Raw genomic sequence first — 54,981 nt, forward strand, 5'->3', positions numbered from 1 at the left:
CCGCTAAAAGGATGCTCAGCATCAAAGTCCAAACCCTACCACACGATCACATCACTACCCTCTTCGCCGCGGGGTGGAGCAGCCCGGTAGCTCGTCAGGCTCATAACCTGAAGGTCACAGGTTCAAATCCTGTCCCCGCACCCAAGATCCTAAAGCCAAGCTTGTTCGACGCGTCCGATGTGTGGCCTCAATGCCACTTCCGGTGGCGTTTCGGTCGCGATCGACCCGTGTCACGCGAAAATTTATCGCTCAGATCGGCATCCGCCCGAGATTCTGCAATCAAACCCCGTAGCGCGTTCCTCGGATTTGCGTCATGAGAGCAGGATGGAAGGACGCGGGTCGGCAACTGGCCCGCTGAATGAGGTTTTGAGGATAAGATGGCGAACGGTGTCGTTAAGTGGTTCAACCCGGCCAAGGGCTTTGGTTTCATTCAGCCCGAGGACGGCGGCCAGGACGTGTTCGTCCACATCGCCGCGGTTGAACGCTCGGGCCTGTCGGGCCTGAACGAAGGTGATCAGGTGGCTTACGAGCTGGAAGAGGATCGCCGCTCGGGCAAGACCTCGGCTGGCAATCTGCGCGTGACCGGTCAAGGCGCGGCTCCGTCGGCTCCGCGCCGTCCGGCCCGCGATTTCGGCGCCCCGCGTGGCGGCGGCTACGATGCTCCGCGCGGCGGCGGCTACGGCGGCGGCGGCACGGGCGAAGCCGGCACGGGCGTGGTGAAGTGGTTCAACAGCACCAAGGGCTTCGGCTTCATCCAGCCGGACAACGGCGGCGGCGACATCTTCGTGCACATTTCGGCCGTTGAACGCGCCGGTCTGCGCGGCCTGAACGAAGGCCAGCAAGTCGGTTACGAACTGGAACAGGACCGCCGCTCGGGCAAGACCTCGGCCGGCAACCTGCGCATCCTCTAAGGATCGGAATTCGGCCGGACGCGGCGCGTCCGGCCGGCCTTTCGACCTGAAGATCAGGCCCCGCTGGAGCCTTTCCCCGTCGCTGAGACGGTGGAGGGGTTTCTGCGGGGCCTTTTTCGTGTCCGGAATCGCCGGCGAGAGGCGCGTCTAGGCCCCGCGCAGCTCGCGTTCGGCCGCGGCCTGGTTCACCGCCAGGGCGGTCATGTTGGCGATGCCGCGCGCGGTGACGCTGGGCGTCAGCACGTGCAGCGGCCGGCTCATGCCCAGCAGCAACGGCCCGACCAGCAGGCCCTCGGTGGCGGCGCTGAGCAGGGTCAGGGCGATGTTGGCCGCGTCCAGGGTGGGCATGACCAGGAGGTTGGCCGAGCCCTTCAGGGCGCTGTCGTGCACCAGGCGGTCACGCAGGGCCTGGGACAGGGCGGCGTCGGCGTGCATCTCGCCGTCGACCTCCAGTTCGGGCGCGCGCTCGCGGACCAGGGCCAGGGCTTCGCGCATCTTGCGGGCGGTCGGCGAGTTGCTGGCTCCGAAGCTGGAGTGCGACAGCAGGGCCGCCTTGGGCGTCAGGCCGAAGCGGCGCACGGATTCGGCGGCCAGCAGGGTCATCTCGGCCACCTGCTCGGCGGTCGGGTCGACGTTCACGTGGGTGTCGCAGAAGAACAGCGTGCCGTTGTCGATGATCAGGGCCGACAGGGCGTAGACCCGGCCGACGTTCTCGCGCTTGGGGATGATCGGCAGGACATAGGTCATGTGCTGCCACCAGTCGCCGGCTCCGCCCACCAGGGCGGCGTCGACGTGTCCGGCCTGCAGCAGCATCGAGGCCGAGACGGTCCGGCGGTTGGTCACCCGGCGCTCGGCGGCCAGGGGCGGGACGCCGCGACGGCTGACCAGGCCCTGGTAGCGCTCGACCAGCGGGGCGAACAGCGCCTTGTCGGCCGAGGGATCGAGGATCTCGACGCGGCCGTCGAAGTCCAGCCGCAGGCCCATCTCCGAGGCCTTGGCGATGATCGTCTCGCGCTTGCCGATCAGCACCGGCTTGCAGAGGCCTTCGTCCAGCACGGTCTGGACGGCGCGCAGCACGCGCTCGTCCTCACCCTCGGCGTAGGCCACGCGGATCCCCCCGGCCGCGCTCGCGGCCTTGGTGGCCTTGCGGGCCCGCTCGAACACCGGCCGCATCAGCTGGCCGGAGCGGTAGACGAACAGCTCCAGCTCGGCGCGATAGGCGTCGAAGTCGGGGATCGGCCGGGTGGCCACGCCGCTGTCCATGGCCGCCCGGGCCACGGCCGGGGCGATCTGCAGGATCAGGCGCGGGTCGAACGGCTTGGGGATGATGTACTGGGCGCCGAACATCGGGGCGACGCCGCCATAGGCGCTGGCCACCACTTCCGAGGCCTCGGCCCGAGCCAGCTCGGCGATGGCCTCGACGGCCGCCACCTTCATGGCCTCGTTGATCTCCGAGGCGCCGACGTCCAGCGCGCCGCGGAAGATGAACGGGAAGCACAGGACGTTGTTGACCTGGTTGGGATAGTCGCTGCGGCCGGTGGCCATGATGGCGTCGGGGCGCTGGGCCGCGACGATCTCGGGCAGGATCTCCGGCTCGGGATTGGCCATGGCCAGGATCAGCGGGTTCTCCGCCAGCAGCGGCAGCCATTCGGCCTTGAACACGCGCGGGGCCGACAGGCCCAGGAAGATGTCGGCGCCAGGCAGCACGTCGGGCAGGGTCCGGGCGTCGGTCTGGCGGGCGTAGCGGGCCATGTTCTCGGGCATGTCCGGCTCGCGGCCGGCGTGGACCACGCCCTTGATGTCGGTCAGGGTCACGTTCTCGACCGGCAGGCCCATCGAGACCAGCAGGTCCACGCAGGCCAGGGCGGCCGCGCCGGCGCCCGAAGTGACCAGCTTGACGTCCTGGAGGGTCTTGCCCTGCACGACCAGGGCGTTGCGCACGGCGGCGGCGCAGACGATGGCGGTGCCGTGCTGGTCGTCGTGGAAGACCGGGATGTTCATCCGCTCGCGCAGCTTGCGCTCGATGACGAAGCATTCCGGGGCCTTGATGTCCTCCAGATTGATGCCGCCGAAGGTGGGCTCCAGGGCCGCGACCACCTCGATGAACCGGTCGGGATCCTCGGCGTCGACCTCGAGGTCGAAGACGTCGATGCCGGCGAACTTCTTGAACAGGACCGCCTTGCCCTCCATCACCGGCTTGGAGGCCAGCGGGCCGATATTGCCCAGGCCCAGCACGGCGGTGCCGTTGGAGATCACGGCCACCAGGTTGCCGCGGGCGGTGTAGTCGCGGGCGGTGTCGGGATCGGCGGCGATGGCCTCGCAGGGGGCGGCGACGCCGGGGGAGTAGGCCAGGCCGAGGTCGCGCTGGGTGGCCATGCGCTTGGTGGCCTCGATCTGCAGTTTTCCGGGCCGCGGCAGACGGTGATAGTCCAGGGCGGCTTTACGGAAATCCTCGTCCATCGGTCGGTCCTCGGTGACTGCGCAAGGTGAAGCGGCGCGGATCGTCTGGTGTGGAAGTCGGCGCGATCCGTCAGGGCCTAGCTACCGGTGTTGGCGACGTATTTCCAACCTTACCCAGGGGCGGACGGCATTTTTTGCGGTTCGGGGCGTCCCGCGCGCGATGGCGGCTGGCTCACTAAGTAATAAAAGACTTATATAACGCCTATCCGGCGGGCGCCGAGCGCCGTCCCGCAAGGCGGTTCGCCGTCTTGGTGAGACGGACGGGCGTCCGGGCTGGACTTGCGGGCGAGGCGGTTTCAGCATCGCTCGGAAGGCCCATGGGTCTAGAATGTCGCGCGGCGACGCCGAGCAGGGAAGCACGAACGCATGAGCGGCCTGACCACCCACATCCTCGACACGGCGATCGGTCGCCCGGCGGCGGGGGTGATCGTGCGGGTTTCCGCCCGGCGTGGGGAAACAGTCAGCCTGCTGAGCGAAACCCGCACCGACGCCGATGGGCGGGCGCGGCTGGTCGAGGGCTCGGATCTGGCGGCCGGCGGCTACCGGCTGGAGTTCGCGGTGGCCGACTACTTCAAGGGAACGGGCGCGGCCGTCAGCGATCCGCCGTTCCTGGACGTGGTGACGATCGACTTCGCCGTGGCCGATCCCGCCCAACACCATCACGTGCCGCTGCTGGTCTCGCCGTTCGGCTATTCCACCTATCGAGGCAGCTGAGATGGCTTCTGTGCGCTTCCTGCTGAACGGGGAGGTGGTCGAGGCCAAGGACGTCGATCCCACCCGAACCCTGCTGGAGCACCTGCGCGGCGACCTGCGCCGCACCGGGACCAAGGAAGGCTGCGCCGAGGGCGACTGCGGCTCGTGCACCGTGCTGGTCGGCGAGCTGGAGGGCGAGGCTGTCAGCTGGCGAGCGGTCAACAGCTGCATCCAGTTCGTGCCGATGCTGGACGGCAAGGCGGTGATCAGCGTCGAGGGCCTTGGGAAGGACGAGCCGCATCCGGTGCAGGCGGCCATGGTCGAACATCACGGTTCGCAATGCGGCTTCTGCACGCCGGGCATCGTCATGTCGCTGTACGGCCGGGCCGTGGCGGCCAAGGGCGCCGACGCGCCGGTCGACGAGGTGCTGGCCGGCAACCTGTGCCGCTGCACCGGCTATGGTCCGATCATCGCGGCGGCCGAGACGATCCAGCCCGAGGCCGCGCCCGACGTGGCCGGCCAGCTGGCGGCGCTGCGGCGCGACGAAGCGCTGAGCCTTGATTACGCCGACCCGATCGCCGGCCTGACCCGGCGCTGGTTCGCGCCGTTGAGCGTGGACGAACTCGCCGCGACCTACGCGGCCCATCCGGACGCCGTGATCGTGGCTGGCGCCACCGACATCGGCCTGTGGGTGACCAAGCTGCGCAAGCCGCTGAAGACCCTGATCGACATTGGCCGGGTCGATGCGCTGAAGACCGTCACCCGCGAGGACGGGATCCTGCGGATCGGCGCCGGCGTGCGCTATGTCGACGCCCTGGAGGCGCTGAGCGAACTCTATCCCGACCTGGGCGCCATGATGCGCCGGCTGGGTTCGACCCAGGTGCGCAACAGCGGCACGATCGGCGGCAACATCGCCAACGGCTCGCCGATCGGCGACATGCCGCCGGCCCTGATCGCGGCGGGCGCGCGCCTGGTGCTGCGACGCTGGAACGAGCGGCGGACGATCCCGCTGGAGGACTTCTTCATCGCCTACGGCAAGCAGGACCGCGCCCCTGGCGAGTTCGTCGAGGCGGTGCTGGTCCCCGAGCCCGCGCCTGACGCCCTGTTCAAGGTCTTCAAGCTGTCCAAGCGCTTCGACCAGGACATCTCGGCGGTGTGCGGCGCGTTCAACATCCGCATCGTCGACGAGGTCGTGGCCGAGGCCCGCATCGCCTATGGCGGCATGGCCGGCACGCCCAAGCGGGCCACGGCCTGCGAAGAGGCGCTGGTCGGCCAGCTGTGGAACCGCACGACGATCCATGCCGCCGTCGAGGCCCTGGCCGGCGACTTCACGCCCCTGACCGACGCCCGCGCCTCGGCCGCCTATCGGGCCATGACCGCCGGCAACATGCTGCGCAAGGTGTTCATCGAGTCCGCCCGGCCGGACCTGCAGACCCGCGTACCGGAGGCGGCCCATGGCTGATTCCGGCGCCAAGCTGGTCGAGCCGGTCGTCTTCCAGGGCGTCCACGCCTCGCTGCCGCACGACAGCGCCTGGCGCCATGTCTCTGGCGCGGCGATCTATGTCGACGACATCCCCGAGCCGCCCGGCATGCTCCACGTCCATCTGGGCATGAGCAAGAAGGCCCATGCGCGGATCGTGTCGATGGACCTGTCGGCCGTGCGCGCCTCGCCCGGCGTGGTGGCGGTGCTGACGGCCCAGGACATCCCCGGCGAGAACGATGTCAGCCCGGTGATCCACGACGACAGGCTGTTCGCCGACGGCGAGGTGGTCTGCGTGGGCCAGAGCCTGTTCGCCGTGGCCGCCACCTCGATCGCCGCCGCCCGCGCCGCCGCCGCCAAGGCCGTGGTCGAGTACGAGGACCTGCCGGCCGCGATCACCATCGGCCAGGCCCGCGAGGCCGACCTGAAGATCGAGGCCAGCCAGCGCATGGCGCGCGGCGACGCGGTCGCGGCCCTGGCGGCCTCGCCCCGGCGGCTGCAGGGCGCCTTCGCCATCGGCGGCCAGGACCACTTCTACCTCGAGGGCCAGGTCGCTCTGGCCACGCCGCGCGAGGGCGGCGACGTCCACGTCTGGTCGTCGACCCAGCATCCCAGCGAGGTCCAGCACCTGGTCGCCCACGTCCTGGCTGTGCCCAGCAGCGCGGTCACGGTCGAGGTGCGCCGGATGGGCGGCGGGTTCGGCGGCAAGGAGACCCAGGCCTCGCTGTTCGCCGCCGCCGCGGCCCTGGTGGCGGTCAAGACCGGCCGTCCGGCCAAGGCGCGTCCAGACCGCGACGAGGACATGGTCATGACCGGCAAGCGGCATGACTTCGAGGTCGCCTACGACGTCGGCTTCGACGACGAGGGACGGCTGACGGGCCTGGCCCTGGAGCTGGCCTCGCGCTGCGGCTCGACCACCGACCTGTCGATGGCCATCAACGACCGGGCGATGTTCCATGCCGACAACTGCTACTTCCTGCCGGCCGTCGAGATCGTCTCGCACCGGTTCAAGACTCACACCGTGTCGAACACCGCCTTCCGCGGTTTCGGCGGTCCACAGGGCATGGCGGCCATCGAGCACGTGATGGACGCCGTCGCCCAAGCCACGGGGCTGGATCCGCTGGAGGTGCGCCAGCGCAACCTCTATGGCGGCGAGGGGCGGAACCTGACGCCCTACCACCAGACGGTCGAGGACAATGTCGCGCCGCAGCTGCTGGCCGAGTTGGCCGTGTCCTGCGACTACGACGCCCGCCAGAGCGAGATCGACGCCTACAACGCCAGGAGCCCGGTGCTGAAGAAGGGCCTGGCCCTGACGCCGGTGAAGTTCGGCATCTCGTTCACCACTACCCACCTGAACCAGGCCGGAGCGCTGCTGCACCTCTATGCCGACGGCTCGATCCTGCTGAACCACGGCGGGACCGAGATGGGGCAGGGGCTGTTCGTCAAGGTGGCCCAGATCGTCGCCGAGGCCTTCAAGGTGGGCGTCGACCGCGTGAAGGTCAGCGCGACCGTCACCGACAAGGTGCCCAACACCTCGGCCACGGCCGCCTCGTCGGGCACGGACCTCAACGGCATGGCGGCCCTGAACGCGGCGAACACGATCAAGGCGAGGCTGGTCGAGTTCGCGGCGAGGAAGTGGGGCTGCGCGCAGAGCGACGTCGAGTTCACGCCCGAAGGCCTGCGGGCCGGAGCGGAGTTGGTGCCCTTCGAAGTCCTGTGCCGCCAGGCCCACATGGCCCGGGTGTCGCTGTCGTCGACCGGCTTCTACGCCACGCCCAAGATCCACTACGACCGCAAGACCCACACCGGCCGGCCGTTCTACTACTTCGCCTATGGCGCGGCTTGCAGCGAGGTGCTGATCGACACCCTGACCGGCGAGATGAAGGTCACGCGGGTGGATGTCCTGCACGACGCTGGCCGCTCGATCAATCCGGCCATCGACCTGGGGCAGATCGAGGGCGGCTTCGTCCAGGGCATGGGCTGGCTGACCACGGAGGAGCTGGTGTTCTCGGACGACGGCCGCCTGCTGACCCACGCGCCCTCGACCTACAAGATCCCCACCTGTGGCGACCGTCCGGCGGTGATGAACATCGCCCTGTGGGAGCCGGGCCGGAACGTCGAGGAGACGGTGCATCGCTCCAAGGCCGTGGGCGAACCGCCGCTGATGCTGGCCATGTCGGTGCTGTCGGCGGTGAACCGCGCGGTGGCCAGCGTCGCCGACCACAAGGTGTTCCCGAACCTCGACGCCCCGGCCACGCCGGAACGGATCCTGATGGCGGTGGAAGACGTCAAGCAGAGGGCTGGGTCGTGAACTGGGCCCGTTCCGCCCTGGCCCAGCTGGCCCTCGACGAGACCGTCGCCCTGGTCACCATCCTGGCCACCGAGGGTTCGGCCCCGCGCGACGCCGGGACCAAGATGGTGGTGTGGGCCGGCGGCCAGGCCGGAACGATCGGCGGCGGCAATCTGGAGCACCAGGTCGCCGACCAGGCCCGGCGGATGCTGCTGACCCAGGTCCATTTCGCCCTTCAGGACTATCCGCTGGGCCCGCTGCTGGCCCAGTGCTGCGGCGGTCGGGTGCGGCTGCTGATCGAGCGGCTGGACAAGACCGCCGTCGACTGGCTGACTGACGCCGCGCGCCGGCTGGACGCGTCCCAGCCGTTCGAGGTGCGCACCCGCTTCAACCCCGGCGCCCTGCTCAAGACCATCGCCCCGGTCGCGGCCTCCAGCCCCGACGGCGCGGCCATCACCCTGGCGGGCGAACCGGCCACGGCGCGCGGCGCGAGGCCGACGCTGGGCGACGTGCTGGTCGAGCCGCAGGACCTGCCGCGCCCGCCGGTGCTGCTGTTCGGGGCCGGCCATGTGGGCCAGGCCGTTGCCCGAGCTCTGGAACCGCTGCCGTTCCGCCTGGCGTGGTACGACACCCGGCCCGAGACGGCCCCGATCCCCGGCGTGACCGTGGGCACGCCCGCCGAGCTGGCCGCCGCCGCCATGGGCGCGGGGCCGGACGCCTACATCCTGATCATGACCCACGACCATAACCTGGACTACGCCCTGACCTCGTCGGCCCTGGCCGGCGGGGCGTTCGGCTATCTGGGCCTGATCGGGTCGGACACCAAGAAGGCCCGGTTCCTGAGCCGGCTGCGCAAGGACGGCTTCGGCGACGGGGCCGTGGCCCGCATGACCTGCCCGATCGGCCTGCCGCACCTGAAGAACAAGGCCCCTGAAGTGATCGCCGTCTCGGTGGTCGCCGATCTGTTGATGCGGCTCGAGGCCGCCCGCGCTGCTACGAAGGATCTCCAGCTTGCAAGCCTATAGGGCGTCGATCCTCCACCTGGAGGACGACCCGAGCATCACCGATGGCGAGGCGCACGCCTTCCACGAGGACGGCCTGTTGCTGGTCGAGGACGGCCGCGTGGTGGCTTGCGGCGACTACGCCAAGCTGGCCGACGAACTGGGCGATACGCCGGTGGAGGACCTGCGCGGCAAGCTGATCGTCCCCGGCTTCGTCGACACCCACATCCACTTCCCCCAGGTCGACATCATCGCCGCCCATGGCGAGCAGTTGCTGGACTGGCTGGAGCGCCACACCTTCCCGGCCGAAGCCGCCTTCGCAGATCGCGGCCACGCCGAGGAGACCGCCGAGTTCTTCGTCGAGGAGCTGCTGCGCAACGGCACCACCAGCGCCCTGGTGTTCGGCTCGGTGCACAGGGTCTCGGTCGAGGCGCTGTTCGCCGCCGCCCTGAAGCGCGACATGCGGCTGATCGCCGGCAAGTCGCTGATGGACCGCAACGCCCCGCCCGGCCTGACCGACACGGTCGAGAGCAGCCGGGCCGACATGCAGAGCCTGATCGCCGACTGGCACGGCAAGGGGCGCCTGGGCTACGCGGTCACCCCGCGCTTCGCGATCAGCTGCAGCGACGAACAGCTGACCATGGCCGGCGAGGTGCTGGCCGAGCATCCGGGCCTGTGGATGCAGACCCACCTGTCGGAGAACCTGCGCGAGATCGCCGACACCGCGCGTCTGTTCCCGGAGGCCAAGGACTATCTCGACGTCTACGACCGCTTCGGCCTGGTCGGGAAGCGTTCGGTGTTCGCCCACTGCGTCCACCTGGGCGCCGAGGCCTTCGACCGGCTGGCGGACGCCGGCTCGGCCGTCGCCTTCTGTCCGACCTCGAACCTGTTCCTGGGCTCGGGCCTGTTCCCGCTGCAGACGGCCTGCGCCCACGGGGTGAAGGTCGGGATCGGCACGGACGTGGGGGCGGGGACGACCTTCTCGATCCTCCACACCCTGGGCGAGGCCTACAAGGTGGGCCAGCTGCGCGGCGAGGCCCTGGACCCGTTCCACGCCCTGTACCTGGCCACCCTGGGCGGGGCGCGGGCCCTGGGGCTGGAGGACGAGATCGGCAGCCTGGAACGCGGCAAGATCGCCGACTTCCTGGTGCTGGACCTGGCGGCCACGCCACTGCTGGCGCGGCGGTTGCCGGCGGCGAAGAGCCTGGAGGATCGGCTGTTCGCGCTGACTGTGCTCGGGGACGATCGGGTGGTGGAGCGGACGTATGTGGCCGGGGTGGAGCGGTATCGGCGCTAGTGGCTCACCCACTTGCCCCCACCTGACCGCTACGCGGTCTGTCCGCCCCCTTAGGGGGCGGAGGACTCGCGCGCGGCGCTCCTCTTCCCCCTCTGGGGGAAGACGGTCGCGAAGCGACCCGTAGGGGGCAAGTGTTAGCCGTCTAGGCGCTCATGGTCTCGCGATACAGCTTCAACAGCCCCTCGGCCTTGACCCCCACGGTGATCGCCTGGATCGGCTGATCATCCCAGGCGCTGGGCCCGAACAGCTCGCCCTCGACCTTCTGGCAGGTCTGGCCCAGGGCGATGCCGTCGGTGATCACGCGGATCGAGCCGGGCCGCACTTCGAACAGCGAGGGATCGATCACGAACGCCACGGCGGCGGCGTCATGCACGCAGCAGCCGACGATGCCGTCGCGGCCGCCGTAGAAGGCGGCGTAGGGCTTGGAGATGGCGTTGAGGAATTCACCCGCCGGGCCGGCGGCGATTTCCAGGGCGTCCATATAGGCCGGGCTCATCACCACCTGGGTGGTGACGTCCAGGCTGACGGCGGTGACGTGCCAGGGTGCGGTGAACACCAGGTCGGCGGCTTCCGGATCGTTCCAGATATTGGCCTCGGCCACGGGCGTGACGTTGCCCGGCTTGCCGGCCACGCCGAACGCGCCGCCCATGATCACCACGCCCTTCAGCAGCGTGGCGACCTCGGGATCGGCCCGCAGGGCCAGGGCCAGGTTGGTCAGCGGTCCCACCGCGACCAGGGTGATCTCGCCGGGATTGGCGCGGGCCAGGTCGATGATCGCCTGATAAGCCGGCTTGGCCTCGGGCTCGGCGGCGACCAGGCCGGTCAGCTCGACATCGCCCAGGCCGTTCTCGCCGTGCACGAAGGTGGGGGAAGGATTGCGCGGCCGGGTCAGCGGCTTGTCGGTGCCCTTGAAGACCGGGGCCGTCAGGCCGAAGCGGTGCTTCAGGTAGAGGGCGTTGCGGGTGGTGGTGTCGATGTCGGCGTTGCCGAACACGGTGGTCACGGCCACCAGGTCGAGCGCGGGGCTGGCCTCGATGAAGAGCAGCGCCATGGCGTCGTCGATGCCGGGGTCGGTGTCGAAAATGATCTTCTGGGTCGTCATCCGAAGGACTTATCTCATCGTGTGATGAAGGGGGAGACCCCTCCGAAACGAACCATGCTCCCGGCGCGAACCGGGAGCATGGCGGGAACGATGGCGATCCTTCGGGACCGCCCGGCCGGGGCCGGGCGGGACGTCGGGACTAGCGCCGGGCGCTGATCGAGATGCCGACGATCCGAGGCTCGTTGACGAAACCGGTCAGGTTGTTGAAGTCGATCGCACCGCGCAGGTTCACCTCGTTGGTGATGTTGCGGGCGAACGCGGCGATCTCGTAGGCGCCGTCCTGCTTGGCGTAGCCGAGCTTCAGGCCGCCCTCGAAGTCGCCCTTCGAGTAGAACTCCTTGGACTGGTAGAGGAAGATGTTGGTGTAGCCCTGCTTGAACCAGTCGGTGTAGGCGAACAGCTCGCCGTCGCCGATCGGATAGCTGTAGCGGGCGGTGAAGTTCAGGACGTACTTCGGCGCGTTCGGGAACGGGTTGCCGTCGACCAGGGCCTGGCCGGCGCCGTTCAGCGGGTCGGTGACCGTGCACTGGGCGCAGACCGCCACCGCCAGATCCTTGTCCTTGATCTTGGTGTGGTTGTAGCTGTAGCCGGCCGTCAGCAGCAGGTTTTCGGTGACCTTGAACTCGCCGTCGAACTCGACGCCGTAGGCTTCGCCCTTGTCGGCGTTGATCAGCAGGGTGTTGTTGCCGGCGCCGCCGATGGCGCTGAACTGCGGGTCCTTTTCCTCATAGGTGAAGGCCGCGCCGTTGAAGCGGATGCGACGGTCCAGCAGCTCGCTCTTGAAGCCGACTTCATACGACTGGATGGTTTCCGACTGGGCCACCGACGGGTTGGCGCCGAAGACCACGTCGCGGCCCTGGATGGTCGGACCGCGGAAGCCGTGGGCGGCGCGGGCGTACAGGCTGAAGTCGTCGCTGACGTCGTAGAAGGCCGACAGGTCCCACGAGACCTTGCTGTCCGACACCTCGACCTTCGGCGCGGTCGAGCCGACGATGGTCATGGTCTTCTTGTCGTCGGTGTAGCGGGCGCCGCCGGCGATCTTCAGGGCCGGGGTGATCTGGTAGGTGACCTGGCCGAAGCCGGCCCAGGCGGTGTTCTTGTGGTTCAGGGTCGCCTTGGCGAAGCCGGCGTCCGTGGTCAGCAGCATGTCGGACTTGAAGTAATAGCCGCCGACCTGCCAGGTGAGCGGGCCGTCGGTGTCCGAGGCGAAGCGCAGTTCCTGGGTGTACTGGTCCAGGTCGTCGATGCCGTCCTTGGTGTCGGAGTCGAACGGGATGAAGCCCGGACCCGTGCCGGCCACGCCGCCGTCGATGTCGCCGCGGCTGTAGCCGTTGGTGGTCTCGTAGGCGCTGATCGAGGTCAGGGTCACGGGGCCGAAGTCGTAGTCGATCTTCACGCTCTCGCCGTTGCCGTCGTACTTCTGCGGGTTGCTGCCGCCGCCGTTGTAGAAGACGGAATCCCGGTCGAAGTTGCCGTTGATCTGGTTGCTGCCCTTGGTGAGGATGTTGGCGCGGAAGATCGCGGCCGTGCCGTCCAGGCTGCGGTTGTGGGCGTTGAGCAGGACGCTCAGGTCCTCGGTCGGGGTCCACAGCAGTTGGCCGCGGATGGCGAACTCGTCATAGCCGCCCATGGCGTCCTTCACGTGGGTGAAGGTGTTGTCGATGTAGTCGGCGCGGTGTTGGCCCAGGACCGACAGACGGCCGGCCAGCTTGCCTTCGACCAGCGGGCCGCCGACGCCGCCTTCGGCGGTCCACGAGTTGTACGAGCCGTAGGTCAGGGCGGCGTTGGCCTTGTAGGTCTGGCTCGGCTTGACGCTGTCGAACTTGACGATGCCGGCGGTGGTGTTGCGGCCGAACAGCGTGCCTTGCGGGCCGCGCAGCACTTCAACCTGGTCAACGTCGAAGATCGGCGTGCTCTTCAGCACGACGTTTTCCATGACCACGTCGTCCATGATCACCGAGACCGGCTGCGAGGCGGCCAGGTCGAAGTCGGTGTTGCCCAGGCCGCGGATGTAGAAGCGCGGGGCGGCGCGGCCGTTGGAGCTTTCGACGAACAGGCCGGGCACGCGGCTCGACAGGGCCAGGACGTCCTCGCCGCCGGCGAACAGGGCTTCCAGCTTCTCGCCGCCCATGGTGGCGACCGAGACCGGAACTTCCTGGATGTTTTCGGCGCGCTTCTGGGCGGTGACGATCACGTCGTCCAGCGTGACGGCGGCGGCGTCCTGGGCGAAGGCCGGCGCGGCGGCGGCCACGGCGAGGGTCAGGGCGGTGAGGGCGGCGCCGCGGTGGAGGCGGCTGCGCAGCTTGGTGGCGGTGGTCATTGAAGTATCCCCTTCATGCGTCGGCGGCCCGACGCTTGAGGGTGCAATGCACAATGAACGAGCCGAATCCAAAGGATTGATGACGTATCGACCGCCGTTTGGTGAAGTTTTTGCCCTGAATGTTACTATTTGACCACGCAGGGACAGGACTGCCTAAAAGCAGATCATAAGTCAGGGATTTATTACTTATCTTCATGGTGCGGACGATCTATCGCTTACGGGGCAAGGCGTTGATCGATGCCCTCATGAAGAAGCGACACGTGGGCGGAGACGATTTTCCAGCCCTTTTCGGTCCGCACCCAAGCTTGGCTTTGTCGGCCGGTGCGTTTTGCCCCTTCGCGCACGAACTCGACGTTGGCGATTGCGAAGTCTCGCCCAAACGTGGTGATTTCAGTCCTTAGGCGCGACCTCTGGGGCGAGCCGCCCGAACGGCCGATTCGAAACGCCGCGATCGCCTCGAAGCCGTAGAGGTTCTCGGCCACGCCGTAGCGGACCGTCTCGGGCGCGTCGCGGAAGAATCCATCCAGCGCCTCGACGTCGTTGGCCATCAACGCGGCCTCGTAGGCGTCGACCTGCGCGGTCACCTCGGCGACGACGTCGGGCTTGTTGACGGTCATGCGCGCACCTCGCCGGGCGAGACGGGCGGCGGACGGTGGGCGGCCACGACGCCGGCCCGCTCCAGCCGCAGGGCGGCGGCCAGGGCCACCTCCTCGCGCCAGGCCGGGGCGATGATCTGCACGCCGATCGGCGGCTTGCCCGGGCGGTTGACCGGCGCGGCGACCACCGGCAGGCCGATATAGCTGATCGGCTGGGTGTAGGCGCCCAGGTTCCGGCGCACCGAGACCTGCCTGCCGTCCATCTCCATGGTCGCCTGGCCGATGCCCGGGGCGGGGCAGACCGAGGCGGGCGCCAGCAGCACGTCGAAGTCCTCGAACACCCGGCGCGCGGCGTCGCGGAACAGCGGGCGATAGCGACGGGCGGCCTCGGCGACCGCTTCGGGCGCCAGGGCGCCGGCCAGCAGGCGGTCGCGGACGGCGGGGTCGTAGTCCAGCGGCCGGGCCTTCAGGTCGGGCAGGTGCAGGTGGGCGGCCTCGACCGGCGTGAGGCAGAAGGCGGCGGCGCGGGCCTGCTCGGCGCCGGGCAGTTCGACGCCGCGGCGGGCCTGCAGGGCGTCGGCGACGATCTCCAGCGCCTCCAGCACCTCGGGAAAGGCGCCCTGCGCGAACCAGCCGCCCAGCACGCCGACGCGGAGCGGTCCGTCGGCGATGGCTTGCAGGCGAGGGGCGGCCGGTTCGGCGGGCCGACGGCAGAGCGGATCCAGTGGATCGGGGCCCTGCATCAGGTCGTAGGCGAGGGCCAGGTCGGCGACCGAGCGGGCGAACGGCCCCACATGGTCCAGGCTCTCGACAAAGGGGAAGGCGCCCTGGCGCGACAGGCGGCCCAGGGTGGGCTTCAGGCCGAACACCCCGCACAGGCTGGCGGGGACCCGGATCGAGCCGTTGGTGTCTGAGCCCAGGGTCAGCGGGACCAGTCCCCCGGCGACCGCCGCCGCCGAGCCGCCGGATGAGCCGCCGGCGATGCGGTTCAGGCCGTGCGGATTGCGGGTGGGGCCGTCGTGGGCGTTCTCGGTGACGAAGCCATAGGCGAACTCGTCCATGTTCAGCGCCCCGACCAGAACCGCCCCGGCGGCGGTCAGGCGCTGGACGGCGGTGGCGTCGTGGGCGGCGGCGGGCGCGTCGCGGCGGATCTTCGAGCCGGCGATCGTGGTCACGCCCTGAATGTCGAACAGGTTCTTCACCGCGAACGGGACGCCGGCGAGCGGACCCACCGGCCGGTCGGCGGCGAGGTCGGCGTCGATCGTCTCGGCCTGGGCCAGGGCGCGCTGGGCGACGAGGGCGGTGTAGGCGTTGAACGGGTCGGTGCGCGCGCGGGCCAGGGCGGCCTCGGTCTCCTCGCGCGCGGTGGTCCGGCCTTCGCGGACGTCGGCCGCGACGGCCTGGGCCGACCGGAAGTCCAGGGCGGAACCCGGGAGGCTCATGGCTCGAACGCCTCGATCGGCGCGGCGACGTCCAGGTCCGTGGCGAAGGTGGCGGCCTGGCGGCGCAGCAGGGCCAGGTTCTCGAACGTCCCGGCGCGGGTCTCGGCTGGCAGGACCAGGCCGAGCGCCGCCGCCCGGGCCTCCGCATAGGCGGCGACCGAGTCGTCGTCGAGGGCCAGGAACGCAGCGAGCACCGGATCGGTCGCCATGCGGGGCGAGCTCCACAAGTAAGAAAAATCTTCATAACCGGGATATCCGGCCACGGCCAGCATCATAGCGCCTTGGAGCCCGTCGGCGCTCGTCCGTGCGTCATGCCGGCCTTCGCCCTGCCTGCCGGATGGGCGCCCACGCTCTTCGCGCGTCCGAGCGGCGCTCCAGGCTAGGGCGGCGACGGCGAGGCGCGCCAACTGAAGCTAGGTAATAGAGAGCTTACTTCATGCGGCATCACCTGGCCTCGACCCCGGACACCGTGCGGTTCGGCATCTTCGACGCGGCCTTCGATCCGGTGCTGACCGCCGCGCCGGGCGACACCGTGGTGATCGATTGCGTGTCGGGCGGGCCCGAGGTGATGCCGGCGCCGGACTCGGGCCTGGCGATCCCGCCCGCCCTGCAGGCGATCCACGACGAACGGCTGGAGCGCATCGGCCCCCACATCCTGACCGGTCCGGTGGCGATCGCGGGCGCCGAGCCGGGCGACACCCTGGAGGTGCGGATCGAGGCGATCGAGCCCAACAACAGCTGGGGTTACTGCGCGGTCCGTCCGCTGGCCGGCACCCTGCCGGACGAGTTCCCGGAGCGCTATGTCAGCCATATCACGGTCGACGCGGGCGCGGGGACCTGCAAGCCAGCCTGGGGCCCGACCCTGCCGCTGCGGCCGTTCTTCGGCACCACGGGCGTGGCCCCGCCGCCGCGCTATGGGCGCCTGTCCAGCCGCGAGCCGCGCGAGCACGGCGGCAACATGGACTGTAAGGAACTGATCGCGGGCTCGACCCTGTTCCTGCCGGTGTGGGTCCCGGGCGCGAACTTCAGCGCCGGCGACGGCCACGGCCGCCAGGGCGACGGCGAGGTCTGCGTCAACGCCCTGGAGATGGGTCTGACCGGGACCTTCACCTTCGTGCTGCACAAGGCCGCCGACGTCGGGGTGCGGACCTGGCCGTCGGCGGAGAGCCCGACCCACTACCTGACGCTGGGCTTCAACGAGGACCTGGACCTGGCGATGAAGCAGGCGTTGCGGGGGATGATCGATCTGATCGTGTCGCGGTCGTCGCTGACGCGGGTGCAGGCCTATCAGTTCTGTTCGCTGGCCGTGGACTTCCGCGTGACCCAGACGGTCAACGGCGAGAAGGGCGTGCACGGGATGCTGGAGAAGGGGGTGTTGTTCTAGGGACCCCCTCCCTGTGGGAGGAGTGTCGGCGAAGCCGACGGGGAGGGGAGTTTGCGCTGGTGGCCGCATTCCCGGATCGAACGCCCTAAAACTTCCCCACCGGTCGCTGCGCGACCGCCTCCCCCACAAGGGGAGGCCTACTTTCGCAGATACGCCTCAAGCAGCTCCGACGCGTGCACCAGCCGCGCCCGACGCCACTCCGGCTTGCTCATGTCGGTGTCCAGTGTCACCGACAACGAATACCCGTTGGCCAGGTGGAAGCGGCTCATGGCCGCGATGGTCACGTAGATCTGGGCCCAGTCCAGGTTGTCGCGGAAAATCCCCTGCTTCTGGCCGCTGTCGATCAGGTGCTCGATTGTCCGGCGCAGCGGGAAGGCGGTCTCGGTGACCTTGCGCGACTGGGCCACGAACTTGCCCTGCAGCAGGTTTTCGTTGCGCAGCAGCCCGTCGATGCGCGGGTTCTTCTCGAAATAATCGAAGGTGAAGCGCTGCAGGGCCAGGAAGCCTTCCAGCGGCTTGTCGAAGTCGATCTCCAGCTCGGCCTCGCGGCCGCGCAGGTCCTCGTAGGCGGCCTCCAGCACCGCCAGGTACAGGCCCTTCTTGTCGCCGAAGTAGTGGTAGAGCATGCGGATGTTGCACTTGGCGGCCTTGACGATCTTCTCGATCCGCGCGCCGGCGTAGCCCGCCTGCGAGAACTCCTTGAGCGCCGCGGTCAGGATGGCCTTGCGCGTCCGCTCGGCGTTACGCTTGCGGGGCGCCGGAGCGGCGTCGTCGGTCGGTACGGCCGAAGGCGTCTCTACCTGGGTGGTCACGGCGTCTTTGCTCCCGCTTCGATCCAGGCGCCCAGCTGGGCGCGTTCCTGATCGGTAATGTGAGTCTCGTTTCCGAGCGGCATGCTGGTGGAATCGACCGCGCGTTCCCGGATCTTGCCCGCATAACGCGCCATGCCCGCCGGGGTGTCGAAGGCCGCGCCGTTGGGCGGGGCGGTGAATCCCTTGTGGGTCGGGACAGCCGAGTGGCAGGTCACGCAGTGCTTCTGGACGATGGCCTGGGCGACGGGGAAGGGCACGTCGGAGACGACTTCCGCCGGCTTGGGCTTGTGGCTGGCGATCACGCTGGCGAAGAACACCAGCATCACCCCGGCGAAGATGAAGCCCGGCTTGATGATCCCGTGGTGGCGCAGGATGAAGAAGTAGCGGATCGACACCCCGCCGGCGCTGATCAGGGCCAGCAGCAGCCAGGCCAGGGGATGGCCCGTCACCGCCGGATAGTGGTTGCTGATCATGATGAAGATGACCGGCAGGGTCATGTGGGTGTTGTGCACCGAGCGCTGCTTGCCCATCGCGCCCAGGCGCGGGTCGACGGGGCGGCGGGCCAGCATGTCGGCGACGATCTTGCGCTGGTTGGGGATGATGATCAGGAACACGTTGCCGACCATGCACGTGCCGATGATCGCGCCGACGTGGATGAAGGCCCCGCGGTCGCTGAACAGGTGCGTCAGCGCATAGGCCGCGCCCGTCAGGGCCAGGAACCAGACCATGCCGAACAGCCGGGGCCTCGCGCCCAGGGGCGAGCGGCACAGGCCCTCGTAGACCAGCAGGCCGCCGAAGATGAAGGCCAGGCCCGTGGCGATCGCGCCGGCCTGGCTGAAGGCGTGCTTGCTGGCGTCGATCAGATAGACCGGCGCGCCGACGTAGTAGAGCACGATCAGCAGGGCGAAGCCCGACAGCCAGGTGGTGTAGGCCTCCCATTTGAACCAGTGCAGGTGGTCGGGCATGTGGGCTGGGGCCGTCATGTACTTCTGCGAATGGTAGAAGCCGCCGCCGTGCACGGCCCACAGTTCGCCCTTCACGCCGTCCTTTTCGGGGACGGGAGGCCGCAGATTGTTGTCCAGCCAGACGAAGTAGAACGAGGCGCCGATCCAGGCGACGCCGGCGATCACGTGCAGCCAGCGCAGGCCCAGGTTCAGCCAGGTCGTGACGTCATAGTCCATCTAGGCGGTCACCGCGTCTTGCAGCCGAAGCTTGGAGATCAGGCCGATCTGCTTGATCGCCTCGGCGATCTCGGCGGCCCGGTCGTTGGAAAGGCGCGCCTGCATGGCGGCCAGGATCGAGGTCTTGTCGTTCAGCCGCACGGCGATGATGAACGGGAAGCCGAAGCGCTCGCGATAGGCGGCGTTCAGAGCGTGGAAGCGGTCGAACTCTTCCTGGGTCAGCTTGTCGAGGCCGGCGCTGGCCTGTTCGGCGTTGCTCTCGGCGGTCAGCTGCTTGACGATCGCGGCCTTGCTCGCCAGCTCGGGGTGGGCGCGGATCAGCGACAGCTTGTCGGCCTCGGGCGAAGCGTCCAGCACCGCCATCATCGCGTCGTGCAGGGCCTCGACGCTGGCGAACGGCGCGGCGTCGTACGACCGCTCCACCACCCACGGCGACAGCTCGAAGGCGAAGCCCAGGCTGGTGGCGAAGCCGGTGCGGTTCATCCGGTTCAGGTCGGCCAGGGTCAGGGGCGGGGCGCTCATGCCTGGGTTTCCTTGTAGGGATGGGTCGCGATCCAGTGCCGGGCGATGTCGATGCGCTTGGCCACCCAGACCTTGTCGTGGGCGGTGACGTGCTCGAGGAACCGGCGCAGGGCCATGATCCGGCCGGGCTTGCCGACGATCCGGCAGTGCAGGCCCACGCTCATCATCTTGGGCGCGGTCTCGCCCTCCAGGTAGAGGGCGTCGAAGCTGTCGCGGAGATAGGCGAAGAACTGGTCGCCGCTGTTGAAGCCCTGGGGCGCGGCGAAGCGCATGTCGTTGGCGTCCAGCGTGTAGGGCACGATCAGCTGCGGCTTGCCGTGCTGGTCGTCCCAGTAGGGCAGGTCGTCGGCGTAGCTGTCGGCGTCGTAGACGAAGCCGCCTTCCTCGACGACCAGCCGGGCGGTGTTGGGGCTGGTGCGGCCCTGGTACCAGCCCAGCGGGCGTTCGCCGGTCAGGCGGGTGTGGATCTCGACGGCCTTGGCGATGTGCTCGCGTTCCAGGTCCTCGGGAAAGTGCTGGTAGTCGATCCAGCGATAGCCGTGGGTGGCGATCTCCCAGCCGGACTTCAGCATGGCCTCGACGGCGTCGGGATTGCGCTCCATGGCCTGGGCCACGCCGTAGACGGTCAGCGGCAGGCCGAACTCCTCGAACAGCCGCCGGATGCGCCAGAAGCCGGCGCGCGAGCCGTATTCGTAGAGGCTCTCCATCGACATGTGGCGAGCGTCGGGGATCGGCTGGGCGCCGACCATCTCGGACAGGAAGTGCTCGGCCTGCGGGTCGCCGTGCAGGACGGAGCGCTCGGCGCCTTCCTCGTAATTCAGCACGAATTGCACCGCCACCCGGGCGCCGTTCGGCCATTGGGCGTGGGGCGGGTGTTCGCCGTGGCCGACCAGGTCGCGGGGGTAGGCGGTGGTCATGCGAACACCTTCGCCGCCGCATCCACGCCCGCGCCGGCCGGAGCCTCGAAGCCTTCCCAGCGCAGCACCGCTTCCAGCGCGGCCAGGGTCTGGAGCACGGCGTGCTTGCGGGCGTTCACGCCCATGGCCCCGATCCGCCAGACCTTGCCGGCCAGCGGTCCGAAGGCCGCGCCGATCTCGATCTCGAATTCGGTGCGCATGCGGGCCTTCACCCGGTCGTAGTCGACGCCCGAAGGCGCGAGCACGGCGGTGACGTTGGTCATCTTCTGGGCCTGGTCGCCATAGACCTGCAGCCCCATGGCCTCGACCCCGGCGACGACCGCCGCCCCGGCCTGGGCATGGCGGGCGAAGCGGGCCTCCAGCCCTTCCTCCAGCACCACCCGGGCGCATTCGCGGGCCGCGAACAGCATCGAGGCGGCCTCGGTGTGGTGGTTCAGGCGCTTGTCGGACCAGTAGTCCATGATCATCGCCAAGTCGAAATAGTTGGAGGCGATGCGGCGGCCGTTACCGCTGACCGCGCCGGGCGTGGCGATGCCGGCTTCGACGTGGCGGCGACTGAAGATGTACTCGGCCGCGCGGTCGCTGATCGTGATCGGGCCCGAGCCGGAGGGGCCGCCCAGGCATTTCTGCAGACCGCCGGTGACGATATCGGCCCGCCAGGCGTCGACCGGCACGCTCATGCCGCCGATCGTGGCCGTGGCGTCGACGTACAGCAGGGTGTCATAACGCCGGCAGATCTCGCCGATCGCCTCGATCGGCTGGGCCATGGTGGTGGAGGTGTCGCCGTGCACGCAGGCCACCAGGCGCGGGCGCACGCGCTTGACCGCGTCCTCCACGGCCTGCGGATCGACCACCTTGCCCCACTCGCCCTCGACCAGGGTGACCTTGGCGTCGCAGCGCTCGGCGATCTCCGACAGCAGCAGGCCGAAGCGCCCGGCGTTGACCACCACCACGTCGTCGCCCGGCGCCAGGGTCGAGACCAGGGCCGCCTCGATGGCCGCGCGCGAGGTGCCGTCGATCAGGAAGGTCCAGCGGTTCTGGGTCTGGAAGACCTGGCGGTAGAGTGCCATGGTCTCGTTCATGTAGCCCGTGAACTCCGGGTCGAACTGGCCCAGCAGCTGCACCGACATGGCGCGCAGCACGCGCGGATGCACGTTGATCGGGCCGGGCCCCATCAGCAGGCGGGCGGGGTGGTCGAGTTCCCCAAAAGTTTGAGAAGGGGTCTGGGTCATGCGCGTTCGCGTCGTTCTAGTTGGTCGATGAAATGGAGCATGGCGGTCGCCGCCAGGGCGCAATCGGCCTCGGTCACGGCCTCGCGCGGGTTGTGGCTGATCCCGCCCTCGCAGCGGATGAACAGCATGGCGGTGGGGCAGAGGTCGGCGATGACCATGGCGTCGTGGCCGGCCCCGCTGGGCAGGCGGCGCGGCGTCTGGCCGGTCGCGGCGACGGCCGTTTCGAGCAAGGCGGTCAGGCCGGGATCGCAGGGGCTGGCGGCTAGGTCCTGCATCAGGGTGACGCTGGCTTCCAGCCCGCGCCGCGCGGCGATGGCCTGGATTTCTGCGGTGACGGCCTCGACGGCCGCGTCGCGCGTGGCGGCGACCTCGGCCCGCACGTCCATCGAATATTCGACCGCCCCCGGGATGACGTTGAAGGCGCCGGGCAGGGCGGTGATCCGGCCGACAGTGCCGACCAGGCCGTTCTTGCCGCCCGAACAGATGCGTTCCAAGGCCAGGATCGCCTCGGCGGCGGCGGGACCGGGGTCCTTGCGCAGGTTCATCGGCGTGGTGCCGGCGTGACCGGCCATGCCGGTGAACCGCACCATCAGCCGCTTCTGAGCAGCGATGGCGGTGACCACGCCCAGGGCCAGGCCCTCGGCTTCCAGCACCGGGCCCTGCTCGATGTGGGCTTCCAGGAAGGCGAACACCTCACCCGGCTTGCGGGCGGCCTCCTCCAGGCGCGTCGGGTCCAGGGCGAAAGCGGCGAAGGCCTGCGCCAGGCTGACGCCGTCGCCGTCGGTCATCTCCATGACGCTGGGTCTGACGGTCCCGGCCACGGCGCGGCTGCAGGTCATAGAGGCGGGAAAGCGCGAGCCCTCCTCGTCGCCGAAGGCGATCACCTCGACCGCGAAGGGCAGGCGGCGGCCGGCGCGGGCCAGGGCCTCGACCACGTCGATCCCCAGCATCACGCCCAGGGCCCCGTCATAGCGGCCCCCGTTGCGGACGCTGTCGATGTGCGAGCCGATCAGCAGGGCCGGAGCGTCCGGCGTCGCGCCCTCGTAGCGGCCGAGCAGGTTGCCGGCGTGGTCGCGGCGGGTGCTCATGCCGGCCTCGTCCATCCAGAAGGCCAGGGTCTTCAGCGCCTCGTCGTGGGCGGGGGTCAGGAACCGGCGCACCAGCATGCCGTCGGCTTCGCTGTAGGGCGGGGCGCCCATCAGGTCGCAGCGAGTCTTGGCCCGCGCGCCGGGTCTGAAGTCGCCGATCTCGAAGGCCTCCGCCACCCTGCCGGGCTCCCCTTTGCCGTACATCCTATCCGTGACATGCTTGCCTAACATCGGCGAGCGGCAAAGCGCGCGATGATCGGCGGCGCGGCACGGCTTGCCGCGCGGATGCCCAGCCAAGCGCCAGACCTGACGGCCGGCGCCTGAAGCTAAGTCATAAATCACTTACTTAGCGAAAGACAGGCCTGCCTCTTGGTGAGGTGCGGAACGAGGCCAGGGAACGCTCGCGCCGAGCCGCCGTTGGTTCACCCAGTTGGGCTGTCCGGGCACGAACCATGTCGACCTCGATCAACGCCTTGCCTCGCAAGCTTGTGAAGCGCGTGCAGCGGACGAACGCCGCCAAGGCGATCGAGCTGGCCTCACGGCTGGGTTATGCGGCGCGGGGCCTGGTCTATCTGGGTCTGGGGACCGTCGTTCTGCTGGCCGCCCTGGACCTGACGCCGCGCGCCAAGGGCGCAAAGGCCCTGCTGCGCGCCTGGGCCGACTGGCCGCTGGGCTGGGCGCTGATCGGCGCGATCGGTGTCGGCCTGGCGGGCTTTGCGGCCTGGCGCATCCTGCAGGCGGTGTTCGACGCCGACCGGCACGGCCGCTCGCCCAAGGCCTGGGCGGTGCGGGCCGGCCAGGCGTTCAGCGGCCTGGTCTATGGCGGCCTGGCGCTGTCGGCCTTCGAGCTGCTGGACGAGCTGGAGGATGTCGGCGAGGTCGACGAGGAGCGCAGCGCCCATCACGCCGCCCGGACTGTCCTCGACCTGCCCTATGGCGACGCCTTGCTGATCGCCGCCGGCCTGGCGGTCCTGGCCTTCGCGGTCGGCAACGTCGTCCAAGGCCTGATGCAGGACTTCAGCAAGCGGCTCGACTGCGACGACAGGACCTGCCGCCGCGTCGTGCCCCTGGCCAAGGCCGGCTACGGCGCGCGCGGCCTGGCCAGCTTGCCGCTCGGCGTCTTCCTGGTGATGGCCGGCCTGCAGGCGCGAGCCGGCGAGGTGCACAGTTGGGGCGGGGCGCTGCAGGCGATCGAACGCCAGCCATTCGGGAGCTGGGCGCTGTGCCTGGTCGCCGCCGGCCTGATCGCCTTCGGACTGTTCGGTCTGGTCGAGGCGCGCTACCGGCGCATCCGCCCACCGCCTGAGGTCACGCCGTAGGTGACGGCCGAGGGCTACGCCGCGCCGGTCACCCACCCGTCCAGGTCCGCCAGCGCCCGCACGCTCATCAGCCGCTTCTTGGCGCGGCCGCGTTCCTTCAGCGGGATCTTCTTGCCTGCTTCATCGACCTTGGGGGCTTCCAGCGGCGGCAGCAGGCCGTAGTTGATGTTCATCGGCTGGAAGGTGGCCTTGCCCTCGGCTTCCAGGTGGCCGCCGGTGACATGGTCGACCAGGGCGCCCAGAGCGGTGGTCGGGGGCGGGGCGTCCAGCGTCTTGCCCAGGCGCTCGGCGGCGGCGAAGCGGCCGGCCAGCAGGCCGGTGGCGGCGCTTTCGACATAGCCCTCGACGCCGGTCATCTGGCCCGCGAACCGCAGGCGCGGAGCCAGCTTCATGCGCAGGGACCGGTCCAGCAGGCGCGGGCTGTTGATGAAGGTGTTGCGGTGCAGCCCGCCCAGCCGGGCGAACTGGGCGTTCTCCAGGCCCGGGATCATCCGGAAGACCTCGGCCTGGGCGCCGTGCTTCAGCTTGGTCTGGAAGCCCACCATGTTCCACAGCGTGCCCAGGGCGTTGTCCTGGCGCAGCTGGACGATGGCGTAGGACTTCACGGTGGGGTCGCGCGGGTTGGTCAGGCCGACCGGCTTCATCGGGCCGTGGCGCAGGGTCTCGCGGCCGCGCTCGGCCATCACCTCGATCGGCAGGCAGCCGTCGAAATAGGGCACGTGCTCCCAGTCCTTGAACTCGGCCTTGGGGCCCTCGAGCAGGGCGTCGATGAAGGCCTCGTACTGCGCCTTGTCCATCGGGCAGTTGATGTAGGCCGCCGCGTCGCCGCCGGGGCCTTCCTTGTCGTAGCGCGACTGGCGCCAAGCCTTGTCCATGTCGATCGACTCGACGTGGATGATCGGGGCGATGGCGTCGAAGAAGCTGAGCTGACCCTCGCCGCTGAGGTCGAGGATCGCGTCGGCCAGGGCGGGCGAGGTGAGGGGGCCGGTGGCCACCACCACATTGTCCCACTCGGCGGGCGGCAGGCCGGCGATCTCCTCGCGGACGATGGTGATCAGCGGATGGGCCTGGATGCGCCGCGTGACCTCGGCCGAGAAGCCGTCGCGGTCGACGGCCAGGGCGCCGCCGGCCGGCACCTGGTGCTGGTCGGCGGCCGACATGATCAGCGAGTCCAGCTTGCGCATCTCGGCGTGCAGCAGGCCCACGGCGTTGAACTGCCAGTCGTCGGAGCGGAACGAGTTCGAGCACACCATCTCGGCCAGGCCGTCGGTCTGGTGCGCATCGGTCCGAACGGGGCCCGACGTCTCGTCGCGGCGCATCTCGTGCAGGATGACGGGGACGCCGGCCTGGGCGATCTGCCAGGCGGCCTCGGACCCGGCCAGGCCGCCGCCGATGACGTGGATGGGCGAGGCGGAAGTGGGGGAAGTGCTCATGGGCGCCTCTTACCCCCGCTGGCCACGGGATGAAACCTGTGTCTAGGCTGGCGGCCTGTCGAGGAGGCGTCGGGGGCGACGATGGCGAGGTTTTCGGTTTCGGGCGCGGCGACGGCCGGCTTCGGGGTGATCGGCCGCGCGCCGTTGGCGGTGCTGGCCTGGGGGCTGGTGATCCTGGTGACCCTCGTCGGACCGATGATCGGCCTGATGTGGACGCTGGCCCCGCAGTTCATCGAACTCATCAAGTCCATGCCCGAACCGGGCGCGGCGACAGCGCCGACCGGCGCCGATCCGGCCATGCTGGCGCGGATGATGCGGATGCAGGCCAGCATGATGGGCGTGAACGCGATCAGCTGGTTGGGCGGCGCGGTGGTCAAGGGCGTGGTCGTCGGCGCCGTGTTCCGCGCCGTGCTCCAGCCGGACCAGAAGCGCTGGGCCTATCTGCGCTTGGGCAAGTCGGAGCTGTGGCTGGCCCTGGTGACCCTGGTCCAGAGCGTGCTGTTCCTGATGGCCTATTTCGCGGTGGCGATCGGCGGCTTGATCCTCGGCATGATCGTCTATCTGGCCGGGGCCGCCATGGGCGACGGCGGCAAGCTGGTCGCCGGCCTGCTGATCGTCCTGGTCATCCTGGCGGGGATCGGCCTGCTGATCTGGGGTGTCCTGCGCCTGTCGATGGCCGGACCGATGAGTTTCGCCGAGGGGGAATTCCGACTGTTCGAGTCCTGGGCCTTCACGCGAGGCCAGAGCGGCCGGCTGTTGGGCATGGCCCTGCTGTTGGCGCTGATCCTGATCGCGCTGGAGATCGCGCTCTACGCGGTCGTGGGCGGCGGCGTCGTGCTCGCGGTGGTGGCCAACGGCACCGGCGAGGGCCTGAGCGAAATCCTCGATCCCCTGAAGGGGCAGCCGCCGGAAGTCTGGTTGCGGACCTTCTGGCCGCTGATCGCCTGTGGCGCGGCCGTGCTGTCGGTCGTCGCCGCCTTCACCATGGCCCTGGTCGGCGCGCCTTGGGCCAAGGCCTACCGGGAGCTCGCGGCCTCGGGCGCGGGCAAGGCCTGAGCCGTCCACGCGGCGGCCCTCCGAGGCATCGGGGCCACGTCCCGCGAAATTCAGCGTGACACCCGCCGCGACTCGTCGCCAAGCGGGGGGCGAACCGCTTATGACTCTTGGGATTGAGGGGTTCGCGCGATCGCGGACGGGAGAGGCTTTGATGGGCGAGGGATCGGCGACGATCGGTGGGACCGTTCGCGCCGGCATGGCGGGATGGACGCCGGGGGTGCGGACCTGCTGGGCCGCCCTGGTCGCCGGGGGCGCGCTGGGCCTGCTGCCTCGCGCCCTGTCGCCCGGCCTGGCCTTCCTGAGCCTGCCGCTGGAGCTGGCCGCCACGACCGTCGCCTACGGGGCCCTCTATCGCCACGCGTTCGGTGGTCGCGCCGGCTGGAAAGGCCTGCGCTGGGGCGTCCAGGAATGGCGGCTGCTGGCGGTCCAGGCCCTGGTCACCGTCATCCTGACCGTCGTCGTGGCGGTGCTGGCGGTGCTGGTCGGGGCTGTGGTGGTCGGGATCGCCAAGAGCAACGCGCCCGGCCTGGACATCACCTCGGTGGACGCCTGGCGCGGCGCGCTGGACGGACCCGGCGCCCTGGCCGCCAGCCTGCCGCCGCTGCTGTCGATGGCGATCATGGTCTGGCTGTTCCTGCGCCTGTCCCTGGCCCCGGCCGCCACGGTCGACCTGGACCGCATCCAGGTGCTCAGCGCCTTCGGCCGCACGCGCGGCGTGGTGCTGGTCCTGGCCGCGGCGGGCGCCGTCCTGGCCGCTCCGGCGGTGATCCTGGTGGTCCTCATCGGCTATCTGCGGGCGGTCGCCGGCTTCGCCGAGGGCGCGCTGATCCCCGAGCTGGTCAGCGTGGCCCTGGTGTTCTTCTATCTCATCCCGGTCTGGACCGCGGCCCTGGTCGACGTCTATCGCCACCAGCCCGCCCCGACCCCTGGAACCCTGCGGACATGACCACCTTCTCGCCCGTCCAAGCCGCCCTCGAAGGCGTCCGCATGACGCGCCGCAAGCCGCTGGTCGTGCTGGCCTGGGCCGCCTGCTATTTCGCCATGCTGGTCGTGCTGGGCCTGGTGGTCGCCTTCGCGTTCGGCGGCACTGTGCGCGCCGATCTGGCGCTGCTGTCGCGGACCAACGACGTGCGCGAGCTGATCGATATCGTCGCCCGCCGCCAGGGCACGCTGCTGCCGCTGATCGCCTTCGCGGTGGCCCTGCAGTCGGTGATCAGCGTGGCGATCATGCGGGCGGTGGTGCATCCGCAGGAGCGCCGCCTGGCCTATCTGCGGGTCGGCGCCGAAGAGGGGCGGCAGTTCGTGGTCGCCCTGGTCGGCTGGGTCGTGGCCCTGATCGTCACCGCCCTGCCCAGCGCCGTGCTGGTGCTGATCGGCGCCGGGCTGATCAGCCTGGGCGCGGTCGAGACCAACCGCTGGGTCGAGGTGCTGGGCGCCATCGCCGTCGCCGGCCTGTCGATCTGGTTCGGCATCCGCCTGTCGCTGCTGTCGATCACCACCTTCGCCGAGGGCAAGCTGTCGCTGCGCCGGACATGGACCCTGACCGACCACCACTTCTGGCACCTGCTGGGCATGTACGCCCTGGCCGTGGTGCTGACGATCCTGGTCGGCGTGGCGCAGACCTTGGTCTCGGGGCTGATCGTGACTTTCTCCGGCGGCGTCACGAACCCGATCATGCTGGCCCTCTCCGGCCTGGCCACCATGCTGCTGGCGCCGTTCTTCTTCACCGTGCAGATGGTGATCCTGACCGCCGCTCCGGCCCGGGCCTATTACGACCTGCACGAAAGCGAGCTGGCCCCGGCCGCCGCCGTCTAGGCGTTCGCGCTCGGTCGGGCCGACGCCCGCTCTCGCCAGGCCTTCAGGCGCTCGGCCTCCTCGGGGACCTCCAGGCCGATGAAGCCGGCGAAGTCGATCGTCGTCAGGGCCACGATGTCGGCGATCCCGTATGCGTCGCCGGCGATCCATTCGCGGCCGTCGGCCAGTTCGCGGTCCAGCCAGGTCATGGCCCGGCCGGCGATGGGCCTGTTGGACTCGCCGAACTCGCGGTTCTGCACCAGCAGCGACGCCGTCAGGGGATGGGCGTGACGCCAGTACATGCCGACTGGGACCATCAGCTGGAACTCGATGCGCCGGACCCACATGTCAGCGCGCGCCTGGCTGAGGGCGCAGGTCCCGAACATCGGCGGCGTCGGGTGAAGGGCTTCCAGATAGCGGCAGATGGCGACGCTCTCGCTGATCATCTGGCCGTCGTCCAGCTCCAGGACCGGCACCTGGCCCAGGCTGTTGCGCGCCTTGTGCTCGGGCGACTTGTGGCCGCCCTGCCGCATGCCGATGCGGATCTCCGGTAGCTCCAGGCCCTTCTCGGCCGCGAAGATGCGCACCCGGCGCGGATTGGGAGCCGGATTGGCCTCGCCATAGAGCTTCATGATCATCCTCCCGCGGGCCTGTCCCGGCCGCTTCAAACGAACGTTAGAATTGGCGGACGCGTTTGCACAGGGCGAACATCCCCGCCGTCCCTCCAAAAGGAGCGGGCTCGGGGGCTGTCGCACGGTCGCGAACCTTGATAGGCGTGGTCGGGATTTAACGGGGCATGGCGATGGATCAGTTTTCGGCCACGGACGCGGCTCTGGCCGGCTTTCGGGCGGCGAGCGAGAAACCCAAGACGGTCGCGATCTGGGCCGGGATCATGGCGGTCCTGTCCTTCGTGGTCGCGGCCCTGGTGCTCTCGAGCTTCGGCGACAAGCTGACCGCCCTGACCGAGGCGCTGGAAGCCAATCCCGATCCGCAGGCCAGCATGGCGGCGATGAGCGGCCTGTGGCCCCTGTTCCTCAGCTCGATGGTCTATGTGCTGATCACCAATTCAGTGCTCATGGCCGCGGTCAACCGCCTGGTCCTGCGGCCGCACGACAGCGCCGGGGCCTATCTGCGACTGGGCGGCGACGAGCTGCGCCAGGCGGCCGTGCAGGTGCTGCTCTATCTGGTGCTGTTTGGGGCCTATTTCGTCGGCGTGCTCGGCCTGGCGATCCTGGCGGGCGTGGGCACGGCGATCGGCGGCCAGGGTCTGGGCGTGCTGCTGGGCCTGCTGTCGTTCGTGGCTCTGCTGGCTGGTCTGGTCCTGCTGTCGGTGCGCCTGTCGTTCGTCAGCACCCTGGCCTTCGACACGGGCCGCATCGACCTGAAGGCCTCATGGGACATGACCAAGGGTCGGTTCTGGCCGCTGTTCGGGACCTATCTGATCGCCACGGTGCTGGCGGCGGTGGTCTACCTGCTGCTGTTCGTGATGATCGCCGCCGTCGGCGCGATCGCCGCCGTGGCCCTGGGCGGCGGACTGGCCTCGGTGGGCGACGCGCTCCAGAACGAGGCCAGGTCGCTGAAGGACCTGTTGTCGGTGAGCGGCGTGATCAGCTCGCTGCTGCAGGGCCTGATGTCGGTGCTGGTCTCGCTGATCGTCTTCGCCCCGGCCCCCACCATCTACGCCCAGCTGAAGGGCCGCGACCTGACCGACGCCTTCGGCTAGGGCGACGGGGCGTGGGGGATTTCACGTTCGGCCAGGCCGTCCTGGCGGGCTTCGACCGGCTGCGTCGACGACCGCTGGCGACCCTTGGCCTGGCGGCGCTCGGCGCGGTGGCCACCTTCGCTGGGCGGGTGATGGCGGTGGCTTCGAGCCACTACACGATGGCCGCCTTGGCGCAAAAGAGGCCTCTTTGGGTCGCCAGCACGGTGACGACCTTCGTCGACCTCCTGGTGTTCCTGCTGGTGATCGCGGTCATGACGGCGGCCGTCGCGCGGGGCGGAAGGGTCCGGTTCGGCGGCGATGAGCTGCGGCTGTCCCTCTTGTCGCTCGTGGTCTTCCTCGCCTTGGGCATCATCCTGCTGGCTGTCGGGCTGGGCGGCGGCGTCACCTCGGCGGCCGATCTGAACGGTCTGTCGGAAGACGTCGTCATGTTCACGGCCCTGGCGCTGGGCGTGATCCTGGCGGTGGTCGTGGCCAGCCGCCTGTCGCTGGCCGGCCCCCTGACCGTCCAGGACGGGCGGTTGCGGTTCATGGCGTCCTTGCGGCTGACGCGGGCGAAGCAATGGAAGATCCTCGGCGTCTTCCTTGTGACCCTGCTGCTCGCCGGGGTGATCGGCGGCCTGGGCGGTTTCCTGCTGGCGACGGCGATCCCCGCGCTGGGTCTGGATAATTCGCTGACCTACAACCCGTCCCTGGTCGTTGCGCTGACGGGGCTGGTCCGGCCCGTCGTGCTGGCCCACGTCCTGCTCCAGGGCCTGCTGGTGGGCTTGGCCGTGCTGATCCCGATCGCGTCGGCGGTCCACATCTGTCGAAGCCTGATCGGCGATCCTGTCGCCGACCAGGCCGCCGTGTTCGACTAGGGCTGACCAGCATGACCGTGACCACGCTGAGACGATTGGTGTCCGCGGGCTTTCCGCTGCTGCGGCGCGCTCCGCTCGCGGTCCTGAGCTGGGGTCTCTGCCTGCTGCCTCTCAGCGTGCTCAGCACCTTGCTCAGCGGCGTGTACGACGGGTTGGAGGGGCCGTGGTCCTATGTCGGATCGGGGCGCGCCGGCCTGCTGCAGTTCGGCGTGCTGACCTTGAATCTCATCGTGATGTGCTTCGGCATGGCGATCCTGGCGGCGGCCGTCTTCCGGGCGGTCGCGGATCCGGAACGAACGGACGGTCGCTGGATGCGCCTGGGCGCCGACGAACTCCGACTCGGACTCGTCTGGTGCCTGATCTTCGTGACGGTTTTCGCCGGTGTTTTCATCGTCGTCGTCATCGTCGCCGCGACCGCACGTGACTCGGCGTTGGCGACCAAGACCGGTACGCTCGTGGCCGTCCTGGTCCTGGCGATGGTGCTGTCGGCGCGCTTTTCGCTGACGCCGGCCGTAACGGCTTTCGAACGCCGGGTGGGGATCGCGGAGTCCTGGCGGCTGACGCGGAAGCACTACAGGCTGGCCGTCGTCTGCGCCCTGTTCTTCCTGCTGGTCTACGGCGGCGGCGAGTGGCTGCTGTCGGTGCTGGGTGACCATCTCAGGCAGGGCGGGGTCGATGCGAAGGTCGGTTACGATCCCCTCGTCGTCGAGCTGGCGCGCTACGCCGCCAAGCCCGAGCATCTGGTGCCGGACCTGACGCGCGTGCTCGTCGGAACGCTGGCGGGCGTCATCGCCTACGCGCCGATGGCGGTGCTGTACCGCGACCTGGCCGGGCGAAATCCCGCCGACCAGGCCGCGGTGTTCGACTAGGCCCGCTTGGCCGCCTTCAAGGCCGCCACGCGTTCCAGCCGCCGCTCCTCGTGGCGGGCCAGGACGTCCTTCAGATAGCGGCCGGTCCAGCTGGCCTCGACCTTGGACACGTCCTGGGGCGAGCCGACGGCGACGATCTCGCCGCCGCCGTCGCCGCCTTCCGGACCGAAGTCCAGCAGCCAGTCGGCGGTCTTCACGACGTCCAGGTTATGCTCGATGACGACCACGGTGTTGCCCTGGTCGACCAGCTCGTGGAGGACTTCCAGCAGCTTCTTGGTGTCCTCGAAGTGCAGGCCGGTGGTCGGCTCGTCGAGGATGTACAGCGTGCGGCCGGTGGCGCGCTTGCTGAGCTCCTTGGACAGCTTCACCCGCTGGGCTTCCCCCCCGGAGAGGGTCGTCGCCTGCTGGCCGACCTTGATATAGCTGAGGCCCACGCGCTTCAGCGTTTCCATCTTGTCGCGGATCGGCGGCACGGCCTTGAAGAAGTCGGCCGCCTCTTCCACCGTCATGTCCAGCACGTCGGCGATGGTCTTGCCCTTGAACAGGATGTCCAGAGTCTCGCGGTTGTAGCGCTGGCCCTTGCAGACGTCGCAGGTGACGTAGACGTCGGGCAGGAAGTGCATCTCGATCTTGATCAGGCCGTCGCCCTGGCAGGCCTCGCAGCGGCCGCCCTTGACGTTGAAGCTGAAGCGGCCGGGGCCGTAGCCGCGCGCCTTGCTTTCCGGCAGCTGGGCGAACCAGTCGCGGATCGGGCCGAAGGCGCCGGTATAGGTGGCCGGGTTCGAGCGCGGGGTGCGGCCGATCGGCGACTGGTCGATGTCGATGACCTTGTCGAAGTTCTCCAGCCCCTCGATCCGCTCGTGCGAGGCCGGGGCGTCGCTGGCGTTGTTCAGGCGGCGCGCGGCGGCCTTGTACAGGGTCTCGATCGTGAAGGTCGACTTGCCGCCGCCCGACACGCCGGTGATGCAGGTGAAGGTGCCGACCGGAATCTCGCCCGTCACGTCCTTCAGATTGTTGCCCTTGGCGCCGACGACGCGGAGCATCTTCTTCTTGCTGATCGGGCGGCGCTGTTCGGGCACCTCGATCTCGCGCGCGCCGGTCAGGTACTGACCGGTGATGCTCTTCGGGTTGGCCATGATGTCGGCCGGCTTGCCCTCGGCGACGATCTCGCCGCCATGCACGCCCGCCGCCGGGCCCATGTCGATCACATAGTCGGCGGTGAGGATGGCCTCCTCGTCGTGCTCGACGACGAGCACGGAGTTGCCGAGGTCGCGCAGGCCCTGCAGCGACTGGAGCAGGCGGGTGTTGTCGCGCTGGTGCAGGCCGATCGACGGTTCGTCCAGCACGTAGAGCACGCCGGTCAAGCCGCTGCCGATCTGACTGGCCAGGCGGATGCGCTGGCTCTCGCCGCCCGACAGGGTGCCCGAGCCGCGCGACAGGTTCAGATAGTCCAGGCCCACGTCGACCAGGAACCGCAGGCGGTCGTTGATCTCCTTCAGGATCCGCCGGGCGATCTCCATCTGCTTGTCGGTCAGGTGGCTTTCCAGCGCCGTGAACCAGTCGCGGGCCGGGCGGATGGCCAGGTTCGAGACGGCGGCGATGTCCAGGCCGTGGATCTTCACGGCCAGGGCTTCGGGCTTCAGGCGCTTGCCGTGACAGACCTCGCAGGGGGTGTCCGACTGATAGCGGCCCAGCTCCTCGCGGACCCAAGAGCTGTCGGTCTCGCGCCAGCGGCGCTCCAGGTTCGGCAGCACGCCCTCGAAGGGCTTGGCCACCTCGTATTTGCGGGCGTTGTCGTCGTAGACGAACTTGATCTTCTCGCCCTTGGAGCCTTGCAGCACGATCTGGCGGGCGCTTTCCGGCAGCTTGTGCCAGGGCTCGTCCATCGAGAAGCCGTAGTGGCGGGCCAGGGCCTGCAGGGTCTGGGTGTAGAGCGGCGAGGGGCCCTTGGCCCACGGCGCGACCGCGCCCTTTTGCAGGCTGCGGTCCTTGTCGGGGATCACCAGATCGGCGTCGAAGGCCAGCTTGGCGCCCAGGCCGTCACAGGCCGGGCAGGCGCCCGCCGGGTTGTTGAACGAGAACAGTCGCGGCTCGATCTCGGCGATCGTGAAGCCGCTGACCGGGCAGGCGAAGCGTTCGGAGAACAGCAACCGGCGCGGCTCCTTCTCGCCTTCCTCGATATTGGCCCATTCGGCGACGGCCAGGCCGTCGGCCAGGCGCAGGGCCTGCTCCATGGAGTCGGCCAGCCGCTGCTCCATGCCCGGCTTGGTGACGATGCGGTCCACGACCACGTCGATGTCGTGCTTGAACTTCTTGTCGAGCGCCGGGGCGTCCTCGATCGGATAGAACTCGCCGTCGATCTTCAGCCGCTGGAAGCCGGCCTTCTGCCACTCGGCGATCTCCTTCTTGTACTCGCCCTTGCGGTCGCGGACGACGGGAGCGAGCAGATAGAGGCGCGTGCCTTCCGGCAGGGCGGTGATCTTGTCGACCATCTGGCTGATGGTCTGGCTCTCGATCGGCAGGCCGGTGGCCGGCGAATAGGGAACGCCCACGCGCGCCCACAGCAGGCGCATGTAGTCGTGAATCTCGGTGACCGTGCCCACCGTCGAGCGCGGGTTGCGCGAGGTGGTCTTCTGCTCGATCGAGATGGCCGGGGACAGGCCCTCGATCAGGTCCACGTCCGGCTTGCTCATCAGTTCCAGGAACTGGCGGGCGTAGGCCGACAGGCTCTCCACATAGCGGCGCTGGCCCTCGGCGTAGATGGTGTCGAACGCCAGGGAGCTCTTGCCCGACCCCGACAGGCCGGTCAGCACCACGAGCTCGCCCCGCGGGATGTCGACGCTGACGTCCTTGAGATTGTGCTCCCGCGCGCCGCGCACGCGGATGAAGTTCAGTTGTTCAGCCATGTTTTCCGGAACGCGTAGGGCCGTGGGAGGAGCCACGGCGGGACGGCTATATGTAGGGCGCAGACCGGCGATTAACACAAGAACAAGGTGCGAACAAATGTCGCTGTGGCGGCAGGTGGCGACAGACTGCTGACATCAGGTGTCAGCAGCCGCCCAAGAGCGCGTCAGAGTCGCGCCGCCGCCAGGATCGGGCCGCCGTTCCGGGCTTGGACCAGCACCGCCGTGCGCAGGGCTGGATCGGCCGGCGGAAGGGTCGCGAACGCCACCGGGGCGCCGTTCCAGCCGCCCAGGCGGGTCAGTTCGCGGACGACGTCGCGGTGGGGCAGGGTCTTGCCGTTGTTCTCGCCGCGCTGGATGGCCACCTGCTGGACGCGCGGATCGTAGCGCACCAGCCAGACGTCGGCGCCGGCCTTGGGGGCCTGGCCGGCGCCGATCTCGACCCGGCCGCGCGACAGGGCGACCGTGGCGTCCATGGTCGGCCGGGCGCGGCGCAGGGCCAGATCGACGTCGCGGGCGTTCGTGCCGATCAGGTCCTCGCGGCCCTCGACCACCATCTGCGGCGTGCCAAGCTGGGCGCCCAGGCCGCGGGCGTAGGCCTTCCGGCGGTCGGTGAAGGCGGGCGTGGCGAAGGTGTCCTTCCAGCCCAGCTGGTCCCAGTAGGTGACCCCGAAGCTGAGGGCTAGGACGTCGGGCCGGTCGGCCAGGGCGTTGAGGTTGGCGTTGGCCGGCGGGCACGACGAACAGCCCTGGCTCTGGAACAGCTCCAGCACCACCGGACGCTGGGCCGTGCCGCCGGTCCCGGCCATCGACCAGGCCCCGACGGCGACCGCCAGGACGGTCCCGGCCGCCAGGCTGGCCCAGGCCGTCTTCCGCATCGTGGTTCGTGTCATGACGCGCGTCCCTGTGGTCATCGAGGATCAGTTCGCGGCGGGCGGGACAGAGGTTACAGCGTTCACGAACAATAAACCGCCTTTGGAAGCGCAACCTTCAGCACCCCTGGTGTCTATGGCTGGACGGACGCGCGTCGGGCGCGTGGCGCGAGGACGACGAGCTTGGCCAAGGCGGCGAAGGACGAGGCGAAGGCGGCCCCCGAGGCTCCGGCCAAGGGCAAGGGCGGCAAGGCCGCCAAGGTCGCGCGCCAGCGTTCCGAGATCGACGACGTCATCACCCTGGTCGTCTGCATCGCCTGCACGATCTGGGCCTTTAAGATCATCGTCGACCTGGGCGCGCTGAGCTTCTAGGCGACGCCGAGGGCGCGCTCCTCCCCGGCAAGGACTTGCGGCGGCCGCGCGGTCGCGTTGTATGGTCAAGTCTTGGGATGGGGGATCGGCCTGGTGAAGAAGCTGTTGGCGTTCGCGGCCTTGGGATGGCTCGGGGCGGCGTGGCCGACGGCGGCGTGCGCCGAGACCTCGATCGAGACCTTCCGAACCCTGTGCGTGGCCAACGGGCCGAACCCGGAGGCGATCGCCACCGCCGCTTCGGCCCTCGGCTACAAACCCTTGCCGGTCGATCAGGTCGAGAAGGCGGGTTATCACTATGGGCGCATGCAGGCCTTCTTCCTGCCGAACGACGCAAAGCGACCCAAGCTGATCCTGGGCGTCGCTGAGCTCCCGTCGGGGATGACGGGGAACATGTGCGTCTTCATGTACGACATCGACGCCTCGGAGGACCCGGCGGCGTCGATGGAGGCCTTGCTCAAGGTCGGACCGCCGCTGGACATGCCGCCGGGCAAGGTCTTCCTGTTCACCGACGACGGTGGCGTCCTGCGGCCCGCGACGCCCGGCGGGGATATCCGGGCGATGGCGGTCCAGGCGCAGGGCAAGCTTAGGCTCGCGATTCCCGCCAAATCGGAGGGCGCTGCTCTCCTGCAGATCCTCGCACTGATCCCGACGTCGAAGTAGGGGGCGACTTACGCCGCTACCCCAGCGCCGCCACCGCGTCGCCCCTCGGCGGGCCGCTCAGGGCCACGTCCAGGGCCTCGACCAGGCGCTGGGCCGCGATCGGCTTGGCCACGAAGCCGTCCATGCCGGCGGCCATGTAGCGCTCGGTCTCGTGGCTCAGCACGCTGGCGGTGACGGCCAGGATCGGGGTGCGGGTCCGGCCCTCGGCCGCCTCGCGGGTGCGGATCACCCGACCGGCCTCCAGCCCGTCCATGCCCGGCATGTGGATGTCCATCAGGATGGCGTCCCAGGGGCCGGACTCCCACATCGCCACGGCCTCGTGGCCGTCGCGGGCCACGCCGCAGGCGACGCCCAGATGGCCCAGCATGGCCTGCAGGACGGTGCGGTTGGTGGCGTTGTCGTCGACCACCAGCATCTTCAGCTCGCCGGTCATCGCCGGCTCGTCGGTGACCGCCTCGGCCTTGGTCGGCTGACCCACCGGCGTCAGGGTCGGGCAGGGGGCCTCGACGGTGAAGCAGGCGCCGCCGGCCGCGGGACTCTCGAAGCCGATCCGCCCGTCCATCAGCGTCATCAGCTCGCGGCAGATGGCCAGGCCCAGGCCGCTGCCCCCCGTGCGGCGGGTGCTGGAGCCGTCGACCTGGACGAACTTCTCGAAGATCTGGGCGCGGCGCGCCTCGGGCACGCCGACGCCGGTGTCAGTCACGGCGCAGGTCAGGGTCGACGCGTCGCCGCCGATCCGCACGGCCACCTGGCCCGCGTCGGTGAACTTGATGGCGTTGGAGATCAGGTTGCTGAGCACCTGGCGCAGGCGGGCGGCGTCGCCGTCGCGCCAGCCGCCGGCCCCCGGCTCGACCTCCAGGGTGAAGTCCAGGCCCTTGTCGTGGGCCAGGCCGCCATAGAGCTGGCGCAGGGTGTCGGCCAGGGCGTCCAGGTCGAACGGGGCCCGGATGATCTCCATCTTGCCGGCCTCGATCCGCGAGATGTCGAGCACGGCGTTGATCACGTCCAGCAGGGTGGCGCCGGACTGATGGATGGTGGCCAGGCGGGCGCGTTGCCGGACCGAGAGGGTGTCGCGGTCCATGGCCTGGGCCATGCCCAGCACGCCGTTCAGCGGCGTGCGGATCTCATGGCTCATGGTCTCGAGGAACTCGGTCTTCACGCGGCTGGCGGTCTGGGCGACCACCATCAGGTCCTGGGCCTCGGTGCGCAGGCGGCGGTTCTCCTCGAGTTCGGCCTCCAGCTTGCGGTTCAGGGCGTCCGAGGCCAGGCGGGCCCGCAGCTCGCGCATCACCGCGCCGCGCATCAGGGTGGACATGCCCAGGGCCGCGAAGGCGCCGGCCACGCCGATGAAGCCGTACTGGCCGACCAGGTCGCCGGGCGCGTTGCGGGCCATCACCACCAGGCCGACGGTCGCCGCGCCCACGCTGACGAAGGCCACGCGCCGGGTGGGGGCCGAGGTGGCGAAGACCAGGGCCATCAGCACGAAATAGACCAGCTTGGCCGGCTCGAAATGGATGCTCTGATAGGCCGCGACATTGGCCATGAAGAGGGTGTTCATCGCCAGCGCAGCGACTTCCATGGCCCGCATGCCCGGCGGCCGGGTCTTCAACCGACGCCAGAACCACAGCCCGGCCGCGGCGGCGGCCACCGCCAGCCCTTCCAGCACGACCAGGGCCGCGCCCTTCTCGTAGAAGGGATGGGCCAGGCTGATCACGCAGTAGTAGGCCGCGGCGGCCACCAGATAGCCGCGCAGGATGGGCACGTACGAGCTGACGATCTCGTGCGACGGTATGGGTTCAGGTTTGCCGAACGTCCACTTCATGAGCCCCCGCGCGCCCTCTTTGCCCCCTGGCTTGAGCGCACCGTAAGAGATCAAGGTTAAGTTGCGATTGAGACCGTTACCTTTGTCGGACAATAGCTAGGCGGCGCGATCGATGCGGGCGGCGTAGCAGCCGGGCTTGGCGTAGTGGGCGTGCAGATAGGCCACGGCGGGGTTTTCCAGCATCCGCTCGATCACGGGGGCCGCCGTCGCGCCCTCGACCACGTCGGCGTCGAGCAGCATGCCGGCCGCGTCAAAACCGCGCAGGGACAGCAGGCGGCGACGCAGGGCCGGGGGCAGGGCGTCTGTGGTCTTGGCCGGAGCCTGGGCCGCCTCGCGGACATAAATGGCGTAGCGCGAGCGGAACGGCGTGTCGGCGGCCTGGTGCTCGTGGTTCAGCAGGATCAGGGTCTCGCCCGGCGCGGCGTCGTCCAGGGTGACGCGGCAGGGGAAGGCGAACGGCGCGTCGGCGACGACGCGCAGCATGCCGCGCTCGGCCAGAGCGTCGTCGTCGAGGGCGAATAGCGGCGCGAACGGCTCGATGGGCAGGCTGGAAACGGTGAAGGACATGGCGGGCTCCTGTTCTGTCGAGACCGTTTTGCCGCCGCCCGCGCCGGGCCGACACCCGATCCTTGCGGTGGTCGCGAACCTTGCCGAACGCGGGTTGATCGCTTAGATCGTCCGTGCCCGAAACCCCGGGCCGACTGATGGAGGCCACCATGGACATTGCGATGGACGACCGTTTCGCCCTTCCCGCTGACCTGACCGTGGTTTCCCATGCCCGCCTTCATCACCCTGGATTCCGTTCGCGCCGACACGCCTGACGGCCGCGTCCTCTTCGACAACCTGACCCTGAGCATCGGGGCCGAGCGTATCGGCCTCGTGGGCCGCAACGGCGTGGGCAAGTCCACGCTGCTGTCGCTGATCGCCGGGACCCGCGCGCCGACGTCCGGCGCGATCAGCCGCGCCGGCGTGGTCGGCGTGCTGCCGCAGCTGCACGCCCCGCCGCCGAGCGCGCGCCTGGCCGACCTGCTGGGCGTCGGCCCGGCCTGGGACCGCCTGTGCCGCATCGAGGCGGAAGAGGGGACGGAAGAGGACCTGATCGAGGCCGACTGGACCCTGCCGGGCCGCGTCGCCGCCGCCCTGGCCGAGGTCGGGCTGTCGCGCTGGGACGCCTCGCGCCCGGCGTCCCAGCTCAGCGGCGGCCAGATGACCCGGCTGGCCCTGGCCGGCCTGCTGCTGGCCGGGCCCGACGTCATCCTCCTGGACGAGCCGACCAACAATCTGGACGCCCCGGCCCGCGCCCTGTTGGCCGACGTGCTGCGGCGCTGGAAGGGCGGGGCGATTGTGGTCAGCCACGATCGCGCCCTGCTGCGCGGCATGGACCGCATCGTCGAGCTGACCAGCCTGGGCGCGACCAGCTACGGCGGCGGCTACGACCTCTACGCCGAGCGCAAGGAGAAGGCCGTGGCGGCCGCCGAGCACGACTTGGAGGCCGCCGAGCGCCAGGTCCGCCAGGCCGCGCGCGAGGCCCAGGTCGCCCGCGAGCGCAAGTCGCGCCGCGACGCCGCCGGGCGCAAGTTCGCCGCCAAGGGCAGCGAGCCGAAGATCCTGCTGGGCGCCCAGGCCGAGCGGGCCGAGAACACCGGCGCGCGCGAGGGGCGGCTGGCCGACCGCGCCGCGCAGGAGGCCGCCCAGGCCCGCGAGGCCGCCGATGCGCGGGTCGAGCGCCTGCGCCGCTTGGCCTTCGACCTGCCGTCCTGCGGCCTGCCCGCCGGTCGGACGGTGCTGGACTTCGACGGGGTGGGCTTCGCCTATCCGGACGGACCGCCGGTTTTGTCGGACCTGAGCTTCCACTTGACCGGTCCCGAGCGCGTGGCCCTGGTCGGCGGCAACGGGGCGGGGAAGTCGACCCTGATCCGGTTGGCGACGGGCGGCCTGGAACCGACGACGGGAACGGTGACGCGCGGCGTGGCGGCGGCCCTGCTGGATCAGCGCGCCGCCGTGCTGGACGAGACCCAGACCATCCTGGAGAACTTCCGCCGCCTAAACCCGGCCGCCGGTGCCAACGAGGCCCACGCCGCCCTGGCCCGCTTCCTGTTCCGCAACGTCGCCGCCCACCAGCTGGTCGCCACGCTCAGCGGCGGCGAGCGCCTGCGCGCGGCCCTGGCCTGCGTGCTGATGTCGGCCGATCCGCCCAAGCTGCTGATCCTGGACGAGCCGACCAACCATCTGGACCTCGACTCGGTCCAGGCGGTGGAGAGCGCGCTGGCCGGCTATGACGGCGCCCTGCTGATCGCCAGCCACGACGAGGATTTCCTCGAGGCGGTGGGGGTGGAGCGTCGGATCGACCTTTGGTCGCGGTGACGTACACGTTACGGTTTGTTGCTAATCACTCTCAACAGCAGTTATACGGCGCCATCATTCGAACTGCCGGGGCGTCAATCATCATGCGGACCATCTCCACCAGCCGTGCGCGGCGCGCCTCGATCCTGGCCGGCCTCAGCCTGATGGCCCTGGCGATCGCGACCGCCGCCCATGCCGAGGACAAGGCCGAGCCCACCGACGTCGACCAACTGGTGGTCACCGCCGCCCGCACCATCCTGCCGGCCAGCGCTCTGCCGCTGACGGTGGACGTGATCGACTCCGAGGCCCTGAGCCAACAGGTCGCGATCAGCGGCTCGGTGGTCGACGCGGTGTCGAATCTGTCGCCGTCGTTCTCACCCACGCGTCAGAAGCTGTCGGGGGCGGGCGAGACCCTGCGCGGGCGCTCGCCGCTGTACGCCATCAACGGCATCCCGCAGTCGACCCCGATCCGCGACGGCTCGCGCGACGGCTACACGATCGATCCGTTCTTCATCGACCGGGTGGAGGTGATCTACGGCTCCAACGCCCTGCAGGGCATCGGCGCCACCGGCGGCGTGGTCAACCAGGTGACCGTCGGCCCGCCTAAGGGCGACGGCGTCACCGGCAAGGTCCTGACCCAGGTCAGCGCCGGCGACGACCTGGGCGACAGCGTCGGCGGCAAGGTGGCCGGCCTGGTCGCCTGGCGCGGCGGGGCGTTCGACGCCACCGTCGGCGCCGCCTACGACGCGCGGGGCGCCTTCTACGACGGCGACGGCCGCCGCCTGGGCATGGACGGCACCCAGGGCGACGTCCAGGACTCCAAGGCGCTGTCGTTCTTCGCCCGCCTCGGCTGGCAACTGGGCGAGAACACCCGCCTGGACGTGGTGGCCAACCGCTTCGAGCTGAAGGGCGACGGCGACTACGTCACCACCACCATCTCGGCCACCAACCCCAAGCCCGCCACCAACGGCGACCGCACCTTCCACGTGCCGACCACCAGCTTCCGCGGCGTCCAGCCCGGCGAGCCGGCGGCCAATCGGGTGGAGACCGTGTCGGCCTCGCTGACCAACAGCGACCTGGTGGGCGGCAACCTGATCGCCCAGGTGTTCTTCAACCGCTCGCGCGACACCTTCGGCGGCGACGTCAACGCAACGTTCCAGGACCCCAGCATCGCGCCGGCCGGCACGCTGTTCGACCAGTCCTCCAACCGCTCGCGCAAGCTGGGCGCGCGGGTCAGCTACGAGCGGGCCGTTCCCGGGATCAAGGGCCTGACCGGGACGCTGGGCCTGGACACCATCAACGACCGCACCGAGCAGGTGCTGATCGAGACCGGCCGCGCCTGGGTGCCGCCGACCAAGTTCCAGAGCGTCGCGCCGTTCGTGCAGGGCAACCTCTCCCTGCTGAACGACAAGGTGCACCTGGCCGGCGGCGTGCGCTTCGAGAACGTCGAGCTGAAGGTCGATGACTTCACCACCCTGGCCTTCTACGGCTCGCGCAAGGTGGCCGGCGGCAATCCCGACTTCAAGGCCACCCTGGGCAACGGCGGCGTCGTGGTCGAGCCCGTCACGGGCCTGCGCGTCTACGCCAGCTACGCCGAGGGCTACACCGTGCCGGACGTCGGCCGGATCCTGCGCGGCATCAATATCGACGGCGTCGACATCGACACCTACCTGAACATCGAACCGATCGTGTCGAACAACCGCGAGATCGGGACCGAGCTGAAGCGCGGGCCGTTCGACGCCAGCCTCAGCTACTTCTGGTCCAGCTCGAAGCTGGGCCAGCTGCTGATCAAGAACAGCGGCGGCATCTTCGACGTCCAGCGCCAGCGGGTCGAGATCGAGGGGCTGGAGGCCAATCTGAAGGCCCGCACGCCGATCCAGGGCCTGGTCGTCTCGGCCGGCTACGCCCACCTGAAGGGCCGGACCGACACCAACGCCGACGGCAAGGTCGACAAGGACCTGGACGGCGCCAACATCTCGCCCGACCGCCTGAACCTGGCCGCCGACTACCAGGGCGACAAGTGGGGCCTGCGCTTCCAGATCCAGAACTACATTAAGCGCGACATGCAGAACGCCCTCGTGAAGGACGACTTCTCCGGCTACACCCTGGCCGACGCCTTCGTGCGTTATGAGCTGCCGGTCGGGGCGCTGTCGCTGGGGATCCAGAACCTGTTCGACGAGCAGTACATCTCGTACAATTCCGACACCACGGCGCCGGCGGTCGACCGCTATTTCGCCGGGCGCGGGCGGACGGCGACTCTGGGCTGGGAAGCCCGCTTCTGATGAAGGTCGTCCGACAGATCCACCGCTGGACGGGCGGGCTGATCGGCCTGCTGCTGGCCCTGATGGGCCTGACGGGATCGCTGCTGCTGCACGAGGACGCCTTCCTGCGCGCCACTGTGCCGCACGCCGCTGACGCCCAGCGCCAGGACGCCGACACCCTGGGCACGGCCGCGACGCGGATCTTCGCCGCCAAGGACCGGCCGCGCTCCATCGTGCTGGCGACCGAGCGGCTGGGCCTGCACAAGCTGAGCTACAAGGGCGAGCATGCCGCCTATGCCGACCAGGACGGGGTGATCGTCCAGAGCTGGACCTCGAACTGGGCCCGGCCCGAGGTCTGGGTGTTCGACTTCCACCACCATCTGTTCAACGGCGACACGGGCGAGATCGTCGGCGGGATCGCCGGCCTGGCGGGACTGGGTTTCGTCGGCACCGGCCTTTGGCTGTGGTGGCCGACCCGGCGGATGTTCCACATCCGACCCTGGCCCCGGATGATGAAGCGGGCGGCCATCGTCCACCACCACCGCGACCTGGGCGTGCTGGTGGCGCCGCTGCTGATCCTGTCGTTGACCACCGGGGCGGCGATGAACCTGAAATGGTTCTCCGACGCCTTGCGGGCGCCGTTCTCGTCGGCCGCAACGATGAAGGCCGCCTCGGCTCCGCCGAAGATCAAGGGCGGCAAGCTGGCCAAGGACCTGGACTGGACGGCGGTGATCGGCGAGGCCCAGGCCCGCTATCCCGGCGCCGAGGTCCGCACGATCGGCCTGCCGGCCAAGCCGGGCGGGCTGATCGCGATCCGCCTGCGCCAGCAGGCCGAGTGGCTGCCCAACGGCCGCACCATGGCCTGGTTCGACCCGGCGACCGGCAAGATGGTCGCCACGCGCGACGCCCAGACCCTGCCGCTGGGCTCGCGCATCGCCAATCTCGACTACCCGCTGCACGCGGCCAAGGTCGGCGGCCTGCCGTACCGCCTGGTGATGACGCTGTCGGGCCTGACCCTGACCCTGCTGGGCACGCTGGCGGTGGTCACGTTCTGGGGCAACCCGGTGGGGAACCCCAAGCGGCGGAGGAAGAAGGTCGACGCGGTCGCCGCCTAGTCCTTCTCCCCTTGCGGGAGAAGGTGTCGACGAAGTCGACGGATGAGGGGTCTCTCAAACGAAAGCCGCCGCGACCGGCCCATCGGCTGATCGCGGCGGTTCTGGTCTTCAACCCCTCACCCGACCCCGCTGCGCGGGGGCCCCTCTCCCGCAAGGGGAGAGGGAGGGCCTACGCCCGCTGGTTCAGCGTGATCGCCGTGCCGTTCTGCTTGTAGGCCGTGGCCTGGGCGCCGGGGCCGTAGCCGGCGCCGGTGGGGCGCTGGACGGCGATCTCCTCGGCGATGGCGCGGACCAGGCCCTCGGTGACGGTCTTGGCGGCGGTGACGGCGCGGCCCTGGCGGGCCAGCACGGCGTCGAAGGCCTCGGTGGCGCGCACCAGTCGCTGGCGGCGTTGCAGCGAGGCGCCCTGCACCAGGGCGACATTGCCGCGCACCTTGGTCGACTCGTGGCGATAGAGGTTGGCCAGCTTGGCCACCTCGTCGACGTACTGCGCCGCCTCGTGCGGGCGGCGGGCCTCGAAGGCGGCGGACTGCCTGGCGATCAGGTCGGTCAGGCGTTCGGTCAGGATGATCAGCTGTTCGACGCGATCGTCGCAATCGGTGGCGTTGAGGGCCATGGCTACTCCTTCAGACCTTGCATCTTCAGCATTTCCTTCTGCACCGAGGCCGCGACGCCGATGCCGCCGGACTTGGAGACTTGCTTGGCCATCTCCTCGGCAAGAAGGGACTTGAACATGTCCTCGCCGGCCCCGCCGCCGCCGATCTCCGGCGTCTTCATGCCGGCGGTCATCGACTGCATCATCACCGACAGGAACGAGGCCTCGAACTTCTGGGCCGTCTCGCGGATCTTGCCGCGCTTGAGCAGCTCGGCGGTCGAGGCGGCGGTCTGGCCGACGGTGTCGACGGTGGGGGTCGCGATCGTCGAGAGGCTCATCACATCACCTCGATGTCGGCTTGCAGGGCGCCCGAGGCCTTGATGGCCTGCAGGATCGAGATCATGTCGCGCGGGGTGACGCCCAGGGCGTTGAGGCCGCCGACCAGGCTCTTGAGCGAGGCGCCGCCGCCCAGGGTCAGCAGCTTCTTGCCCGTCTCCTCGTTGACGCTGACCGTCGACTGCGGGACGACCTTGGTCTGGCCCTGGCTGAACGGGGCCGGCTGGCTGACGGCCGGATTCTCCTGGACCGAGATGGTCAGGTTGCCCTGGGCGATCGCCACCTGGCTGATGCGGACGTCGTCGCCCATGACGATCACGCCGGCCACTTCGTCGATGATCACCTTGGCCGGGGAGTCGGGCTCGACTTCCAGGTTCTCGATGTTGGTGACGAAGCTGATCATGTCCATGCCGGCCGGGGGGCGCACGGCGACGATGGTCGGGTTCTGGGCCTGGGCGCAGTTCGGGAAGCGCTGGTTGATGGCGTCGGCGATGCGGCGCGAGGTGGTGAAGTCCGGGTTGCGCAGGGTCATGCGCAGCACGTCCATGTTCACCATCTGGAAGCCGGTCTCCTTCTCGATGATGCCGCCGGCGGCGATGCGGCCCGCGGTCGGCACGCCCTTGGTCACCGAGCTGCCCGAGGCGCCGCCGGCCGAGACCGAGCCGGTCTGCACCGTGCCCTGAGCCACCGCGTAGGTCTGGCCGTCGGCGCCTTGCAGCGAGGTGACCAGCAGGGTGCCGCCCAGCAGGCTCTTGGCGTCGCCCAGGGTCGAGACCGTGACGTCCATGCGCGCGCCGGCCGCCGAGAACGGCGGCAGGTTGGCCGTGACCATGACGGCGGCGGTGTTCTTGGTGTTGAGGTTGCCGTCGCGGACGTTGACGCCCTGGCGCTCGAGCATGGCCTCCAGGCTCTGCTTGGTCATCGGCGCGTTGCGCAGGCTGTCGCCCGAACCGTTCAGGCCCACGACGATGCCGTAGCCGACCAGCTGGTTGTCGCGCACGCCCTCGAAGGCGACGATGTCCTTGATGCGCGACTTGGCGTCGGCCGGGGACGCGACCAGGGTCACGGCGGCGAGGGCGAGGCCCAGAACGGAAGCAAAGAATGAACGAGACATGGCTTTCCTACGGCGGGGCGGCATCCCCGCGCCGTCCCATGCGAGATCCGGGCCAGTCTGAATGTCGAAAAAAATCCAATGAAATCAGTCGAAAGGCGTGCAAATTCCGCCTGCGACATTCTGGTTCGGCAGATTCTGCCCGGCATTAACCATACCGCAAGCGGCGCTCAGCAAGATGTGGTTAACGGGGCGGGGGTGACTCCTCCAATCGTTCGTCGGAGCAGCGTTTCGTCATGAAGGTTTCCAGCACGGGGAGCGCGGGCGCGGTTGGCGCGTCGCGGGCCAAACCGACGGGCGGCGGATCGGGGTTTTCCCTACCCACGGTGGGCGGCGCCAGCGCCGCTTCCGGGGTGGCCCAGGCGGGCGGCGTGGCCGGGATCGGCTCGCTCGACGCCCTCCTGGCCCTGCAGGCCGACATGGACCCGATGGAGCGCAAGCGGCGCGCGGTGAAGCGGGCCGGCGGCCTGCTGGACCTGCTGGACGCCCTGAAGCTGGCCACCCTGGACGGCGAGATCTCGACCGGCACGCTGTCGCGACTCAAGAGCGCCGTGCGCGAGCATCGCGAAGCCACCGACGACCCCAAGCTGGAAGCGATCCTCAACGAGATCGAGACCCGCGCGGCGGTCGAGGCGGCCAAGCTGGAACAGGCCCGGCTGGGCTGAGGAAGCGCGATGAAACCGTATCTTAAAGAACACGGTTCACCGAATATCCCCAGGATCGGGACATCCGTGCACGGCGGTGAACACGCCGCTCACGCGACGTTCATTGAACCGGGCTATCGTTTTGGTATAAGCACCCGGCCTGATCTGGGCGGAGTTCATCGGGGCGTGAGGCGTTAATGCAAACGGCCACTGTTCTTAAGGTACCAGACTCGTATCGTCCTTCGGATGACGAGCCTTTCATGAATGAGCGTCAGCTTGAGTATTTCAAGCAGAAGCTCCTGGCTTGGAAAGAAGAAATCCTCCGCGAATCTCGCGAAACGGTTTCCCACCTGCAAGCTGAAACTGAAAACCATGCCGACCTCGCCGATCGCGCGTCGTCGGAAACTGATCGGGCGCTGGAACTTCGCACCCGGGATCGCCAGAGAAAACTCATCTCGAAAATCGACCAGGCGTTGCGCCGAGTCGAGGACGGCTCCTACGGCTACTGCGAGGAGACCGGCGAACCGATCGGTTTGGCTCGACTGGACGCGCGGCCCACCGCGACGCTCAGCCTGGAAGCCCAGGAACGCCACGAACGTCGGGAACGGGTTCACCGCGACGACTGAGGTCTCATCGACCTCGACTGAATGTGTTTCAAACGGCCTCGCCCCACGGCGAGGCCGTTTTCGTTCGTAGGTCCCTTTCCCCTTGCGGGAGAGGGGGACTCGCGGAGCGAGGTTGGGCGAGGGGTCTCTCGGAACTTTCCGGACGGGGCGTCCGCCCCCTCATCCGTCGGCTTCGCCGACACCTTCTCCCGCAAGGGGAGAAGGACCTACCAAAGCGACGCCGCCGCCCGCTCCGGCCAGGCCTTGTCGTATTCCGCCCCGCCGACCGTCTCGCCGCTCATCGCGGCCAGCATGGCGCCGGGCGTGGGCAGGGATCGGGGATCCACCTGAGCTTCCGGCTTCCACAGTCCCGATCGCACGATGGCCCGGGCGCACTGGAAATAGGCCTCGACCACGGTGACCACCAGGCAGGTGCGCGGCGCCTTGCCGTCGACCGCGAAGCTGGCCAGCAACTCGGGATCGGCGTTGACCACCGCGCGGCCGTTGACCCGGAAGGTCGTGCCCGAGCCGGGGATCAGGAACATCAGCGCCACGCGCGGGTCGCGGACCACGTTGCGCAGGCTGTCGATGCGGTTGTTGCCGCGGCGGTCGGGCAGGATCAGCGTCCGCGCGTCATGGATGCGGACGAAGCCGGCCTGGTCGCCGCGCGGGCTGCAGTCCAGGCCCTCGGGGCCGACGGTGGCCAGGGCCAGGAACGGCGAGGCCTCGATCAGGGCGCGATAGTGCGGGGTGATGTGGTCGGCGACCTTGACGGTCGAGGCCGGGACCGGGGCCGGCGTGTAGAGGGCCTCGAGCGCTTCGAGGCTGTCGACGACGTGATCGATGGCGGGCATGCGCGGCTCCCCTGCAGGACCGCCAGCATAGCGGGTGTCGCGACAGGTCGCCTAGGCGTTGGCGGACTGGACCATGGCGCAGGCCTCGGCCAGGCGATGGGGCGAGATCGGCTTGTCGACCACGGCGCGGGTGCGGGCGCCCAGCTGGTCGGCGTTGCCGGTGACATAGACCACCGGGATCGGGCCCAGCCGGGCGAGGATCGCGGTGACCGCTTCGACGCCGGTGCCCCCGACGATGCGATAGTCGGCGGTGATCAAGTCCGGCGGGCGCCTGAGGGCGCAATCCAGCGCTTCCTGGGGGCTTTCAGCGATGTCGAACGTGTCGAACCCTTGCTCGGCGAGCAAAGTCTCGACTTCCATCGCGATGAGGATTTCATCCTCGATGATCAAAGCATGTCTGTGGGACATGTGCACTGCACGCCACCGCTTTTCAAATTCGTCCCTTGCCGTAGTAGAAGCCTATGATTCTCTTCTGCGCTAACGGTTTTTACGGCTCAGCTTGACTAAAACGCCGCAGGTCTGCTGTTGCGTCTTGTTCTCAGCGCGCAAGTTCTTCCAGGTGTTGTGTGTGATCACAAACTGGAGCGCAGGGTCTTGTTCCCGTCGAGCAAAGTCGGGGATTCACCTTAGTTTATAAAACAAAGTCCGACGAGCGCCGGTCTCTTGCCTCCCGCTGGGGGATTTGCGCTATGCAGGCGAAAACGAAAGTCCGCAGGAGCGCCCCGTCATGTCGCAAGACACCCCTCTGGTCCTTACGGAGAAGCGCGGCCACGTCGCGATCCTCACGCTCAACCGTCCCGAGGCCCTGAACGCCCTGGGCGCGCCGGGCGACGGCGACCAGGTGGCGGCGGCCTGCGAGGCGATCAACGACGACCAGGACATCCGCTGCGTGATCCTGACCGGCGCGGGCCGGGCCTTCTCGGCCGGCGGCGACGTCAAGGCGATGAAGGCGCGGGAAGGGGCGTTCGGCGGCAACGGCGTCAAGGTGCGCGACGGCTACCGCAAGAACATCCACCGCATCGTGCGGGCCATCTACGGCCTGGAGGTCCCGTCGATCGCGGCCGTGAACGGCGCGGCCATCGGCCTGGGCTGCGATGTGGCCTGCATGACCGACATCCGCATCGCCGCCGACACCGCCAAGTTCGGCGTCACCTTCCTGAAGCTGGGCCTGATCCCCGGCGACGGCGGGGCCTGGCTGATGCCGCGCACCATCGGCATGAGCCGGGCGGCGGAACTGCTGTTCACCGGCGACGTCATCGACGCGGCCAAGGCCGAGGCCTGGGGCCTGGTCAGCAGGAGCGTGCCGGCCGACACCCTGATGGGCGAGGCCATGGCCCTGGCCGAGCGCATCGCCGTCCAGCCGCCGCACGCCCTGCGCATGGCCAAGAGCCTGCTCAAGCATGGCCAGACGGCCAGCTACGACACCCTGATGGAGATGAGCGCGGCCGCCCAGGCCATCGCCCATCACACCGAGGATCACATGGAGGGCGTCGACGCCATCCTCGAGAAGCGCGCTCCCGTGTTCAAGGGCGCTTGAGATGGGCCGGGAAGCCAAGGGCGTCTGGGGCCAGCTGCGCGACGGCGAAGGGCCGGGCAAGCTTTTGTGGGAGCCGCCGAAACTGATCTTCCGCGGCGCGGTGGAGGGCAACTTCCAGGGCCACGCCCTGCGGGGCCTGCGCGTCGACGGCGACGACCTGGTGCTGAGCGACGGCACGCGGTTCACCCTGGACGCCGGCCAGGCCGCCAAGTGGCTGCACGCCATCCAGAACCCGCCGGGGCGCCTGGACAAGCTGGGCGTCAAGCCGGGCCAGACCGTGGTCATCGAGAACCTCGACGATCCTGAGTTCCTGGCCGAGCTGTCCACCCGCGTCGAGCCGGTCGAGGCCTATGAAGACGTCGACCTGCTGTTCCTGGGCGTCGAGGACCTGGCCGATTTCGATCAACTTGAAGATCTGATCGGCGGGCTGGGGCCCAAGGGCGCGATCTGGATCGTGGCCCAGAAGGGCAAGGGCGCGCCGCTGAAGGACGTCGAAATCCTGGCGGCCGCGCGCGGCCAGGGCCTGGTGGACACCAAGGTCTGCGCCTTCTCCAAGACCCACACGGCGCTGCGCTTCGTGCGGCGCAAGGGCGAGCCGGTGGTCAAGGCCGCGCCGGTCGATGACGACGACGCGGATTTCGACGACGAGGAGGGCTGAGGCCATCCGGTCTCGGCCCGCTTCGCCCGCGTGATCCACCTGATGGGGACCTGGGGCGCGGCCAGCTAGGCTGGCGCGTCCGTCCAGGGTCCACACCGATGACAGCGCCCCGCGCGCCCGCGATCGCCTTCCGCGTCGCCACGGCGCACATCGCCGCCTGCAGTCTCCTTCTCCTCGCGGGGCTGATCCTGTCGATGGGCGGCCCGCCCGCCTTCGCCCAGACCGCCTGGACGCCGCCGCCGCCCGACGCCGAGCTCAAGGCCGCGCTGGACAAGGCCGCCACGGGCTCGCCCGAGGCCCTCGCGACCCTGGCCGACGGCGGCCGCGCCGACGCCCAGGCCTATGCCGGCCTGCTGTTCGTGGTCGGGCGAGGCAAGATCCCGGCCGACCCGCCGCGCGGCTGCGCCTACGCCGCCAAGGCGGCCGAGCAGCGGCCCGACGCCATGCACCTGCGCGCCCGCTGCCTGCAATACGGTCTGACAGGGAGCGCGCCCGACCTCGCGGGCGCCAAGGCCGCCTACGGGCGGGCGATCCAGATGGGCTACGCCAAGTCCAAGTGCGGCCTGGGCCAGATGCTGATGGCCGACACGGCCACGGTCGATCGGGGCCTGGCCCTGTGCAAGGAGGCCGCCCGGGCCGGCGACGGCGACGCCCAGCTGGTCGTGGGTTCGGCCTACCTGACCGGCGCGGTGGTGGCCCGCGACCCGGCCGAGGCGCGCAAGTGGTACGAGCTGGCGGCCAAGCAGAACCCACTGATGGCCGCCCGCAAGCTGGGCCAGCTGTACGCCAGCGGCGAGGGCGGCAAGCAGGACACCAAGAAGGCGCTGGAACTGTGGGGCCAGGCCGAGCAGGCGGGCGATCAGGCGGTCTGCATCCTGGTGGCCGACCAGCTGTTCTCGGACGTCACCGGCGGCCGCAAGCCGGGGCCGGGCACCTACGCCTTCAAGGGCGGCATACCGATGGCCGACATCGAGGTGGTCGAGCTCTGGTACCAGGCGGCGCTGGAGCGAGACCCCCGGCCCGAGGTCAAGACCCGCGCCGAATACGCCCTGAAGGTGTTGCAGAGCTTCAAGAGCGCCAATGTGTCGGTGACGAAGAAGAAGACGAAGTAGGATCGGCCTAAGCCGCCGCCTTCGCCTTCACCGCCGCCTTGGCCTTGGAGAACTCCATCGTGCCGTCGTCGACCTTGCCGTAGCGCAGGGCCACCAGGTCCAGGGCGTAGTTCTGGTGCACCTTCCAGGGCGTCTTGGCGCCCTGCTTGGGCAGGATCTTCAGGGCGCGCTGGACGTAGCCGGACGAGAAGTCCAGCCAAGGCTCGATCTCCATCTCGCCCTCGGGCAGGCGCGGCGTGCAGATTGTCGTGCCCGTGCGGTCCATGTGGTTGAGCAAGCGACAGACATATTCGGCGGTCAGGTCGGCCTTCAGGGTCCAGCTGGCGTTGGTGTAGCCGAAGGTCGAGGCCAGGTTCGGCACGCCGCTGAACATCATGCCCTTGTAGCTGGTGGTCTCGTGGGGCGCGATCTTCCGGCCGTCGACCACCATCTCCATCTCGCCCAGCAGCTGCATGCGAAGGCCGGTGGCGGTGACGATGATGTCGGCGTCCAGGGTCTGGCCCGACTTCAGCAGGATGCCGGTCTCGGTGAAGGTCTCGATCTGGTCGGTGACCACCGACGAGGTCCCGGCCTTCAGAGAGTCGAAGAGGTCGGCGTCCGGCACCAGGCACAGCCGCTGGTCCCACGGATTGTAGCGCGGCGTGAAGTGGGTCTCGATGTCGTAGTCGGGACCCAGGTGCTCGCGCACCAGGCCCAGCAGCCGTTCCTTGGTCTTCTCGGGCTTCTTGCGGGCGATGTTGAAGAACAGCAGCTGCATGCCGACGTTCTTCCAGCGCGTGATGTTGTAGGCGGTCATGGCCGGCAGCTTGGCGCGCAGCCAGTTGGCGATCCCGTCCTCGGCCGGGCGCGAGACCACATAGGTCGGCGAGCGCTGCAGCATGGTCACGTGGCCGGCGTCCTTGGCCATTTCCGGCACCAGGGTGACGGCGGTGGCGCCGCTGCCGATCACCACGACCTTCTTGCCGGCGTAGTCCAGGTCCTCGGGCCAGTGCTGTGGGTGGACCAGCCGGCCCTGGAAGCGCTCGACGCCCGGGAAGTCGGGCGTGTAGCCGGCCTCGTAATTGTAGTAGCCGCTGCACATCGACAGGAAATTGCAGCTGACCTTCACCGTCCGGCTGTCGTGCTCGGCCTCGACGGTCCAGGTGGCGGTCTCCGACGACCACGTGGCGCGCTTGACCTTGTGGCCGTAGCGGATGTGCGGGGTGATGCCGTTCTCGTCGGCGGTCTCGCGCACGTATTTCAGGATCGACGGGCCGTCGGCGATGGCTTTCGCCTCGCGCCACGGCTTGAAGGCGTAGCCCAGGGTGTACATGTCGCTGTCCGACCGGATGCCGGGGTAGCGGAACAGGTCCCAGGTGCCGCCGATGGCGTCGCGCGCCTCGAGGATGGCGTAGGTCTTCTTCGGACAGTCGCGTTTCAGATGATAGGCCGCGCCGATGCCCGACAGGCCCGCGCCCACGATCAGTACGTCGAAATGCTCGATGGCCATCGTGCCTCCGCCCTTCCGTTCACCCGGTCCGGTGGTCCGGACGCTCATATGTGAACATCGTTCACTAACAAACGACCGTTTTGCCGTGGCGTCAACTGCGGCGGCGCCGGGTTTTCATTGCAAACACCTGTTCGACCCGCGTATGCGCTCAAGCCATGTCCCTGCGCGACTTCGGCGTGCTGGTCCTGGTCTGCCTGGTCTGGGCCTGCAACAACATCATCTCCAAGATCGTGGTCGCCCATTGGGGCGTGCCGCCGCTGTTCTACGCGGCGGTGCGGTTCACGATCGTGGCGGCGGTGACCCTGCCGTGGCTGCTGCCGGCCCCGCGCCCGACCTGGCGGATCATGACCGTGGGCCTGCTGATGGGGGCGGGGAACTTCGCCCTGCTGTTCATGGGCTTCAAGACCGCCTCGCCCTCGGCCTCGGCGGTGGTGATCCAGCTGGGCGTGCCGTTCACGACCCTGCTGTCGATGCTGATGCTGGGCGAGAAGGTGCGCTGGAAGCGCGGCCTGGGCATCGCCCTGACCTTGAGCGGCGCGGTGGTGGTCATGTGGAACCCGCACGGCCTGCAGCTGTCGCCGGGCCTGTGGTTCATCGTCGCCTCGGCCTTCACCGGCTCGCTGGGCGCGGTGATGATGAAGCAGATCGAGGGCGTGAAGCCGCTGCAGTTCCAGGCCTGGGTGGGCGCGACCTCGATCCTGCCGCTGGGCCTGATGAGCCTGCTGACCGAGCCGGGCGCGGTGGACCTGGCCTGGAAGGCCGGCCTGCCGTTCCTGGCGGCCCTGCTGTTCTCGGCCCTGATCGTCTCGGTGCTCGGCCACACCGCCTATTACGGCCTGATCGGGCGCCACGACGCCAACCTGATCGCGCCGCTGACCCTGATGACCCCGTTGATGACCATTGGCCTGGGCGTCCTGATCACGCACGATCATTTCGACGCCCGGATGGGAATCGGCACGCTGCTCGCGCTAATGGGTGTGCTGATCATCGCCCTGCGCAATAACCAGGTGATGCCGCTGCTGATGCTGACGAGGAACCGGTCCCAATGACGCTCATCGACGCCCCGTCGCCGAACTTCGACGCGCGCAAGGCGGTCCCCGACTGCGTCATCCTGCACTACACCGGCATGGAGACCGGCGAGGCCGCCCTGGCCCGCCTGTGCGACCCCGAGGCCAAGGTCTCGGCCCACTACCTGGTCGAGGAGGACGGCCGCGTCTTCCGCCTGGTGCCCGAAGAGCGCCGCGCCTGGCACGCCGGGGCCGCCTTCTGGAAGGGCGTCAAGGACATCAACTCGGCTTCGATCGGGATCGAGATCGTCAATCCCGGCCACGAGTTCGGCTACCGCCCGTTCCCCGAGGCCCAGATCGCCGCGGTGATCAACCTGCTGGCCGACATCCGCTCGCGCTGGACCATCGACGACGACCACATCCTGGGCCATTCCGACATCGCCCCCGGGCGCAAGATCGACCCGGGTGAACTCTTTCCGTGGAAGCGCCTGGCCGAGGCTGGCCACGGCCTGTGGGTCGAGCCGCCGCCGTCGCCCGGCGCGCCGCTGGGCCGGGGCGAGGAGGGGACCGGCGTCTTCGCCCTCCAGGCCGGCCTGACCCGCCTGGGCTACAACTGCGCGCCGTCGGGCCAGTACGACGAGTGGACCGAGACCGTGGTCGCCGCCTTCCAGCGCCACTGGCTGCAGACCCGCTTCGACGGCGTGGCCGACGGCGAGACCCGCGCGCGCCTGGTGGCTCTGCTGCGGGCGGCGGGCTGATGCATCCGGCGAAAGCCTTCCACGTCGACGACCGCGAGGCCCTGCTGGCCTTCGTGCGGGAGCACAGCTTCGTGGCCCTGGCCGCCGCGGTCGGCGGCTTGCCGTTCGTGGCCCAGGCGCCGGTGGTGGTGCGCGAGCTCGACTTCGG

Annotated in this window: 51 protein-coding genes, 1 tRNA gene and 1 pseudogene (1 of these 53 only partly in view); 29 read left to right on the plus strand and 24 right to left on the minus strand. The window is 69.3% G+C overall.

The features are described 5' to 3' along the window. Positions 1-67 precede the first annotated feature (67 nt). The 3 genes and pseudogenes from AC1U89_RS18840 to AC1U89_RS18850 all read left to right on the plus strand — a co-directional run bounded on the left by AC1U89_RS18840 (position 68) and on the right by AC1U89_RS18850 (position 911). Positions 68-144, plus strand: a tRNA-Met gene (locus AC1U89_RS18840). 233 nt (positions 145-377) lie between these two features. Beyond that, positions 378-581, plus strand: a pseudogene (locus tag AC1U89_RS18845) (cold-shock protein); the annotation flags it as partial. A gap of 132 nt (positions 582-713) precedes the next feature. After that, positions 714-911, plus strand: coding sequence for a cold-shock protein (locus tag AC1U89_RS18850; protein WP_026171987.1), 198 nt, complete (start codon positions 714-716; stop codon positions 909-911). Positions 912-1,058: 147 nt separating this feature from the next. Here the strand turns inward: AC1U89_RS18850 and AC1U89_RS18855 are convergent, their stop codons facing one another. After that, complete coding sequence (locus AC1U89_RS18855; protein ID WP_479901187.1) at positions 1,059-3,371, minus strand: NADP-dependent malic enzyme; 2,313 nt, start codon at positions 3,369-3,371, stop codon at positions 1,059-1,061. Between the two features lie 366 nt (positions 3,372-3,737). Here AC1U89_RS18855 and uraH point away from each other — a divergent pair, with 366 nt between their 5' ends. Genes uraH through guaD form a run of 5 tightly spaced genes read left to right on the plus strand, consistent with a single transcriptional unit; the run spans position 3,738 to position 10,132 of the window. Further along, positions 3,738-4,085: a hydroxyisourate hydrolase gene (uraH, locus tag AC1U89_RS18860; protein ID WP_479901188.1), complete on the plus strand. Its 348-nt coding sequence runs from the start codon at positions 3,738-3,740 to the stop codon at positions 4,083-4,085. 1 nt (position 4,086) lies between these two features. Continuing rightward, entirely contained in the window at positions 4,087-5,526 is a 1,440-nt protein-coding gene (xdhA, locus tag AC1U89_RS18865) for a xanthine dehydrogenase small subunit (RefSeq protein ID WP_479901189.1), read from the plus strand. After that, positions 5,519-7,855 carry a xanthine dehydrogenase molybdopterin binding subunit gene (gene xdhB / locus AC1U89_RS18870; protein ID WP_479901190.1) on the plus strand — a complete coding sequence of 779 codons (2,337 nt, stop codon included), beginning with the start codon at positions 5,519-5,521 and terminating at the stop codon, positions 7,853-7,855. Before xdhA ends, xdhB begins: the two co-directional genes overlap by 8 nt. Continuing rightward, a complete protein-coding gene (xdhC, locus tag AC1U89_RS18875; protein ID WP_479901191.1) occupies positions 7,852-8,859 on the plus strand; it encodes a xanthine dehydrogenase accessory protein XdhC in 1,008 nt (335 codons plus the stop codon). The genes xdhB and xdhC overlap by 4 nt, the downstream gene beginning before the upstream one ends. Continuing rightward, positions 8,846-10,132 (plus strand): guanine deaminase, encoded by a 1,287-nt coding sequence (gene guaD / locus AC1U89_RS18880; RefSeq protein WP_479901192.1) that lies wholly within the window; start codon positions 8,846-8,848, stop codon positions 10,130-10,132. The genes xdhC and guaD overlap by 14 nt, the downstream gene beginning before the upstream one ends. A gap of 142 nt (positions 10,133-10,274) precedes the next feature. Here guaD and AC1U89_RS18885 read toward each other — a convergent pair whose 3' ends face one another. From AC1U89_RS18885 to AC1U89_RS18905, 5 genes are all read right to left on the minus strand, one after another. Then, a complete protein-coding gene (locus AC1U89_RS18885; protein ID WP_479901193.1) occupies positions 10,275-11,234 on the minus strand; it encodes a nucleoside hydrolase in 960 nt (319 codons plus the stop codon). 139 nt (positions 11,235-11,373) lie between these two features. Further along, positions 11,374-13,554: a TonB-dependent receptor gene (locus AC1U89_RS18890; protein ID WP_479901194.1), complete on the minus strand. Its 2,181-nt coding sequence runs from the start codon at positions 13,552-13,554 to the stop codon at positions 11,374-11,376. A gap of 215 nt (positions 13,555-13,769) precedes the next feature. Further along, positions 13,770-14,171 (minus strand): oxalurate catabolism protein HpxZ, encoded by a 402-nt coding sequence (gene hpxZ, locus AC1U89_RS18895; RefSeq protein ID WP_479901195.1) that lies wholly within the window; start codon positions 14,169-14,171, stop codon positions 13,770-13,772. Then, positions 14,168-15,592: an AtzE family amidohydrolase gene (locus AC1U89_RS18900; protein ID WP_479901196.1), complete on the minus strand. Its 1,425-nt coding sequence runs from the start codon at positions 15,590-15,592 to the stop codon at positions 14,168-14,170. The genes hpxZ and AC1U89_RS18900 overlap by 4 nt, the downstream gene beginning before the upstream one ends. After that, positions 15,589-15,801 (minus strand): AtzG-like protein, encoded by a 213-nt coding sequence (locus AC1U89_RS18905; protein WP_479901197.1) that lies wholly within the window; start codon positions 15,799-15,801, stop codon positions 15,589-15,591. Before AC1U89_RS18905 ends, AC1U89_RS18900 begins: the two co-directional genes overlap by 4 nt. Before the next feature lie 227 nt (positions 15,802-16,028). Between AC1U89_RS18905 and AC1U89_RS18910 the strand changes: the two genes are divergently transcribed. Further along, positions 16,029-16,976, plus strand: coding sequence for an acetamidase/formamidase family protein (locus AC1U89_RS18910; protein ID WP_479901198.1), 948 nt, complete (start codon positions 16,029-16,031; stop codon positions 16,974-16,976). Between the two features lie 137 nt (positions 16,977-17,113). Here the strand turns inward: AC1U89_RS18910 and AC1U89_RS18915 are convergent, their stop codons facing one another. The 6 genes from AC1U89_RS18915 to AC1U89_RS18940 are packed head-to-tail and all read right to left on the minus strand — an operon-like array spanning position 17,114 to position 22,905. After that, positions 17,114-17,788 carry a TetR family transcriptional regulator gene (locus AC1U89_RS18915; RefSeq protein ID WP_479901199.1) on the minus strand — a complete coding sequence of 225 codons (675 nt, stop codon included), beginning with the start codon at positions 17,786-17,788 and terminating at the stop codon, positions 17,114-17,116. Continuing rightward, positions 17,785-18,969 (minus strand): urate hydroxylase PuuD, encoded by a 1,185-nt coding sequence (locus tag AC1U89_RS18920; RefSeq protein WP_479901200.1) that lies wholly within the window; start codon positions 18,967-18,969, stop codon positions 17,785-17,787. Before AC1U89_RS18920 ends, AC1U89_RS18915 begins: the two co-directional genes overlap by 4 nt. After that, positions 18,970-19,491: a 2-oxo-4-hydroxy-4-carboxy-5-ureidoimidazoline decarboxylase gene (gene uraD / locus AC1U89_RS18925; RefSeq protein ID WP_479901201.1), complete on the minus strand. Its 522-nt coding sequence runs from the start codon at positions 19,489-19,491 to the stop codon at positions 18,970-18,972. Next, positions 19,488-20,408: an allantoinase PuuE gene (gene puuE, locus AC1U89_RS18930; RefSeq protein WP_479901202.1), complete on the minus strand. Its 921-nt coding sequence runs from the start codon at positions 20,406-20,408 to the stop codon at positions 19,488-19,490. The genes uraD and puuE overlap by 4 nt, the downstream gene beginning before the upstream one ends. Next, on the minus strand, positions 20,405-21,640 hold the full coding sequence (locus AC1U89_RS18935) for a pyridoxal-phosphate-dependent aminotransferase family protein (protein WP_479901203.1): 1,236 nt from the start codon (positions 21,638-21,640) through the stop codon (positions 20,405-20,407). Before AC1U89_RS18935 ends, puuE begins: the two co-directional genes overlap by 4 nt. Continuing rightward, on the minus strand, positions 21,637-22,905 hold the full coding sequence (locus AC1U89_RS18940) for an allantoate amidohydrolase (RefSeq protein WP_479901204.1): 1,269 nt from the start codon (positions 22,903-22,905) through the stop codon (positions 21,637-21,639). The genes AC1U89_RS18935 and AC1U89_RS18940 overlap by 4 nt, the downstream gene beginning before the upstream one ends. A 275-nt stretch (positions 22,906-23,180) precedes the next feature. Here AC1U89_RS18940 and AC1U89_RS18945 point away from each other — a divergent pair, with 275 nt between their 5' ends. Beyond that, positions 23,181-24,047 carry a DUF1206 domain-containing protein gene (locus tag AC1U89_RS18945; protein ID WP_479901205.1) on the plus strand — a complete coding sequence of 289 codons (867 nt, stop codon included), beginning with the start codon at positions 23,181-23,183 and terminating at the stop codon, positions 24,045-24,047. Positions 24,048-24,061: 14 nt separating this feature from the next. Here AC1U89_RS18945 and trmFO read toward each other — a convergent pair whose 3' ends face one another. Next, positions 24,062-25,480 (minus strand): methylenetetrahydrofolate--tRNA-(uracil(54)-C(5))-methyltransferase (FADH(2)-oxidizing) TrmFO, encoded by a 1,419-nt coding sequence (gene trmFO, locus AC1U89_RS18950; protein ID WP_479901206.1) that lies wholly within the window; start codon positions 25,478-25,480, stop codon positions 24,062-24,064. Between the two features lie 81 nt (positions 25,481-25,561). Here trmFO and AC1U89_RS18955 point away from each other — a divergent pair, with 81 nt between their 5' ends. From AC1U89_RS18955 to AC1U89_RS18965, 3 genes are all read left to right on the plus strand, one after another. Continuing rightward, positions 25,562-26,536 (plus strand): hypothetical protein, encoded by a 975-nt coding sequence (locus AC1U89_RS18955; protein ID WP_479901207.1) that lies wholly within the window; start codon positions 25,562-25,564, stop codon positions 26,534-26,536. Positions 26,537-26,687: 151 nt separating this feature from the next. Continuing rightward, on the plus strand, positions 26,688-27,482 hold the full coding sequence (locus tag AC1U89_RS18960; RefSeq protein WP_479901208.1) for a hypothetical protein: 795 nt from the start codon (positions 26,688-26,690) through the stop codon (positions 27,480-27,482). Next, positions 27,479-28,351 (plus strand): hypothetical protein, encoded by an 873-nt coding sequence (locus AC1U89_RS18965; RefSeq protein WP_479901209.1) that lies wholly within the window; start codon positions 27,479-27,481, stop codon positions 28,349-28,351. The genes AC1U89_RS18960 and AC1U89_RS18965 overlap by 4 nt, the downstream gene beginning before the upstream one ends. Here the strand turns inward: AC1U89_RS18965 and AC1U89_RS18970 are convergent. Beyond that, positions 28,348-28,962, minus strand: a complete 615-nt coding sequence (locus AC1U89_RS18970) for a glutathione S-transferase family protein (RefSeq protein WP_479901210.1) — start codon at positions 28,960-28,962, stop codon at positions 28,348-28,350. The two genes, AC1U89_RS18965 and AC1U89_RS18970, sit on opposite strands and share 4 nt — an antisense overlap. A 170-nt stretch (positions 28,963-29,132) precedes the next feature. On the opposite strand from AC1U89_RS18970, the gene AC1U89_RS18975 reads away from it, so the two are divergent. Genes AC1U89_RS18975 through AC1U89_RS18985 form a run of 3 tightly spaced genes read left to right on the plus strand, consistent with a single transcriptional unit; the run spans position 29,133 to position 31,779 of the window. Further along, a complete protein-coding gene (locus AC1U89_RS18975; RefSeq protein ID WP_479901211.1) occupies positions 29,133-30,053 on the plus strand; it encodes a hypothetical protein in 921 nt (306 codons plus the stop codon). A gap of 11 nt (positions 30,054-30,064) precedes the next feature. Beyond that, a complete protein-coding gene (locus AC1U89_RS18980) occupies positions 30,065-30,910 on the plus strand; it encodes a hypothetical protein (RefSeq protein WP_479901212.1) in 846 nt (281 codons plus the stop codon). A gap of 11 nt (positions 30,911-30,921) precedes the next feature. Then, positions 30,922-31,779, plus strand: a complete 858-nt coding sequence (locus AC1U89_RS18985) for a hypothetical protein (RefSeq protein ID WP_479901213.1) — start codon at positions 30,922-30,924, stop codon at positions 31,777-31,779. Here AC1U89_RS18985 and uvrA read toward each other — a convergent pair. After that, positions 31,776-34,685, minus strand: coding sequence for an excinuclease ABC subunit UvrA (gene uvrA, locus AC1U89_RS18990; protein WP_479901214.1), 2,910 nt, complete (start codon positions 34,683-34,685; stop codon positions 31,776-31,778). The genes AC1U89_RS18985 and uvrA overlap by 4 nt on opposite strands. A gap of 164 nt (positions 34,686-34,849) precedes the next feature. Then, a complete protein-coding gene (locus AC1U89_RS18995; protein WP_479901215.1) occupies positions 34,850-35,575 on the minus strand; it encodes a DUF1223 domain-containing protein in 726 nt (241 codons plus the stop codon). A 162-nt stretch (positions 35,576-35,737) separates the two neighbouring features. On the opposite strand from AC1U89_RS18995, the gene AC1U89_RS19000 reads away from it, so the two are divergent. Together AC1U89_RS19000 and AC1U89_RS19005 are read left to right on the plus strand one after the other, a co-directional pair. Then, positions 35,738-35,926, plus strand: a complete 189-nt coding sequence (locus tag AC1U89_RS19000; protein ID WP_479901216.1) for a hypothetical protein — start codon at positions 35,738-35,740, stop codon at positions 35,924-35,926. Positions 35,927-36,019: 93 nt separating this feature from the next. Further along, on the plus strand, positions 36,020-36,586 hold the full coding sequence (locus AC1U89_RS19005) for a hypothetical protein (RefSeq protein ID WP_479901217.1): 567 nt from the start codon (positions 36,020-36,022) through the stop codon (positions 36,584-36,586). Between the two features lie 16 nt (positions 36,587-36,602). Here the strand turns inward: AC1U89_RS19005 and AC1U89_RS19010 are convergent, their stop codons facing one another. Together AC1U89_RS19010 and AC1U89_RS19015 are read right to left on the minus strand one after the other, a co-directional pair. Then, positions 36,603-38,408: an ATP-binding protein gene (locus AC1U89_RS19010; protein ID WP_479901218.1), complete on the minus strand. Its 1,806-nt coding sequence runs from the start codon at positions 38,406-38,408 to the stop codon at positions 36,603-36,605. A gap of 96 nt (positions 38,409-38,504) precedes the next feature. Next, a complete protein-coding gene (locus AC1U89_RS19015; RefSeq protein WP_479901219.1) occupies positions 38,505-38,975 on the minus strand; it encodes a DUF1203 domain-containing protein in 471 nt (156 codons plus the stop codon). 207 nt (positions 38,976-39,182) lie between these two features. On the opposite strand from AC1U89_RS19015, the gene AC1U89_RS19020 reads away from it, so the two are divergent. The 3 genes from AC1U89_RS19020 to AC1U89_RS19030 all read left to right on the plus strand — a co-directional run bounded on the left by AC1U89_RS19020 (position 39,183) and on the right by AC1U89_RS19030 (position 44,127). Then, complete coding sequence (locus AC1U89_RS19020; RefSeq protein ID WP_479901220.1) at positions 39,183-40,772, plus strand: ABC-F family ATP-binding cassette domain-containing protein; 1,590 nt, start codon at positions 39,183-39,185, stop codon at positions 40,770-40,772. 83 nt (positions 40,773-40,855) lie between these two features. Next, on the plus strand, positions 40,856-43,033 hold the full coding sequence (locus tag AC1U89_RS19025; protein ID WP_479901221.1) for a TonB-dependent receptor: 2,178 nt from the start codon (positions 40,856-40,858) through the stop codon (positions 43,031-43,033). After that, on the plus strand, positions 43,033-44,127 hold the full coding sequence (locus tag AC1U89_RS19030; protein ID WP_479901222.1) for a PepSY-associated TM helix domain-containing protein: 1,095 nt from the start codon (positions 43,033-43,035) through the stop codon (positions 44,125-44,127). The genes AC1U89_RS19025 and AC1U89_RS19030 overlap by 1 nt, the downstream gene beginning before the upstream one ends. A 169-nt stretch (positions 44,128-44,296) precedes the next feature. On the opposite strand, the gene AC1U89_RS19035 is transcribed toward AC1U89_RS19030, so the two are convergent. Genes AC1U89_RS19035 through AC1U89_RS19045 form a run of 3 tightly spaced genes read right to left on the minus strand, consistent with a single transcriptional unit; the run spans position 44,297 to position 46,172 of the window. Continuing rightward, positions 44,297-44,743, minus strand: coding sequence for a flagellar basal body protein (locus AC1U89_RS19035; protein ID WP_479901223.1), 447 nt, complete (start codon positions 44,741-44,743; stop codon positions 44,297-44,299). A 2-nt stretch (positions 44,744-44,745) separates the two neighbouring features. Continuing rightward, positions 44,746-45,060: a rod-binding protein gene (locus tag AC1U89_RS19040; RefSeq protein ID WP_479901224.1), complete on the minus strand. Its 315-nt coding sequence runs from the start codon at positions 45,058-45,060 to the stop codon at positions 44,746-44,748. Then, a complete protein-coding gene (locus tag AC1U89_RS19045; RefSeq protein WP_479901225.1) occupies positions 45,060-46,172 on the minus strand; it encodes a flagellar basal body P-ring protein FlgI in 1,113 nt (370 codons plus the stop codon). The genes AC1U89_RS19040 and AC1U89_RS19045 overlap by 1 nt, the downstream gene beginning before the upstream one ends. A gap of 233 nt (positions 46,173-46,405) precedes the next feature. On the opposite strand from AC1U89_RS19045, the gene fliX reads away from it, so the two are divergent. Then, the gene (gene fliX / locus AC1U89_RS19050; RefSeq protein WP_029907327.1) at positions 46,406-46,834 is read left to right on the plus strand and encodes a flagellar assembly regulator FliX; all 429 of its coding nucleotides are present in this window, start codon (positions 46,406-46,408) and stop codon (positions 46,832-46,834) included. Between the two features lie 176 nt (positions 46,835-47,010). Continuing rightward, positions 47,011-47,439, plus strand: a complete 429-nt coding sequence (dksA, locus tag AC1U89_RS19055) for an RNA polymerase-binding protein DksA (protein ID WP_012287706.1) — start codon at positions 47,011-47,013, stop codon at positions 47,437-47,439. 206 nt (positions 47,440-47,645) lie between these two features. Here the strand turns inward: dksA and AC1U89_RS19060 are convergent, their stop codons facing one another. Together AC1U89_RS19060 and AC1U89_RS19065 are read right to left on the minus strand one after the other, a co-directional pair. Then, positions 47,646-48,272 (minus strand): pyridoxamine 5'-phosphate oxidase family protein, encoded by a 627-nt coding sequence (locus AC1U89_RS19060; RefSeq protein ID WP_479901226.1) that lies wholly within the window; start codon positions 48,270-48,272, stop codon positions 47,646-47,648. A gap of 51 nt (positions 48,273-48,323) precedes the next feature. Then, on the minus strand, positions 48,324-48,680 hold the full coding sequence (locus AC1U89_RS19065; RefSeq protein WP_029907324.1) for a response regulator: 357 nt from the start codon (positions 48,678-48,680) through the stop codon (positions 48,324-48,326). 319 nt (positions 48,681-48,999) lie between these two features. On the opposite strand from AC1U89_RS19065, the gene AC1U89_RS19070 reads away from it, so the two are divergent. The 3 genes from AC1U89_RS19070 (at position 49,000) to AC1U89_RS19080 (ending at position 51,579) form a co-directional block, all read left to right on the plus strand. Next, positions 49,000-49,809, plus strand: coding sequence for a crotonase/enoyl-CoA hydratase family protein (locus AC1U89_RS19070; protein ID WP_479901227.1), 810 nt, complete (start codon positions 49,000-49,002; stop codon positions 49,807-49,809). Position 49,810: 1 nt separating this feature from the next. Continuing rightward, a complete protein-coding gene (locus tag AC1U89_RS19075; RefSeq protein WP_479901228.1) occupies positions 49,811-50,467 on the plus strand; it encodes a DUF3052 domain-containing protein in 657 nt (218 codons plus the stop codon). Positions 50,468-50,565: 98 nt separating this feature from the next. Beyond that, a complete protein-coding gene (locus AC1U89_RS19080) occupies positions 50,566-51,579 on the plus strand; it encodes a tetratricopeptide repeat protein (RefSeq protein WP_479901229.1) in 1,014 nt (337 codons plus the stop codon). Positions 51,580-51,586: 7 nt separating this feature from the next. On the opposite strand, the gene AC1U89_RS19085 is transcribed toward AC1U89_RS19080, so the two are convergent. Continuing rightward, the gene (locus tag AC1U89_RS19085) at positions 51,587-53,068 is read right to left on the minus strand and encodes a flavin-containing monooxygenase (RefSeq protein WP_479901230.1); all 1,482 of its coding nucleotides are present in this window, start codon (positions 53,066-53,068) and stop codon (positions 51,587-51,589) included. Between the two features lie 155 nt (positions 53,069-53,223). Between AC1U89_RS19085 and AC1U89_RS19090 the strand changes: the two genes are divergently transcribed. The 3 genes in view from AC1U89_RS19090 to AC1U89_RS19100 are tightly spaced (each overlapping or abutting the next) and all read left to right on the plus strand, a layout consistent with a single transcriptional unit that may run on beyond the window. Then, entirely contained in the window at positions 53,224-54,117 is an 894-nt protein-coding gene (locus AC1U89_RS19090) for a DMT family transporter (protein ID WP_479901231.1), read from the plus strand. Further along, positions 54,114-54,833, plus strand: a complete 720-nt coding sequence (locus AC1U89_RS19095) for an N-acetylmuramoyl-L-alanine amidase (RefSeq protein WP_479901232.1) — start codon at positions 54,114-54,116, stop codon at positions 54,831-54,833. Before AC1U89_RS19090 ends, AC1U89_RS19095 begins: the two co-directional genes overlap by 4 nt. After that, positions 54,833-54,981, plus strand: the 5' portion of a protein-coding gene (locus AC1U89_RS19100) for an FMN-binding negative transcriptional regulator (RefSeq protein WP_479901233.1). 460 nt of this gene lie beyond the right edge of the window; the window shows 149 of its 609 coding nt (coding positions 1-149); the start codon lies at positions 54,833-54,835; its stop codon lies beyond the right edge, outside the window. The genes AC1U89_RS19095 and AC1U89_RS19100 overlap by 1 nt, the downstream gene beginning before the upstream one ends.

The organism is Caulobacter sp. 05T431, assembly GCF_056665975.1.

What these genes read in the sequence shown, in the direction of transcription:
- AC1U89_RS18855 (WP_479901187.1), bottom strand. Translation starts at nt 3,371, where the DNA reads ATGGACGAGGATTTCCGTAAAGCCGCCCTGGACTATCACCGTCTGCCG.
- uraH (WP_479901188.1), top strand. Translation starts at nt 3,738, where the DNA reads ATGAGCGGCCTGACCACCCACATCCTCGACACGGCGATCGGTCGCCCG.
- xdhA (WP_479901189.1), top strand. Translation starts at nt 4,087, where the DNA reads ATGGCTTCTGTGCGCTTCCTGCTGAACGGGGAGGTGGTCGAGGCCAAG.
- xdhB (WP_479901190.1), top strand. Translation starts at nt 5,519, where the DNA reads ATGGCTGATTCCGGCGCCAAGCTGGTCGAGCCGGTCGTCTTCCAGGGC.
- AC1U89_RS18885 (WP_479901193.1), bottom strand. Translation starts at nt 11,234, where the DNA reads ATGACGACCCAGAAGATCATTTTCGACACCGACCCCGGCATCGACGAC.
- AC1U89_RS18890 (WP_479901194.1), bottom strand. Translation starts at nt 13,554, where the DNA reads ATGACCACCGCCACCAAGCTGCGCAGCCGCCTCCACCGCGGCGCCGCC.
- hpxZ (WP_479901195.1), bottom strand. Translation starts at nt 14,171, where the DNA reads ATGACCGTCAACAAGCCCGACGTCGTCGCCGAGGTGACCGCGCAGGTC.
- AC1U89_RS18900 (WP_479901196.1), bottom strand. Translation starts at nt 15,592, where the DNA reads ATGAGCCTCCCGGGTTCCGCCCTGGACTTCCGGTCGGCCCAGGCCGTC.
- AC1U89_RS18905 (WP_479901197.1), bottom strand. Translation starts at nt 15,801, where the DNA reads ATGGCGACCGATCCGGTGCTCGCTGCGTTCCTGGCCCTCGACGACGAC.
- AC1U89_RS18910 (WP_479901198.1), top strand. Translation starts at nt 16,029, where the DNA reads ATGCGGCATCACCTGGCCTCGACCCCGGACACCGTGCGGTTCGGCATC.
- AC1U89_RS18920 (WP_479901200.1), bottom strand. Translation starts at nt 18,969, where the DNA reads ATGGACTATGACGTCACGACCTGGCTGAACCTGGGCCTGCGCTGGCTG.
- uraD (WP_479901201.1), bottom strand. Translation starts at nt 19,491, where the DNA reads ATGAGCGCCCCGCCCCTGACCCTGGCCGACCTGAACCGGATGAACCGC.
- puuE (WP_479901202.1), bottom strand. Translation starts at nt 20,408, where the DNA reads ATGACCACCGCCTACCCCCGCGACCTGGTCGGCCACGGCGAACACCCG.
- AC1U89_RS18935 (WP_479901203.1), bottom strand. Translation starts at nt 21,640, where the DNA reads ATGACCCAGACCCCTTCTCAAACTTTTGGGGAACTCGACCACCCCGCC.
- AC1U89_RS18945 (WP_479901205.1), top strand. Translation starts at nt 23,181, where the DNA reads ATGTCGACCTCGATCAACGCCTTGCCTCGCAAGCTTGTGAAGCGCGTG.
- trmFO (WP_479901206.1), bottom strand. Translation starts at nt 25,480, where the DNA reads ATGAGCACTTCCCCCACTTCCGCCTCGCCCATCCACGTCATCGGCGGC.
- AC1U89_RS18955 (WP_479901207.1), top strand. Translation starts at nt 25,562, where the DNA reads ATGGCGAGGTTTTCGGTTTCGGGCGCGGCGACGGCCGGCTTCGGGGTG.
- AC1U89_RS18960 (WP_479901208.1), top strand. Translation starts at nt 26,688, where the DNA reads ATGGGCGAGGGATCGGCGACGATCGGTGGGACCGTTCGCGCCGGCATG.
- AC1U89_RS18965 (WP_479901209.1), top strand. Translation starts at nt 27,479, where the DNA reads ATGACCACCTTCTCGCCCGTCCAAGCCGCCCTCGAAGGCGTCCGCATG.
- AC1U89_RS18970 (WP_479901210.1), bottom strand. Translation starts at nt 28,962, where the DNA reads ATGAAGCTCTATGGCGAGGCCAATCCGGCTCCCAATCCGCGCCGGGTG.
- AC1U89_RS18975 (WP_479901211.1), top strand. Translation starts at nt 29,133, where the DNA reads ATGGATCAGTTTTCGGCCACGGACGCGGCTCTGGCCGGCTTTCGGGCG.
- AC1U89_RS18985 (WP_479901213.1), top strand. Translation starts at nt 30,922, where the DNA reads ATGACCGTGACCACGCTGAGACGATTGGTGTCCGCGGGCTTTCCGCTG.
- uvrA (WP_479901214.1), bottom strand. Translation starts at nt 34,685, where the DNA reads ATGGCTGAACAACTGAACTTCATCCGCGTGCGCGGCGCGCGGGAGCAC.
- AC1U89_RS18995 (WP_479901215.1), bottom strand. Translation starts at nt 35,575, where the DNA reads ATGACACGAACCACGATGCGGAAGACGGCCTGGGCCAGCCTGGCGGCC.
- AC1U89_RS19010 (WP_479901218.1), bottom strand. Translation starts at nt 38,408, where the DNA reads ATGAAGTGGACGTTCGGCAAACCTGAACCCATACCGTCGCACGAGATC.
- AC1U89_RS19015 (WP_479901219.1), bottom strand. Translation starts at nt 38,975, where the DNA reads ATGTCCTTCACCGTTTCCAGCCTGCCCATCGAGCCGTTCGCGCCGCTA.
- AC1U89_RS19020 (WP_479901220.1), top strand. Translation starts at nt 39,183, where the DNA reads ATGCCCGCCTTCATCACCCTGGATTCCGTTCGCGCCGACACGCCTGAC.
- AC1U89_RS19025 (WP_479901221.1), top strand. Translation starts at nt 40,856, where the DNA reads ATGCGGACCATCTCCACCAGCCGTGCGCGGCGCGCCTCGATCCTGGCC.
- AC1U89_RS19030 (WP_479901222.1), top strand. Translation starts at nt 43,033, where the DNA reads ATGAAGGTCGTCCGACAGATCCACCGCTGGACGGGCGGGCTGATCGGC.
- AC1U89_RS19035 (WP_479901223.1), bottom strand. Translation starts at nt 44,743, where the DNA reads ATGGCCCTCAACGCCACCGATTGCGACGATCGCGTCGAACAGCTGATC.
- AC1U89_RS19040 (WP_479901224.1), bottom strand. Translation starts at nt 45,060, where the DNA reads ATGAGCCTCTCGACGATCGCGACCCCCACCGTCGACACCGTCGGCCAG.
- AC1U89_RS19045 (WP_479901225.1), bottom strand. Translation starts at nt 46,172, where the DNA reads ATGTCTCGTTCATTCTTTGCTTCCGTTCTGGGCCTCGCCCTCGCCGCC.
- fliX (WP_029907327.1), top strand. Translation starts at nt 46,406, where the DNA reads ATGAAGGTTTCCAGCACGGGGAGCGCGGGCGCGGTTGGCGCGTCGCGG.
- dksA (WP_012287706.1), top strand. Translation starts at nt 47,011, where the DNA reads ATGCAAACGGCCACTGTTCTTAAGGTACCAGACTCGTATCGTCCTTCG.
- AC1U89_RS19060 (WP_479901226.1), bottom strand. Translation starts at nt 48,272, where the DNA reads ATGCCCGCCATCGATCACGTCGTCGACAGCCTCGAAGCGCTCGAGGCC.
- AC1U89_RS19065 (WP_029907324.1), bottom strand. Translation starts at nt 48,680, where the DNA reads ATGTCCCACAGACATGCTTTGATCATCGAGGATGAAATCCTCATCGCG.
- AC1U89_RS19070 (WP_479901227.1), top strand. Translation starts at nt 49,000, where the DNA reads ATGTCGCAAGACACCCCTCTGGTCCTTACGGAGAAGCGCGGCCACGTC.
- AC1U89_RS19075 (WP_479901228.1), top strand. Translation starts at nt 49,811, where the DNA reads ATGGGCCGGGAAGCCAAGGGCGTCTGGGGCCAGCTGCGCGACGGCGAA.
- AC1U89_RS19080 (WP_479901229.1), top strand. Translation starts at nt 50,566, where the DNA reads ATGACAGCGCCCCGCGCGCCCGCGATCGCCTTCCGCGTCGCCACGGCG.
- AC1U89_RS19085 (WP_479901230.1), bottom strand. Translation starts at nt 53,068, where the DNA reads ATGGCCATCGAGCATTTCGACGTACTGATCGTGGGCGCGGGCCTGTCG.
- AC1U89_RS19090 (WP_479901231.1), top strand. Translation starts at nt 53,224, where the DNA reads ATGTCCCTGCGCGACTTCGGCGTGCTGGTCCTGGTCTGCCTGGTCTGG.
- AC1U89_RS19095 (WP_479901232.1), top strand. Translation starts at nt 54,114, where the DNA reads ATGACGCTCATCGACGCCCCGTCGCCGAACTTCGACGCGCGCAAGGCG.